This window comes from Bacillus sp. EB600 (assembly GCF_024494385.1).
Taxonomy (GTDB): domain Bacteria; phylum Bacillota; class Bacilli; order Bacillales; family Cytobacillaceae; genus JAEVLT01.
Genome location: NZ_JAEVLT010000031.1, coordinates 1 through 53,298, shown reverse-complemented (window position 1 = coordinate 53,298; position 53,298 = coordinate 1). Strand labels below are relative to the sequence as shown.

41 protein-coding genes and 3 pseudogenes are annotated in these 53,298 nt (G+C 34.6%); 17 read left to right on the top strand and 27 right to left on the bottom strand.

Features of this window, described 5'->3' with window-relative positions:
- Positions 1–377 precede the first annotated feature (377 nt).
- The 7 genes from JN080_RS22135 to glpX form a co-directional block, all read right to left on the bottom strand.
- On the bottom strand, positions 378–494 hold the full coding sequence (locus JN080_RS22135) for a GapA-binding peptide SR1P (protein WP_256238148.1): 117 nt from the start codon (positions 492–494) through the stop codon (positions 378–380).
- Positions 495–745: 251 nt separating this feature from the next.
- Positions 746–1,489, bottom strand: coding sequence for a Cof-type HAD-IIB family hydrolase (locus JN080_RS22130; protein ID WP_256238147.1), 744 nt, complete (start codon positions 1,487–1,489; stop codon positions 746–748).
- Positions 1,490–2,447: 958 nt separating this feature from the next.
- Positions 2,448–2,900 (bottom strand): ribose 5-phosphate isomerase B, encoded by a 453-nt coding sequence (rpiB, locus tag JN080_RS22125; protein ID WP_256238145.1) that lies wholly within the window; start codon positions 2,898–2,900, stop codon positions 2,448–2,450.
- A gap of 167 nt (positions 2,901–3,067) precedes the next feature.
- The gene (gene pfkA, locus JN080_RS22120) at positions 3,068–4,033 is read right to left on the bottom strand and encodes a 6-phosphofructokinase (RefSeq protein WP_256238143.1); all 966 of its coding nucleotides are present in this window, start codon (positions 4,031–4,033) and stop codon (positions 3,068–3,070) included.
- 459 nt (positions 4,034–4,492) lie between these two features.
- Positions 4,493–6,493, bottom strand: coding sequence for a transketolase (gene tkt / locus JN080_RS22115; RefSeq protein WP_256238142.1), 2,001 nt, complete (start codon positions 6,491–6,493; stop codon positions 4,493–4,495).
- Between the two features lie 31 nt (positions 6,494–6,524).
- The gene (gene fba / locus JN080_RS22110) at positions 6,525–7,418 is read right to left on the bottom strand and encodes a class II fructose-1,6-bisphosphate aldolase (protein ID WP_256238141.1); all 894 of its coding nucleotides are present in this window, start codon (positions 7,416–7,418) and stop codon (positions 6,525–6,527) included.
- Between the two features lie 98 nt (positions 7,419–7,516).
- Positions 7,517–8,503, bottom strand: a complete 987-nt coding sequence (gene glpX / locus JN080_RS22105; protein WP_256238140.1) for a class II fructose-bisphosphatase — start codon at positions 8,501–8,503, stop codon at positions 7,517–7,519.
- A 194-nt stretch (positions 8,504–8,697) separates the two neighbouring features.
- Between glpX and JN080_RS22100 the strand changes: the two are divergent.
- Both JN080_RS22100 and tnpB read left to right on the top strand, forming a co-directional pair.
- A pseudogene (locus JN080_RS22100) lies at positions 8,698–9,012 on the top strand (winged helix-turn-helix transcriptional regulator).
- Between the two features lie 294 nt (positions 9,013–9,306).
- Positions 9,307–10,457: pseudogene (tnpB, locus tag JN080_RS22095) on the top strand (IS200/IS605 family element RNA-guided endonuclease TnpB).
- 275 nt (positions 10,458–10,732) lie between these two features.
- On the opposite strand, the gene JN080_RS22090 reads toward tnpB, so the two are convergent.
- Both JN080_RS22090 and zwf read right to left on the bottom strand, forming a co-directional pair.
- The gene (locus tag JN080_RS22090) at positions 10,733–11,764 is read right to left on the bottom strand and encodes a glyceraldehyde-3-phosphate dehydrogenase (RefSeq protein WP_256238138.1); all 1,032 of its coding nucleotides are present in this window, start codon (positions 11,762–11,764) and stop codon (positions 10,733–10,735) included.
- 46 nt (positions 11,765–11,810) lie between these two features.
- Complete coding sequence (gene zwf, locus JN080_RS22085; protein WP_256238136.1) at positions 11,811–13,343, bottom strand: glucose-6-phosphate dehydrogenase; 1,533 nt, start codon at positions 13,341–13,343, stop codon at positions 11,811–11,813.
- Between the two features lie 198 nt (positions 13,344–13,541).
- On the opposite strand from zwf, the gene hxlR (JN080_RS22080) reads away from it, so the two are divergent.
- Both hxlR (JN080_RS22080) and hxlR (JN080_RS22075) read left to right on the top strand, forming a co-directional pair.
- On the top strand, positions 13,542–13,904 hold the full coding sequence (gene hxlR, locus JN080_RS22080) for a transcriptional activator HxlR (RefSeq protein ID WP_256238133.1): 363 nt from the start codon (positions 13,542–13,544) through the stop codon (positions 13,902–13,904).
- A gap of 155 nt (positions 13,905–14,059) precedes the next feature.
- Positions 14,060–14,422 carry a transcriptional activator HxlR gene (gene hxlR, locus JN080_RS22075; protein WP_256238135.1) on the top strand — a complete coding sequence of 121 codons (363 nt, stop codon included), beginning with the start codon at positions 14,060–14,062 and terminating at the stop codon, positions 14,420–14,422.
- Between the two features lie 682 nt (positions 14,423–15,104).
- Here hxlR (JN080_RS22075) and tpiA read toward each other — a convergent pair.
- Positions 15,105–15,863: a triose-phosphate isomerase gene (tpiA, locus tag JN080_RS22070; protein WP_256238134.1), complete on the bottom strand. Its 759-nt coding sequence runs from the start codon at positions 15,861–15,863 to the stop codon at positions 15,105–15,107.
- A 1,465-nt stretch (positions 15,864–17,328) separates the two neighbouring features.
- On the opposite strand from tpiA, the gene hxlR (JN080_RS22060) reads away from it, so the two are divergent.
- Together hxlR (JN080_RS22060) and pyk are read left to right on the top strand one after the other, a co-directional pair.
- Positions 17,329–17,691, top strand: coding sequence for a transcriptional activator HxlR (hxlR, locus tag JN080_RS22060; protein WP_256238133.1), 363 nt, complete (start codon positions 17,329–17,331; stop codon positions 17,689–17,691).
- Between the two features lie 2,011 nt (positions 17,692–19,702).
- Positions 19,703–21,466 carry a pyruvate kinase gene (gene pyk, locus JN080_RS22055; protein WP_256238132.1) on the top strand — a complete coding sequence of 588 codons (1,764 nt, stop codon included), beginning with the start codon at positions 19,703–19,705 and terminating at the stop codon, positions 21,464–21,466.
- A 124-nt stretch (positions 21,467–21,590) separates the two neighbouring features.
- Here pyk and JN080_RS22050 read toward each other — a convergent pair.
- The 15 genes and pseudogenes from JN080_RS22050 to tnpA all read right to left on the bottom strand — a co-directional run bounded on the left by JN080_RS22050 (position 21,591) and on the right by tnpA (position 35,218).
- A pseudogene (locus JN080_RS22050) lies at positions 21,591–23,036 on the bottom strand (RNA-guided endonuclease InsQ/TnpB family protein).
- Between the two features lie 796 nt (positions 23,037–23,832).
- The gene (locus tag JN080_RS22045) at positions 23,833–24,675 is read right to left on the bottom strand and encodes a conjugal transfer protein TrbL family protein (RefSeq protein WP_256238131.1); all 843 of its coding nucleotides are present in this window, start codon (positions 24,673–24,675) and stop codon (positions 23,833–23,835) included.
- 13 nt (positions 24,676–24,688) lie between these two features.
- Positions 24,689–25,180: a hypothetical protein gene (locus JN080_RS22040; RefSeq protein WP_256238130.1), complete on the bottom strand. Its 492-nt coding sequence runs from the start codon at positions 25,178–25,180 to the stop codon at positions 24,689–24,691.
- Positions 25,177–26,772 (bottom strand): VirD4-like conjugal transfer protein, CD1115 family, encoded by a 1,596-nt coding sequence (locus JN080_RS22035; protein ID WP_256238129.1) that lies wholly within the window; start codon positions 26,770–26,772, stop codon positions 25,177–25,179. Before JN080_RS22035 ends, JN080_RS22040 begins: the two co-directional genes overlap by 4 nt.
- Position 26,773: 1 nt before the next feature.
- Positions 26,774–27,208, bottom strand: a complete 435-nt coding sequence (locus JN080_RS22030; RefSeq protein ID WP_256238128.1) for a hypothetical protein — start codon at positions 27,206–27,208, stop codon at positions 26,774–26,776.
- A gap of 41 nt (positions 27,209–27,249) precedes the next feature.
- Positions 27,250–27,846 carry a hypothetical protein gene (locus tag JN080_RS22025; RefSeq protein ID WP_256238127.1) on the bottom strand — a complete coding sequence of 199 codons (597 nt, stop codon included), beginning with the start codon at positions 27,844–27,846 and terminating at the stop codon, positions 27,250–27,252.
- Positions 27,847–27,858: 12 nt separating this feature from the next.
- Positions 27,859–28,908: a bifunctional lytic transglycosylase/C40 family peptidase gene (locus JN080_RS22020; RefSeq protein ID WP_256238126.1), complete on the bottom strand. Its 1,050-nt coding sequence runs from the start codon at positions 28,906–28,908 to the stop codon at positions 27,859–27,861.
- Positions 28,909–28,914: 6 nt separating this feature from the next.
- Positions 28,915–30,258 carry a type VII secretion protein EssB/YukC gene (locus JN080_RS22015; protein WP_256238125.1) on the bottom strand — a complete coding sequence of 448 codons (1,344 nt, stop codon included), beginning with the start codon at positions 30,256–30,258 and terminating at the stop codon, positions 28,915–28,917.
- Between the two features lie 15 nt (positions 30,259–30,273).
- Positions 30,274–32,247, bottom strand: a complete 1,974-nt coding sequence (locus JN080_RS22010; RefSeq protein ID WP_256238124.1) for a VirB4 family type IV secretion system protein — start codon at positions 32,245–32,247, stop codon at positions 30,274–30,276.
- 23 nt (positions 32,248–32,270) lie between these two features.
- On the bottom strand, positions 32,271–32,924 hold the full coding sequence (gene trsD, locus JN080_RS22005; protein WP_256238123.1) for a TrsD/TraD family conjugative transfer protein: 654 nt from the start codon (positions 32,922–32,924) through the stop codon (positions 32,271–32,273).
- Positions 32,914–33,318 carry a hypothetical protein gene (locus JN080_RS22000; RefSeq protein ID WP_256238122.1) on the bottom strand — a complete coding sequence of 135 codons (405 nt, stop codon included), beginning with the start codon at positions 33,316–33,318 and terminating at the stop codon, positions 32,914–32,916. Before JN080_RS22000 ends, trsD begins: the two co-directional genes overlap by 11 nt.
- Before the next feature lie 15 nt (positions 33,319–33,333).
- The gene (locus JN080_RS21995) at positions 33,334–33,663 is read right to left on the bottom strand and encodes a CagC family type IV secretion system protein (protein ID WP_256238121.1); all 330 of its coding nucleotides are present in this window, start codon (positions 33,661–33,663) and stop codon (positions 33,334–33,336) included.
- 14 nt (positions 33,664–33,677) lie between these two features.
- The gene (locus tag JN080_RS21990) at positions 33,678–34,031 is read right to left on the bottom strand and encodes a hypothetical protein (RefSeq protein ID WP_256238120.1); all 354 of its coding nucleotides are present in this window, start codon (positions 34,029–34,031) and stop codon (positions 33,678–33,680) included.
- Positions 34,032–34,038: 7 nt separating this feature from the next.
- Positions 34,039–34,821: a hypothetical protein gene (locus JN080_RS21985; protein WP_256238119.1), complete on the bottom strand. Its 783-nt coding sequence runs from the start codon at positions 34,819–34,821 to the stop codon at positions 34,039–34,041.
- A gap of 16 nt (positions 34,822–34,837) precedes the next feature.
- On the bottom strand, positions 34,838–35,218 hold the full coding sequence (gene tnpA / locus JN080_RS21980) for an IS200/IS605 family transposase (protein WP_256238118.1): 381 nt from the start codon (positions 35,216–35,218) through the stop codon (positions 34,838–34,840).
- Positions 35,219–37,367: 2,149 nt separating this feature from the next.
- Here tnpA and JN080_RS21975 point away from each other — a divergent pair.
- From JN080_RS21975 to JN080_RS29705, 11 genes are all read left to right on the top strand, one after another.
- Positions 37,368–38,168 carry a ParA family protein gene (locus JN080_RS21975; protein ID WP_256238117.1) on the top strand — a complete coding sequence of 267 codons (801 nt, stop codon included), beginning with the start codon at positions 37,368–37,370 and terminating at the stop codon, positions 38,166–38,168.
- Positions 38,134–38,631 carry a ribbon-helix-helix domain-containing protein gene (locus JN080_RS21970; RefSeq protein WP_256238116.1) on the top strand — a complete coding sequence of 166 codons (498 nt, stop codon included), beginning with the start codon at positions 38,134–38,136 and terminating at the stop codon, positions 38,629–38,631. Before JN080_RS21975 ends, JN080_RS21970 begins: the two co-directional genes overlap by 35 nt.
- A 1,459-nt stretch (positions 38,632–40,090) precedes the next feature.
- Entirely contained in the window at positions 40,091–40,390 is a 300-nt protein-coding gene (locus JN080_RS21965) for a hypothetical protein (RefSeq protein WP_256238115.1), read from the top strand.
- Between the two features lie 1,767 nt (positions 40,391–42,157).
- Positions 42,158–42,487: a hypothetical protein gene (locus tag JN080_RS21960; protein ID WP_256238114.1), complete on the top strand. Its 330-nt coding sequence runs from the start codon at positions 42,158–42,160 to the stop codon at positions 42,485–42,487.
- Positions 42,488–42,820: 333 nt separating this feature from the next.
- Positions 42,821–42,973 carry a hypothetical protein gene (locus JN080_RS21955; protein WP_256238113.1) on the top strand — a complete coding sequence of 51 codons (153 nt, stop codon included), beginning with the start codon at positions 42,821–42,823 and terminating at the stop codon, positions 42,971–42,973.
- A gap of 624 nt (positions 42,974–43,597) precedes the next feature.
- A complete protein-coding gene (locus JN080_RS21950) occupies positions 43,598–44,428 on the top strand; it encodes a ParM/StbA family protein (RefSeq protein ID WP_256238112.1) in 831 nt (276 codons plus the stop codon).
- A complete protein-coding gene (locus tag JN080_RS21945; RefSeq protein ID WP_256238111.1) occupies positions 44,415–44,735 on the top strand; it encodes a hypothetical protein in 321 nt (106 codons plus the stop codon). The genes JN080_RS21950 and JN080_RS21945 overlap by 14 nt, the downstream gene beginning before the upstream one ends.
- Positions 44,736–45,171: 436 nt before the next feature.
- Positions 45,172–45,783 (top strand): helix-turn-helix domain-containing protein, encoded by a 612-nt coding sequence (locus JN080_RS29710; protein ID WP_256238110.1) that lies wholly within the window; start codon positions 45,172–45,174, stop codon positions 45,781–45,783.
- Positions 45,784–46,057: 274 nt separating this feature from the next.
- Entirely contained in the window at positions 46,058–46,618 is a 561-nt protein-coding gene (locus tag JN080_RS21935) for a hypothetical protein (protein ID WP_256238109.1), read from the top strand.
- Positions 46,555–47,682 (top strand): hypothetical protein, encoded by a 1,128-nt coding sequence (locus tag JN080_RS21930; RefSeq protein ID WP_256238108.1) that lies wholly within the window; start codon positions 46,555–46,557, stop codon positions 47,680–47,682. Before JN080_RS21935 ends, JN080_RS21930 begins: the two co-directional genes overlap by 64 nt.
- 10 nt (positions 47,683–47,692) lie before the next feature.
- Entirely contained in the window at positions 47,693–49,996 is a 2,304-nt protein-coding gene (locus JN080_RS29705) for an FtsK/SpoIIIE domain-containing protein (RefSeq protein ID WP_256238107.1), read from the top strand.
- 960 nt (positions 49,997–50,956) lie between these two features.
- On the opposite strand, the gene JN080_RS21920 is transcribed toward JN080_RS29705, so the two are convergent.
- Positions 50,957–52,612 carry a helix-turn-helix domain-containing protein gene (locus tag JN080_RS21920; RefSeq protein ID WP_256238106.1) on the bottom strand — a complete coding sequence of 552 codons (1,656 nt, stop codon included), beginning with the start codon at positions 52,610–52,612 and terminating at the stop codon, positions 50,957–50,959.
- Positions 52,606–53,097: a hypothetical protein gene (locus JN080_RS21915; protein WP_256238105.1), complete on the bottom strand. Its 492-nt coding sequence runs from the start codon at positions 53,095–53,097 to the stop codon at positions 52,606–52,608. Before JN080_RS21915 ends, JN080_RS21920 begins: the two co-directional genes overlap by 7 nt.
- Positions 53,098–53,298: the final 201 nt, after the last annotated feature.

The following is a 53,298-nucleotide window of genomic DNA, read 5'->3' as shown; positions in this document are numbered from 1 at the left end:
GTAAAAAAGGCGCTTTTCTTATTTCTTAACAAGATCATAAAAATCGGTGTACATTATGTTCAAAATGTACGCCTTTTTGGTGAAAATTCAACCTCTTTTACATATTAAATGGACCAAATTAATTATTTCCACTCATATCGGCGAGCTACGATGGCTGCGTTACCTGTATCAATAGCTTCTTTACAAAACTTGTATTTTTTTAAATTCTTTTGCATGATGGTTCGTTTCATGGTGTCAGCTCCTTTAGATAAGGTTATTATAAATCGTGTAAGTTCTTTTCTTCCTCCATAAATAAAAAGAGCCTAACCAGATAGGTAGACTCTATAATATATATTGTATAGATAAGGCAATCTTAAACTTATAATATTGTTCCACCTCTATTCTTCAGAGACATCTTCTAGACATTTCTCACATTGCGAATAAAGAACACTCACCTTTTCATCCTCGTAGCATTCAATTGTCTTATTGCAATTTTTACAAACGATTGTTACCATATATAAAACTCCTTTCTGATGACAATTTATTAGATTAACAACATGATAAGGCCTACTATTATTAATCTATAATAAAATAACAATTATTATATCGAACCTAATTTTGTCATGTTGCTAAAATTTAAAAACTCAGAAAATGAAAGATGAAAATTTATTTTCTAATTTCTTTCAGTTACCAACTATAGAAGCAGCCTGGGTAACATAACCATTAAAAACCTTTAAGAGTTTTATTCATAACAATCTTTTTCTTCTTAAAGGACCCATTCACGAATGGCTTTGGCCACCCCGTTATTCAGATTACTGCAGGTGACCCAGTCCGCTGTTTCCTTTACGATATCCTGAGCATTCCCCATGGCTACTCCCAGACCAGCCTCCCTAATCATCACAATATCATTCAAGCTGTCACCTACAGCCATAACATTCTCCATCTTCAAACCAAGTAACCCGCAAACTTTTTCAACGGCTTTTGCTTTGTTGATCCCAAGAGCGTTCGCTTCTATATTGGTTGGACTAGAATTACTGATTTCCAAGTTTCCGTTTTCCTTAAGCAGTGTAAGAATATGTGCACGTACATTATCGTCTTCTATGTCAAATCCGAACTTGATCCATTCATGCGAACTTATATCTTCAGGCATCTCCTTCTGCCAGACATAATTACTACTCGCTGCCCAAAATCTCATTTTATGCTTCTGGCTTAAACTATACATCCACTGTACGAGGTCTGATCCAAGAATAGTTCTCTCGACGAGTTCACCTTTATTGTCATATATTTCGCTACCATTGACAGTTATGAGATAGGATGATAGCTCTAATGATTTTGCAATTTCATGGCAGGTTGCAAAGGGCCGTCCAGTACTAACCAAAACTTTGACTCCTTTTTGTTCAACCTCCCTAATGGCGTACCGATTCTCTTCTGGCACCTTTCCTTTATCATTTAGTAAAGTACCATCCAAATCGAGGGCTATTAATTTTATCTCATTGCTTCTTTTTTTCATAGAATAGCCTACCCTTCAAGTTGTAAAGACTATAAATATACATAATTAATGGTGAAAGTGGTTTGGTTAATTAACAGAAAACAAAGGGTTCAACAAATCATACACAATTGACCTCAAAAACCCCATATTCCTTCGACAAATATCTTTATCTAATTAAAGGAGACGGAATAAAATCGTTCCTTTCTACTCTATTCCCAATTGTTTAAGGCTTTTTTTTAGCGGACTTGATTTATGTTCATAATCCCTCTCATTAAGGTTTGTTCTCCTATTACACTTAGTTGTTTATTAGAATATACCTTCGTAAGTCTACCCTAATTTTCTAACTAACCGCGATTGATATTGAACATTAATTTTTATTTCTTGGAATTCGCTTTTTCCACATATATAACAAATTGTCTCCTTAGTAAAAAAAGATCTGCAATGAATACAATATTTTTTCTCCATGGTAGTCATCCTCCTGTTCTAGTTTTAATTATTAAACAAAATGGAAAGCGCTTTCTAAATAAAGATTTGTTAATCACAAAGAAAAGTAAGTCTATCCTAATTTTCTATCTAACTGCGATTGATATTGAACATTAATTTTTATTTCTTGGAATTCGCTTTTTCCACATATATAACAAATTGTCTCCTTAGTAAAAAAAGATCTGCAATGAATACAATATTTTTTCTCCATGGTAGTCATTCTCCTGTTCTAGTTTTAATTATTAAGCAAAATAGAAAGCGCTTTCTAAATAAAGATTTGTTAATCACAAAGAAAAATAAGCAGTGGAACAACCAAAGCTTATATTCCTTAAAAAGCAAAGTTATGTCCTACATGTTAATGGAAGAACAGTGGGGAAAAAAAGAGACAAATAAATAAGAATTTGTCCAGACTGGATATATTTCATTTCCTGTACTATATATCTTGTTATTTTACGTGTGGTAGAACCCGTGCTTTTCTTCCTATCTTGTTCTTTCTCTACTCAAGAATTGCTTTAGTTTCATATGATGTGATTTTATTAACACGAATTTCATGCCTGGCGCCTTCGAAGGGAGTTGCTAACCATATTTCGGCAATACTACGAGCTAAACCTGGGCCGATTACACGTTCTCCCATGGCTAAAATATTAGAATCGTTATGCTCTCTCGTTGCCTTCGCACTGAACATATCATGGACAAGGGCACAACGAATCCCATGTACTTTGTTAGCTGCTATGCTCATTCCAATTCCTGTTCCACAAATGAGGATTCCACGGTCCACTTCGCCGTTTGCCACCTTTTTCGCTACTGGAATCGCATAATCTGGATAATCAACAGAGGTATCACATTCACACCCTAAATCAACATACTCAATATTCAATTCTTCCATTAAAGAGATTATTTCTTGACGAATATTAATCCCACCATGATCACTTGCAATTGCTACTTTCATATTTTATTTCCTCCCATCAACTTATACCTTTATAATTAATTTTCTTTATCCTCATAACATAGACGGCACATTCATGAAGACCAAGAAGAACATTTTATTACCTTGTACTATTTACTAGCTGGACAAATGGTACAAACATTTTTGTTCTCCTTATTTGGTGTACCTTTCTATATAGATAGACTTCTTGCTAAATCGTAGATAGAGAGATCAATTTTATGCTTATCTTTTGCTGCTTGATCAAAGGGTGTATGAATCAATTGACCATTTTTCAATCCCACCATCACACCTTTTTCCCCTTCCGTGAGTATATCTACTGCTTTGGCTCCCATTTGACTGCTCATCATCCGGTCATAAGCGCTAGGAGATCCTCCTCGTTGAATATGGCCAAGAATGGTTACTTTTGTATCAAATCCAGTTTTTTCTTGAATCTCTTTTCCCATTTGAATCCCTACGCCTACACCTACACCTTCGGCGACCACAATAATACTGTGCGTCTTTCCTCGTTGATATCCCTGCTTAATTCGGTCGATTACATCATCCGGATTGTAGTCGGCTTCCGGTATAATAATTGACTCTGCGCCACCGCACATTCCCGCCCATAAGGCAATATCTCCAGCACCGCGACCCATTACCTCAATGACGTAAGTGCGCTCATGAGAAAATGCCGTATCACGAATTTTATCAATTGCTTCTACAGCTGTATTCACAGCAGTATCAAATCCAATCGTATAATCAGTCCCTGCAATGTCATTGTCGATAGATCCTGGGATACCGACTGTTGGAAATCCTTGTTCGGTCAATTTTCTCGCACCTCTAAAAGAACCATCCCCTCCAATAACGATTAAACCATCAATACCCACTTTTTGTAGATTTAGAATTGCCTGTTGCTGTCCCCTAAGTGACTTAAATTCCTCACATCTTGAGGTTTTTAAGATCGTTCCCCCCCTGTGAATAATGTCCCCTACACTTCCTAAACTCATTGGAATAATTTCTCCCTCTATTAAGCCTTTGTAGCCATTTTCTACACCATAAACATCCAGGCCCTTATAGATTCCCCTTCGAACTACCGCTCGAATAGCTGTATTCATTCCTGGTGCATCACCGCCGCTAGTTAATACTGCAATTTTTTTCATTCTTATTTTCCTCCATATTATCACGTATTCAACGTACTAGTTGTTCATTAAAACGTATTTATCGTGCTACAAAAATTCCTAATATATTATGCATAAATACCTCTACAAACGGAACCAACTGAAGCAACCGTTAATATTATAAAAAATGCATCAAGGTTAATTGATTTAAAAAACAAAATCATTGATTCTAATTAATAGTTTCCAGATTCAAAGTTTTAATGAATGTAAGGATTTTATGTGATTCTTATGGTCAAAAAGGGCAGGATCACCATTAGGTGAGTCTGCCCATATCCAAAGTGTTCATCAAACAAATAAATTCCTACCCCTGAATGCTCGGATTTAAGTGAAATTGAGTTTATCTTTCTATTCAAAATCGATTGATATATTATTTTTTTATTCGTAATTTTCTTAATTTTAATAATATAGTAATCTTTTCTCCTGGAATAAGGGTACGAATCCTTAGAGAATCATTTTAAAATGAGAAATAACATTTTTTACTGTAAACCCATATTCTTCTACTACTTTATCTCCTGGTGCTGAGGCTCCAAATTGATCTATAGCAAGGACGTGACCATAATCACCAACATATTTATGCCAACCCATGGAAGACCCCATTTCAATAGCAAGTCGTGTTGGAACATTTTTAGGAAGTATGCTTTCTTTATATGCAATAGATTGTTTTTCAAACCGATCCCAGCTTGGCATGCTAATAACTGAAACATTAATGCCTTCAATTTCAAGGGCCTTTTGCACTTTAATAGCTAAGGTAACCTCAGAGCCGGATGCTAATAACAGACCATCAACGTTTTTTGCTTTCGAAATTACATATGCTCCTTTTTTAACACCCTCATAAGCGGTTTCAGGGTCAACAAATGTTGGTAAATCTTGACGCGTAAGGATGAGCGCTGTTGGTTCTTGTTTACTTTCTAATGCTAGCTTCCAAGCTGCCGCTGTTTCATTTGCATCTGCAGGGCGAATAGTAGAGAGACCGGGCATAGCACGTAAGGATGCCAATTGTTCAATTGGTTCATGTGTTGGTCCGTCCTCTCCTACCGCAATACTATCATGTGTAAATACATAGATTACAGGTAGTTTCATTAATGCAGAAAGACGAATAGCTGGACGTAAGTAGTCGGAGAAAACAAAGAATGTGGCCCCGAATACTTTTACTCCTCCGTGTAGTGCCATTCCATTTACGGCGGCCCCCATTGCAAATTCACGAACTCCAAACCATATGTTACGACCACTGTAGTCTACAGCACTAAAGTTCTCTTCACCTTTCAACAATGTTTTGTTGGAGGATGACAAATCGGCTGATCCACCAAATAATTGAGGAACGCTTCTTGCAAGAGCATTTAACACCTCACCGCTTGAAGATCGGGTTGCAAGCTTATCTTTACCTATTTTATATTGTGGAACATACGCATCCCAACCTTCAGGAAGTTGACCACTTATTGCATTTTTTAATTCCTTTGCAAGTTCTGGATAGGCTTCCTCGTATTTTGCATACAACTCATTCCAATCCTGTTCCTTAGTCCGAGATACTTCTTTTAGTTCCTCAAAATGCAATTTTACTTCTGCTGGTATATAAAAATCCTCTTCATACTCCCAGCCGTAATGTTTTTTCACAAGTTTTATTTCATCTTTTCCAAGTGGTGCACCGTGAGAGTCAGACTTGCCCCCTTTATTTGGTGAACCATAACCAATTATTGTTTTAACCTCTATTAATGTCGGCTGGTCGTCGTTATTCTTCGCCTCTGCTAAAGATTTAGCAATTGCATTGATATCATTGCCATCCCCCACACGAAGTACTTGCCAACCATACGCTTCAAATCGATCTTTAACACTCTCACTAAATGACATATGTAGATCGCCATCAAGGGAAATATCGTTTGAATCGTATAAAACAATTAAACGACCAAGTTTCAGGTGGCCCGCGAGTGAAGCTGCCTCGGCAGATACACCTTCCATTAAATCTCCATCGCCACATATGCTATAAGTGTAATGATCAATTACATTAAAACTATCCCTATTATACGTAGTGGCTAAGTGTCTTTCAGCCATAGCCATCCCAACTGCCATAGCAATACCTTGTCCTAACGGCCCTGTTGTAGCATCAACTCCAGGTGTATGACCGAATTCAGGGTGACCAGGTGTTTTACTACCCCATTGACGGAAGTTTTTTAAGTCTTCTAATGATAACTTATAACCAGTTAAGTGCAATAAGCTGTATAACAGCATAGATCCATGACCTGCAGATAACGTAAAACGGTCGCGGTTAAACCAATTAGGGTTGCTTGGATTATAATTCATAAATTTTGTCCAAAGTGTGTAAGCCATTGGTGCAGAACCCATTGGCATACCTGGATGACCTGATCCAACCTTTTCAATTGCATCTATTGATAGTGTTCTAATTGTATTAATGGATAGCTGATCCAAATTAACTTTTTGATCAATCATAATTATTCCCCTCCCTCTAACACATGACGTTTTAGTTTGTAGCTAAGAGCGACTTTTCCTGTTGGGCTCTACCAGAAGAACCAAACTCACGCATTTTACCTTTTACTGTATCTTTAATTGCCTCACGCGCAGGCCCGAGGAATTTACGTGGATCGTATTCATTTGGCTTAGCTTTTAATACTTCACGAACGGCTTTAGTAGAAGAAATCTGACTCTCTGTATTAACGTTAATTTTTGCCGATCCAAGAGAAATTGCTTTTTTAATGTCCTTTGTTGGAATACCTGTACCACCATGAAGTACAAGCGGAATACCCGTTAATTCCATTACTTCTTTCATCCGATCAAATCCAAGATTCGGTTCACCTTTATATGGACCGTGCACAGACCCTAATGCAGGTGCAAAGCAGTCTACTCCTGTTTCGCGAACCAATTGTTCACATTCAGAAGGTATCGCATACATAGCTTCAGCGTCGTCAACGTTTAGATCATCTTCCTGTCCACCGATACGACCAAGCTCAGCCTCTACTGATACACCAACAGAATGTGCTATTTCTACTACACGTTTTGTTATTTCAATATTTTTTTCTAGTGGATAATGAGATCCATCGATCATCACAGAAGTAAACCCAGCATGAATAGCTTGCACACACATCTCAAGGCTTGGACCATGATCAAGATGAATTGCAACAGGTACAGTCACTTTATATGCTTCCATTAATTCTTTAACCATTGAAACAGTCAGCTTAAATCCACCCATATAACGAGCGGCACCTTCTGATACCCCAAGAATAACAGGCGAATCCTCTTCTTGCGCAGCCTGCAAAATGGCCTGGGTAAACTCAAGATTATTGATGTTAAACTGTCCAACCGCATATTGATTATCTTTTGCATGAATTAACATTTCTTTCATTGAAACTAATGGCATATTCATTTCTCTCCTTTTTTCTTCCATTTAATGAATCTCTTTTTTACATTGAAACTTTTCAGCGAGCAATAGAATGCAATAAAATTCCACTGATCCATTTACTTAAATATTGAATGATATGCTTCAATAAATTGGAATCTTTCACTCATCCCTCTACCTGTAAAGAAAGAGTGCGTAAGCATTAAATTATTTCCTTTTTTTCTAACACCCTTCATCAGCATTCCATCAGTAATTCCTGTTGCTACAAAAAAGCAATCATCTGATTTTACAATTTCATCTAGTGTAAATACCTGTTCTGGATCTGTTAACCCCATCTTTATGCAGCGATCAAATTCCTCTTGATTTTGCGGGACTAGTTGCCCTTGAAAGTCGCCCCCCAAACACTTCAATGCTGTTGCAGCTATTACACCCTCTGGTGCACCACCAGTTCCTACTAATATATCAACTTCTAATTCATTAAGTGCTGTAGCTATCGCCCCAGTTACGTCACCATCAGAGAATAACTTAACCCTAGCCCCCACATCAAAAACCTGTTTAATCAAATGATCATGACGTGGTCTATCCTGAATCATCACTGTTAATTCTGATATGTCTTTTCCTAAAGCTTTAGCAACTGATTTCATATTATCTGTTAAGGAGGCCTGTATGTTAATGTGACCTTTTGCTTTTGGACCAACAGCCAGCTTTTTCATATACATATCTGGAGCATGCAGTAAACTTCCCCTGGAGGATACGGCAATAACAGTAATTGAATTTTCCTGTCCTTTCGACAAGAAAGTAGTTCCTTCAACAGGGTCGACTGCAATATCCACTTGAGGCCCTTTTCTTGTTCCTAGCTCTTCATCAATATAAAGCATGGGCGCTTCGTCCATTTCCCCTTCACCAATCACAATACGTCCACTCATATTAATGAGGTTCATTCGATCACGCATGGCTTCTGTTCCAGCCCCATCAGCATCGTTTTTATTACCTCTTCCAATCCAAGGATAAGAAGCAATAGCTGCTTGTTGTGCTACAGCGAGAAAATCCATAGCTAGTGATTGAACGTATACTTCACTAACAACATTACTATCCAATTTACCCATATCATCACCTCCTATTTTAATTTTCATTTATACAAGCAATAGTATCTTGTATAGTTGTTATCATCTCTACAGTTATAATTATAAATTGTGTAATACCAATATGTAAGTACGCACTTTAATATCATATAGTATCTAAAAATATACTAACAATTAAGATCTGGGGGATAAACGATGGTACATATTGATAAACGTTTATCTGTCAAAAGGGATTGATACTTTTTGTCATTGGTAACAAATGAAAAACGCAAATATTATGGTATCTAGGTAAAAAGAGAAACAAGCGATTTAATGAACTAAAGTCCCTCATGCCGAGTAAGGCCAAAAGTAGGCTTATTAATCAATTGCGAGAGCCCGAAGAAGACCTCATTGTCCATTGTGAAGTCTATCTTGCTCTTATAAGGTGGAATATTCATTAACCGTTAAATGTAGAAATGCATATTCTCGAATCTATGTATGATTGGGGGAAAAACCATATGATGATAAAAAATGAATACATCAAAGTAGACTGACTCCTTGCTCAAAAAAAGTAGGCCCAATATATGAGCTCATTTTAATTCTATAACACCCATATGTAATCTTTATCTAAAGGCTCCTGCATTGAGTTACTAATACGTATTTATCAACGGTACCAGTCAATAGATTTGATAGGCTAATTATTTTATGAAATGTGTCGGCTAACACCCGTGAATTGATTCATGTGGTACAGCAGATACAGTTTTAATTTTTGTCATCTTTTCCCTTAAAAAACATATGTTCGATGATATAATCATACTATAAACGGAACAAAAAGAAGGTGTCATGCCATGATTCAAAATAAAGGTTTTAAATTCCGCTTGTACCCGAACAAATTACAAACCACGTTTTTTAATAAAACCATTGTTGTGCCCGTTTCGTGTTTAACTTCATTGTAGAAAAACAGAAGGACAAAGAAGCTTATTGGTACATCGTTGAGGAAATGGTTCAAAATGGACAACTTCCTACAAACAACTGGAAAGGCGAATTCTTTCATAAAAACAAGTCCATTAAAGCCTTAGTGGAAATGAAAGAACACTATCCCTTTCTAAAAGAAGCGGATAGTATCGCCCTCCAAAAGTCCGTTGAAAACTTGAGCGACGCTTATTCCCGTTACTATGAAAAACAAAATGAAGCTCCACGATTCAAGTCAAAGAAAAACAAACTCCAATCCTACACCACAAAATACGTCAACAACAACATTGACATTAAAGACAACTACATCAAACTACCGAAGGAAGGATGGGTCAAGTTCTCCAAAAGCCGTGAAGTGGAAGGAAGAATCCTCTCTGTCACCATCATGCGCAACCCAAGTGGAAAATACTATATATCCATTTGTACGGAAGTAGATATTGAACCCCTTCCAAAGACGAATCAAAGTATAGGCATTGATATGGGCTTGAAATACTTTGCCGTTCTCTCGAACGGGGATGACCCGATAAGAAATTCAAAATGTTTCTATGCCTTAGAAGAAAAGTTGGCGAAAGCACAACGAATCCTATCAGGACGGACCATTGGTGGTTCCAATTGGAACAAGCAACGAATCAAAGTGGCACGGATTCATGAAAAGATTGCCAATGCCCGAAAAGACTACTTAGATAAAATCTCTACCAATTTGGTCAAAAGCCACGACTTTATTGCGATTGAAGATTTAAAAGTAGCCGATATGGTCAAAAATCACCACTTAGCCAAAGCCATTAGTGAAGTATCTTGGGCTGATTTCCGTAACATGTTGGAATATAAAGCCGAGTGGTACGGTAAAAAGGTTGTAGCCGTCAATCCGCAATACACATCGCAAACATGCAAAAAGTGTGGACATGTTGGTAAAGAAAATCGTAAAACCCAAGCAGACTTTGAATGTTTTGCTTGCGGACATAAGGACAATGCCGATAGAAACGCTTCTAAAAACATCTTGAAATTAGCGTTATCCCAAGTTGGTTAAAAAAATTAAAAATTAAACTTGCTTTCGCAGGAGACCTTTAAAGTCATTTGTACTGCTAACCACGGGAGCCGTGGAGATAGCCAAATGAATTAGGGTTCGCTAGGAATCTCGGTACTTTAGGCCGAGTTGTTCAAGTAATAGCCCTCTACGACTAAATCCACAAGCAAAATTAATAAATAAGAAGTATCTACAACATAACCTTTGGTTACTCTGTAATTACAAGTCAAGTCCTTGCTATCGCAAGGACTGACGATGAAATACATATTTCCTTTTAGTTACCCGACCTTAATTTGTGATATGATTCCCATTTCCTCAGCTACAAACCTAACAAGTTCAACTACTCTGTTTGAATATCCCCATTCATTGTCATACCATGCTAGGACCTTAACTTTTCTTTCTCCGATAACCATTGTAGATAATCCATCAATAATAGCTGAATGGGAATTTGAATTAAAATCAATTGAGACAAGCGGTTCAATTGTGTACTCCAATATCCCCTCTAAAGAGCCCATTGCAGCAAAACGAAAGGCATTATTGATATCTTCAACCGTTACATCTCTTTTCAGATCAACAACCAAATCCACTAGCGAAACATTAGGAGTGGGGACACGAAGGGCAATACCATGTATTTTGCCTTTTAATTTCGGCATTACTAACGAAAGCGATTTTGCAGCACCGGTGGTAGTTGGAATGATACTCTGGCCGCATGCACGGGCACGACGTAAATCTTTGTGTGGATTATCAAGATTTTTTTGGTCATTTGTATACGAATGAACTGTCGTCATTAAACCATTTTCAATACCAAACTGTTCATCTAATACCTTTACTACAGGTGCAAGGCAATTCGTGGTACATGAAGAATTAGAGATAATAAAATGCTTATCAATTTCTAAACTATGCTCGTTTACACCCATAACTAAGGTCACATCTTCATTTTTCCCAGGAGCTGTTAAAATCACTTTCTTTGAACCGGCTTCGAGGTGAAGAGCTGCTTTTTCCCTAGAATTAAACTTCCCAGTTGCTTCAACTACAATGTCTATATCAAGTTGTCCCCAGGGAAGATATTGAGGGTCCCTGCTGTTTAATAGTTGAATACGGTGTCCATTTACTATCAAAGCCTGGTCAGCAGGAATCACATCCCCCTCGAACTTACCGTGAATAGTATCATATTTTATAAGGTGAGCTAATGTTTCAGCAGGATAGCTGGCGTTGATTGCTACTACATCAAGAGTCTCATCCAAAATTGCCTTCCGGAAAACGAGTCTACCAATTCTCCCAAAGCCATTGATTGCTATTCTTGCCTTCATTCTCGATTCCTCCCAACTTAGTGTATTTTCTAACATTGTTATATACCTACCACCATTTGAATCCATCTTCTTGTAATAATTGATCAGATGCATCTGGGCCCATGGATCCTGAGCGATATAAATGCAGGGGAAGAATATTATGCTCGAATGCCTCTAAAATAGGTTGCGCCCATTTCCAGGATAATTCCACCTCTTTCCATTGCACAAAGAAAGTGGAATCGCCACGCAGTGCATCGGATAACAGGAGTTCATATGCTTCAGGTACATTTTTCTGGTTAGCTAAAAATTTCACTGTAATGGGCTCAATTTTTCCATTGTTTAATGGATTTTTACTATTAAATTGAATCGAAACACCTTCGTTGGGACCAATTTCTATAATTAGTAGATTAGGAGCTGTTTCTTCATTTTTTTCCCTATACAAATCTTTTATTGGATTTTTAAATTCAATCACAATCCTTGTTGACTTATCCCTCATTCTTTTTCCTGTTCGGATGTAGAAAGGAACTCCACTCCAAAATGAATCATCTATCCATAAACGAGCAGCAATAAATGTGTCATTCATTGAAGAAGCCTCAATTCCGGGTTCTTCCCTGTATGATGGAACTGGTTCACCGTTTATATTCCCCTGCTTGTATTGACCACGAACTACATTTTTAACAACTTCATCCTTCTGTAATGGCCTTAGAAATTCCATTACTTTTCTCTTCTCATATCGAATATCGTTTGCGCTTATTTGTGTTGGTTGATGCATAGCTGTCATCATGACTAGTTGTAGCATATGATTCTGAACCATATCACGAATTGCTCCTACTCGGTCATAATAACCGGCTCTTTCTTCCACACCAACAATTTCACTTGCTGTGATTTGTACATTGGATATATGTTTGTTGTTCCATAAAGCTTGTAACATTGGGTTTGCAAATTCTAAAGCCTCCAGATTTTGGACCATCGGTTTTCCTAGATAATGATCAATAAGATAAATTTCGTCTTCTTCAAAAGCTTTACTCAATTTTGCATTTAATTCTTGGGCCGACTTCAAATGATGTCCGAATGGTTTCTCAATTACAAGACGTTTCCATCCTCTAATCGACCCCAATCCACTTTCTTTAATGTTAGAAGCAATCACATCAAAAAACTCCGGTGCAACAGATAAATAAAAAAGGCGATTTTCAGGAATAATTAACTCTTCTTCACATTTCTGAATCATACCAAGTAACTGCTTATACCCATCATTATCCGTTACATCCAAAGGACTATATCGAAATGCACTTAAAAACTTTTTTATTTTGGAAGCGTCACCATTTTTAAACCGTCTTGAAAATGCTTGTAATGATTTTTCTACATGTGTTTGAAATATATCATCAGACCAATTCCTTCTACCTAAACCAATAATCGTAAATGAATTAGGCATTTTTTCATCCAAAAATAAATTAAACAAGGAAGGAAAGATCTTCCTTTTAGCCAAATCCCCAGTTGCTCCAAACAAAACAAAAGTCAACGAATCTAAATCCAATGGCTTTAAAACATTGACATCATTTTCGTCTAAATTAATATCCCGCGGAACGGTCACACCACCCATGCTTTCCCCTCCTGACTTTTATGTAAAACATTTTATTTACAAATTATTGTTTTCCGGCTAGACATTTCTTACGTTAGTTATGAAATTAGTATAATATTGATAAATTTAATTTGTAAGTACGCACTTTTTTGTTATATAGTATATAAAAGTACACCTCATTTCAGATTATTCAGACTAGTTTGTCAAGGAGGATACCAGATGGGACATTTGTGTGAGAAAACCTTTAATTGTGAGAAGGAATTAACACTATCTATTATTGGCGGTAAATGGAAGATGCTAATTATGTGGCATCTGGGGAAAGAGGGAACTAAGCGGTTTGGTGAATTAAAATCTATGATACCAGAAATTACGCATCGAATGCTCGTTAGCCAGTTACGTGAGCTTGAAGAAGACCTAATAGTTTACCGTGAAATTTATCCCGTCGTTCCTCCGAAAGTGGAATATTCACTGACTAAAAGAGGAGAAAGTCTTATGCCTATACTAGAATCTATGCATGAATGGGGAAAAGAATATATGGAAACAATCTTGAAAAACCAAATAGAGAAAACTATATCTCTTTAAGATACGAAAATGTAAGTGCTTTCATCTGTTTTTATGCATAAATGTGAACTGTCTTATTTGAAGAATATCAAGGAGGGTACACCATTTTTGGAAAATAGTGGGAAAATACACTTTAATTCAGATTATTTAGGTAAGTAAATTAAGGGGGAAACCAGATGGGACATTTATGTGAGAAGACCTTTAACTGTGAGAAGGAATTAACACTATCTATTATTGGCGGTAAATGGAAGATGCTAATTATGTGGCATCTGGGGAAAGAGGGAACTAAGCGGTTTGGTGAATTAAATTCTATGATACCAGAAATTACGCATCGAATGCTCGTTAGCCAGTTACGTGAGCTTGAAGAAGACCTAATAGTTTACCGTGAAATTTATCCCGTCGTTCCTCCGAAAGTGGAATATTCACTGACTAAAAGAGGAGAAAGTCTTATGCCTATACTAGAATCTATGCATGAATGGGGAAAAGAATATATGGAAACAATCTTGAAAAACCAAATAGAGAAAACTTTATCTCTTTAAGGACGTAAAATGTGAGTGTTCTCATCTGCATTTGCTCATATTTGTGAACTGTTTATATGAAGAATATCAAGTAGAATTCTTAGAGACTATCATAAATCTGCTAGCCAGTGATTCTATCATTGGCTAGCAGATTTGGAATTTGCTGATTTTCAGACCAGTGAAGGATATTCCCGTATATTACCAAGAGGGGTATATACTCGTACGAGAAGCTCAAAACGTTCCGCCATTCTTTTGAAAGAAAGATGGGAAAATATATCATATAATTAAAAAGTGTAACGAACGTTTCATATTAATGTGTTCAAAGACTCAACCCGGAGTTTGGCGAAGAGTGTCAGTTCATAATCAGGTGGTGACAAGGCAATTTTTTACTACACAAAAAATAGAGGCAAGAAGCAACACTCGGTTCCTGCTTCTTTTAAAATGATATTCGCTTTTGCTTCTATATGTCCAAAGTACATATTTCTTATTTCCAAAGATGCAAGTTTTGATTTTCCTATTCATGAAATCGTCTTTATAATATGTCTTTATGACCTTCAGTTAACTCCGAATGAACATAAATCATATCAGCACCTGCTTTTAGCAATTGATAGCTTGTGATCTTTATCAATTAAATGCAAAAGCAAATGATCCTTATTAGATAAAATGGAAAATATGAAACTCTTGTTGTTATTCGTCGAATTATCTAACTGACCGCTGCCTCCAATAGTTGAACAAAGTTTTTCGGATTTAGACTTGCTCCGCCTACAAGAGCGCCATCAATATCAGATTCAGCCATAAATTCCGCCACATTTTCAGGTTTTACACTTCCGCCATACTGAATACGAATAGAATCAGCTGCATTTTCAGAGAATTGTGAAACAACGACTGAACGAATATGGGCACAGACTTCATTTGCATCTTTTGTAGTGGATGACTTTCCGGTTCCGATGGCCCAAATTGGTTCATAGGCAATAACTGTTTGTTTCACTTGTTCTTCAGAAAGTCCATTTAGGGCTTGCTTAATTTGATTGCCAACAATATTGTATGTCTGTCCACATTCACGCTGCTCTAATGTTTCACCACAACATATGATCGGAATTAAATTGTACTCAAAAGCTGCATGGACTTTTTTATTAATACTTTCGTCTGTTTCGGAAAACATTTGACGACGCTCCGAATGACCAAGAATAACATATGAAACACCAATTTCCTCCAACGCAAAAGGGCTAATTTCACCTGTAAATGCTCCGTTTTTTTCATAATGCATGTTTTGGGCACCTATTTTTATATTGGTCCCACTTGACACTCTTACTAATTGGTCAAGATACAAAGATGGAGAACAAATGACAGCATCTATTTTTTCATCAGCTGGCACCCTATTTGATATCTCTAATAAAAAGTTTATAGACTCCTGAAGGGTTTTATTCATTTTCCAGTTTCCTGCAATAATAGATTTTCTCAATATAGTTCCCACCTTATCATTGTTTTTATATCATTAGCAACAATAGTTCCACTCTATAAAAATGTTCTTAAACTGTTAATTTACCTATCTTCACCAGCGTTTCATTAATTAAATCTAATGATTCAAAATGCCGATAACCTTCAAAAGTCATATCTTCCCTTCCTGCAACAAAAAATCCTTTACAATGGAAGTACAGCTGGTTCCTGTCCAAATCCAATAGTAGAGGATAACCGATATGGACATGAACACACTAATTTCATCATTTGATAAATGCGTATTTCAATATTAAGTTGAAGAACTAAAACAATTAGTGACATACTACTGGATGAAGATTCCCAAAAAAGCACATGGATTTGAATCCATTAGTGTCTTAACAAATATCGCGAAAGAACAATGAAATCAACTCAGCAATTCTTTCTAATCTGTTTTTGGTCCTTGACTGTAAAACTAAGGATTTCATTACAAGAATGGAAAGAATATGCCTTTGAAATCATTGATTCAAGTACACTTCCACTAAATGTAACGAAATAAAATGAGCAAAATCCGGAAAAACACAATCTGAGGTAAAACCACACTTACGAGTTGTTTTCATGGTGTTTATCCCGAAAAGGCAGTGATAACAAACGCAAAAGAACATGCTAGAAATCAACTTAAAGTCCTTGTGGATGATCAAGAGGCATGTATGTGTTTGACCGTGAATATGTTGACTATGGACGTTTAGGATCGACTGACAGACGATAAATAATTCTTTTTTTTACTAGACTAAAGAGAAACGTATTCAATAGAGAAGTAGAATCCTATTCACTTCCTGAAAATTATCCAGTCATATCTATTAAAATGGTTTACATAGTTACAACACAAAATCGAACTAAAAAATGGCTTTCTTCTTCTTGAAGTGATTGATTCTAAAGGGAAGAACCTTCAGTTAATCACAAACCGATTTGTTTTGAGTGACGAAGAAATCGGTAAAATTTATCGGTCAAGTTGAAGCATTGAACTATTTTTTAAATGGCTAAAACAGCATGTAGAAATCAAACATTTTTATGGTGAGCAAAACAACGATTCAAAATCAAATATACTTAACACTCATTTCCTTTGTTTGAATGTCCTTTTTCAGCTAGAGACGAAAAGCAAGAAATCTTTACTTCGTATCGTTCGCTAGCTAAAGGAAGCCGTATGGAAGCCTGCATACTTTTGTTACGAAGGTTAGAAGAAAAGCCTAGCTCGTAAAACTAACTTATTTTCGTTGATAAGCCATATCTCCTTTATTTAGAGTTTTGATCCTTTGGAACAAAATGATGAAAATTAGATAACTGAATTTTTTGACTTTGTTTACGGGATGCTAATGGTAATTAGTATAATATTGATAAATTTAATTTGTAAGTACGCACTTTTTTGTTATATAGTATATAAAAGTACACTTTATTTCAGATTATTCAGACTAGTTCGTCAAGGAGGATACCAGATGGGACATTTATGTGAGAAAACCTTTAACTGTGAGAAGGAATTAACACTATCTATTATTGGCGGTAAATGGAAGATGCTAATTATGTGGCATCTAGGGAAAGAGGGAACTAAGCGGTTTGGTGAATTAAAATCTATGATACCAGAAATTACGCATCGAATGCTCGTTAGTCAATTACGTGAGCTTGAAGAAGACCTAATAGTTTACCGTGAAATTTATCCCGTCGTTCCACCGAAAGTGGAATATTCACTGACTAAAAGAGGAGAAAGTCTTATGCCTATACTAGAATCTATGCATGAATGGGGAAAAGAATATATGGAAACAATCTTGAAAAACCAAATAGAGAAAACTATATCTCTTTAAGGACGTAAAATGTGCGTGTTCTCATCTGCATTTGCTCATATTTGTGAACTGTTTATGAAGAATATCAAGTAGAATTCTTAGAGACTATCATAAATCTGCTAGCCAGTGGTTCTATCAATTGGCTAGCAGATTTTCCTATTCCTGAAATCTTCAGTAAAAGACTCTTGCTTAATGTAGATATTTGCCCCTGTTACCTCAGCGTTCGTCCTATACATGCTTTTCCAAAACTCCTTTCGACAGAGATTTCATTTTCCTTATTCCATTAATTTACTTTACAAGCTTTTAGCCATCTTGATTCAATAAGATTAATTATGATATGTATTTCATAATCGTTATAACAGTTATAATTAAGGTGGAACACATAGAGAGAAAAGATACGTAGATCAGCAACCGCTTCGGTATCACATTACCTCCTAAATTATTAAAATAAGTAGCCATTCGCACTGATTCATTCTATGTCACCAATAATTTTACTTCTCCATGTAGTTGGTCATATACACAAAATTGGCAATCTACTATTTTTCCAGGAATAAATATGGACATACCAATTTTCCCCTCATTCATGTTGTACTATATAAGATAGACTTCTAGCTAAATGATTGATGGACAAATCCATCATATGCTTCTCTCCCCGATTTGTTTTTTTCTTTATAGTGAATTATCTGGTATTGGTATTTTGTAAAAACAGAATATTTTATGGAACGGTTTTTGAGGTCGAGTATGTTTTTTGATTTTTTTGAAAAAACTAATTTTTTTTGATAGATGGTTTCAAATAAGCAGGAAGTAAGATATAGTAATGCTAGAATTTATTTTTCTATGTTTCATAGGGATGCCCTAAGTAAAAAAAGCCATCTTTATTGTATATGAATTTTTTTATGGAATTAATTAAGACTTGCTGAATGAAACATAATACAAAGTCTTTTCGTTCTGTTAATCTCTAATTAGAACTTTTCATAAAAAAATTGATCAACTTATAGAGTGACTAAGTCAATAGGAATATTTCCCTTTTTCCAAGCTTCATAACCTTGGCAAGGAGCAATGTATTTTCCAAATATTTGTCTTTATCTTTATCTTGTAGACTTTTTGGCACAGGTAGTTTTTTGATAACGGACAGGGATTGCAACCTTTTGGTCTTACTTGGTATTTTCCATCGTAACTTTCAAATCGATAAGAGTGCTCTCTCACGCATGTCGAGGATAAGTGTTCATCCAAACCAATCATTTCTCCTTCGTTGCACTTATTATAGACAATAATCCCATGAACTTTCATGCTCAATAACTGTTGATAGATCTGCACAAAATCATTCAAGGCACCCATAAGACCATATTGAATGTTCAGTAAGATAGCCTTTCCTGAATCCCTTTGAAGAGAGGAATAGCGGCTTTTCCATCATTCATACTAGACTAGTAGCGGGTATATAGGTTTAAGGCAATTAATCTTCTATCTTTTTTTCATAGATAAACTTTTGACTTTTCCGTTCCTGTACTTCAAGTTGAAAGGCTTCTTGTTCAGTCTTTGGTTTAGGTCCACGCTTTTTTAGTTCGCACTAAGGCTTTTTATCTTGGGGATGGAACGATCTCGGGACTCAAATGAGCCGAATCAATGGCCACAGCTTTATCCAAACAAATCCTTTTTGAATGGCTAAAAGGTGTGAAGATTTTGAATCAATTCAAGGGCATTTGATCCACTTAATTTAGACATAAGACGAGAAAAAGATACTTCTGACGGAATTTGATAAGAAAAGGAATATCCACAACACAAACGAAACATAATGTCCTGTTTCAAGCGTTTAATATGGTCCTTAGTCGCCGGTATTATCTCGAGAATACGATCGACCCGTGCATAAGTCATTGCTAGATAATTAAGTGCTTTAGGAATTGATAATAACAAGCTCTTTGATTACAGCTTTACTGATGCCCTAGAACGAAAACATTCATTTGGCTTTGATCTTTGTAACCTTGCTAAGAAATTATCCATTTAAGAATTTAAATGCCTAAAGGAGGAAATGTAGATGTTACGTAAGACAAAAATCGTTTGTACAATTGGACCAGCAAGTGAAAGCGTTGAAAAGTTAACACAATTAATTAATTCAGGAATGAATGTGGCCCGATTGAATTTTTCACATGGTGATTTTCAAGATCATGGACAAAGGATAATAAATATTCGAGAGGCAGCAAAATTGACTGGTAAAACCGTAGCCATCTTGCTTGATACAAAAGGACCAGAAATTCGTACCCATAATATGCAAGGTGGTACACTTGAGCTAAACGCTGGAGAAAATGTGATTGTTTCAATGACAGAAGTAGAAGGCACCGTTGAAAAGTTCTCTATTACATATCCTGGATTAATTGATGATGTTCATAGTGGATCAAAAATTCTATTGGATGATGGTTTAATTGGTCTGGAAGTAACAAATATTGATAAAGCTGCAGGCGAAATTCATACAAAAATATTAAATAGTGGTACATTAAAAAATAAAAAAGGTGTGAATGTACCAGGTGTTTCTGTCAATTTACCTGGTATAACAGAAAAGGATACGAAAGATATTATTTTTGGAATTGAGCAGGGTATCGATTTTATTTCTGCTTCATTCGTCCGTCATGCGAAAGATGTATTGGAAATCCGTCAATTGTTAGAAGAAAATAATGCAGCGGGAATACATATTATTCCAAAAATTGAAAATCAGGAAGGTGTTGACAATATTGAGGCAATCCTTGAAGTCTCAGACGGTCTAATGGTTGCCCGTGGAGACCTAGGGGTAGAGATCCCAGCAGAAGAAGTACCACTTGTCCAAAAAATGCTTATTAAGAAATGTAATGCTCTAGGTAAACCGGTTATTACTGCAACGCAAATGCTTGATTCCATGCAACGTAATCCAAGACCAACACGTGCCGAAGCAAGTGATGTGGCAAATGCTATTTTTGATGGCACCGATGCCATTATGCTTTCTGGTGAAACAGCCGCTGGTTTATACCCAGTCGAAGCAGTACAAACTATGCATAATATTGCTTCAAGAGCAGAACAAGCATTAGATCATAAAGAAATTCTGTCAAGCCGCAGCAAAGACACAGGTCATAACATTACCGATGCAATTGGTCAGTCGGTGGCACATACAGCTATAAATCTTGAAGTGAATGCTATTATCGCACCAACGGAAAGTGGCCATACGGCTCAGATGATTTCGAAGTACCGTCCAAAGGCACCAATTGTTGCAGTGACCGGTAATGCTTCTGTATCACGACGCTTATCTCTTGTATGGGGGGTTTACCCAAAACTTGGTTTAGAGGTAACTTCAACCGATGAAATTCTTGATATTGCCATTCAAGAAAGTTTAAATAGTGGCATTGTAAAGCATGGTGATTTAGTTGTGATTACTGCTGGTGTACCTGTTGGCGAAGCTGGTACAACTAATTTAATGAAAATACATGTAGTTGGAGATATCATTGCAAAAGCACAGGGAATTGGAAAAAAATCCGCTTTTGGAAAAGTGGTGCTTGCTAACAATGCACAGGAAGCACTTGACAAAGTAAAACCGGGTTCCATTTTAATCACAACCGGTTCTGATCGTGATATGTTTCCTGCTATTGAAAAATGCAGTGCATTAATCACCCAAGAAGGCGGGTTAACTAGCCCCTTAGCTATAGTGGGTTTAAACTTAGGAATCCCGGTAATCGTTGGAGTTGAAAATGCGCTGAAGCTTTTTAAAGAAGGTCAAGAAGTTACAGTTGATGCAACTAGAGGTGTCATTTATAACGGATACGCCAGTATTTTATAAGAAAAGAAGGGAATTTCCACTTCTTTTTCTTAAATATATTATAGAATGGTCCGGTCTTATAGATAATAAGCGGTAATTATTCTTCAACACAGGATGAGCCTCCCATCACTAAAGTAACGGGTTTCTAATGTATCTGTATCATCCACTTGATGCTTAACATTAGTGGGCACGCCACAATGCCCTCTATTCCTTTTGCAAATGCATCAGGAACTACTTTTCGAATGATATTTCATGCACCGTTTACGTCGGCATGAAGTATCTTTTTTTCTTTTGTTCGATATTGACCCCTTGTGATTTTTTTTCCACTAAAAATTGTTTCGTTCTTTTCACCCTTTTTGTAAATTGGGATCGTATCCATGTCAACTAAACTCGCTTGGGAAGTATAACTTTCTTCTTGCTCAATTACTTCAATTCCTAACCTTCCGGCCTGTATGTAATCATTTTGATTAATAGAGAATAGGGGAGAAATTTGAAATTTTGTTTGTCGCTTTTCCTCATTTCAACATTGTCTTTCCATCCTTTATTTATCCCGATGATTATTTTGCCTACCTTTCGTTCTACAGCTGTTTTCACAATAAGATGACTTGTTTTGTGGAAGTAGTCTTTCACTTTAGCAAAGCGAGTTTGGTCTAAACGGTTCAGGCTTTTGCTTTTATGCAAACCCTCTTTAGGATCTTTTTCGTGTCTTAGAGCACTTATTAAAAATGCTCTTTGCTTATTGTAATATTGATTTATACTTTTGATTACTTTGCCCTTAATAATAACAGGTCGAAGACCTGTATTATCTGCAATGGTTGCAAGACAATCACGTAAATCAATACCCATTATGTACTCTTTACTCAATTCCATTGATTTCTGAATTGGTTCAACTTTCATAACTAATTCAACTGTGTATTCATTGTATGATGGGATAATACGAACTTGCTGCAAATTCCCTTTTGCACTCAACTCACCTATATTTAGTTGTTCTTTGGTTAAAGGAAACTTCAAATATTTATCATTTTTGAGGACGCATACTTGATTTGAGAAAGTACATTCTTTTCGCCCGCCTTAGGGGCATACTTTGGCAACTTAGGCCTTCCTGTATACTTTTGAGTGTTCACTTTACAGTCTAGACTATTAAAAAAGGACTTCCAATTTTGAAAGACGACTTTCATAACCTGTTGGTTTACTTGACCTGGTAGGGCGATATAATCTACCTGTTTGCTTACTTTAAAAAGTGCATCTAAAAAACCATATCCGATGAATTTTTTCTTCTTCGGTGGTTTTTCAAACAAAACAGCTTCTTTTACTTCTTTTCGTTCATCATTAGGTTTTTTTAGTTCCTTTTGCTTTCTTTTTTCCACATATTCTACCCTTTACTTGACTCAATTCAGGCAAATGAAAATCGATCAATTCTAAAATTTCTTTCTGAAGTTCATGCCTTTTTTCATTGTTATCGGCAGTAAAAATCTGTCGGATATAGAAGTTTATTATATTGAACAAATTTTTACCATTAAAACACATTTCATCACAATATTTATAGAATCCGATGTCCTTTTTTGATTCGAATTTGGTAAGTACTGTACACTTTTCCACCTCCTTCAACTTCAATATATACCTTTTGGAGAGAGGACGCGTCCACTAAAAATGAGAACAAACATTCGAAATTCATCCCACGATTGAAAAATCACGGGTGTTCTTTCGAATTTCATAAAAAACATACACCATATAGAAATCACAGGGTGGATTCTGATTGTATACCTTCCAACTGTCGATAGGGACGCTTCACAACAAAACATTTCCTATCCACCACATTAATACAAAACTAACTAGGATCGTTAAATTTATACTGTCTCGACAAATTTTTCATCATAAATAAAACTTATCAAGATTGTATACTTAAACATATCTCCAAACAGTAAAATAAAGAATAAAATAATTCCGACCGCTACATTTGAAATCTTTAAAAATAAGTCTTCTATAGCATTGGTATAGTCATAACTTCTAAACGGTTACACGGTATTACCATAGCATAACAAAGGAGGCAATGGAGTCACCTCTGCAACTTGTGTTTTCCAATTAAGATATATTTTTTGTTCAAAAATTCTAAAGAAAAGGCTGATCCAAAAGGAAACATTTTATATCCCTTAGAATCAGCCGATATGTGTTATTTAACTCCAATTTTCAAAGAAAGTATACTCGATTGCTGATTTTACAGCAATATCTTTATCTTCTTGAAGAGTGGCATGATAATATACATGATGATATGGTCAACGATATTATACGTAATATATAAGACATAATATACTATGTAATATATGTTGACATATATTTTAAAATGATTATTCTTGCAAAACAAAGGCGACCTTAATGTCGCCTTTGTTTTATCTTTTTACTAAATATCTTCTTGCAGCAAGCTTTGTAGCTCCACCCATTGCCCCCATCATTCCTCTTCCAGAACCTGATGAATACCACATGTTTCGAAGTACCGATGGACTTTTAATAAGGAGAATACAGCACCCCATGAGCAAAAGAAAATTAAGAAATGTAATATTTTCATTGATTAAAATACTAAGAGCAATCACAAATAGAAATACTTTTGCAAGGATGGTAACGATTTGGCTAAGTAATTCACGCCACCATACTCCTAAGTATTCATTGTCATCCGCTATAACCGATACGCAGGCCAAAGGACTTAATAAATATAAGAACATGACATCGGCATGAAATATGGCAACTGAGAATAAGAATGCAATAAATGCTACTGCAAAAACAGCTAATAAGATAAGGAGTGCCGCACCTTGGAAATGAAGAGCCGCAAAGTTACTAGGGACAAACATCTCTTCAATTTTTGCTTCGCTAACTTTACTTCCCTCTCCAATCATCCAGTTTCCCATATTATAAGCGACTTGTTCTAACAAGATCTTCTGAATAAAAGGCATCGCTGGTATCAGTAAGGCACTTTTTAACGTATTCACTATAACAGGACCATATGAAATGGCATCCCCAGCAGCGTTTTTTGACATGACCTCGATAATTTTATATAAAACGATCGTTACCGCAATAGTTGAGGTTAAGGCTAGCAAGAAATTATTGACTGCTGTAAAGAACTGAATTTCAGGATTTTGTTTTAATAACAAATCATTACACATGAGTAGAGACCATTCAATAAAATCCTGCAACATCCCTTGGATGGCCTCAACAATCTTTTCTTTAAAATTAAACAAGTTTACTCACCTCTTATTTAGGGTCTTCAACTTTTACAATTTTCCATGTATTGTCTTGCTTTTCCAAAGTAATCAATTTATGATCAATTCCACTACGTTCAATATCAAAAGTAAACGTCTTATCCGATTCATTAACAGACACATTTTTATCTTTAGTATCTCGAGAAAAAAGTAAATTTGATTTTGTTCCGCCATTAGATAAATCTTCAGCTTTGTTAGTAGTTAAAAGGTAAAGTAACCTTCTTTGCCCTTCTCCGTTCAAATCATTAGAAATTGCCTTTGTATTCTTTTTTCTTAACTTCTCCCATACTATTTGATTTGCCTCATCACGAGTTTTTCCCTCACCTAACTTTTCTTCATCTTTGAATGAAGTTAAAACACCGTTTATTACTTTAGTGGCCTTTTCCTGTTCAACCTTTGGATCAAATTGATTACCACTTCCATTACAAGCCGCTAGAAATGTACTTAACATTAATACGAATACATACAAAATTTTCGTTTTCATCTTAAAGAGCTCCCTTCTTTTGATGGATTGGCATTAGGGGAGGAATTCATTTGAGAAAAAAAACTCATCGCGAGTTCTTCTTGGCTTTCAGCTTCTTTCTCAGCTTTTTTTACCTGTTTTTCATGTAATTCAACTTCAGCTTTTTGTAATGCTACTTTATAATCAATCGATTGAATGTAATTATCGTGTTCATCTTTTATCTCTTCAAACCAGTCTAACACTTCTTGTGAAGAGCTATTTTGGTAGTCTAATTGGCTAACATAAAATGAGTTTGTAACATTTGGAAAAAGGAGATATTGATACGCTTTTTTTGCCTTTATTGGGTGTTTTCCTGTGATGATGATAACGCAATCGTCCTTATGCATGGTTAAAATCTCGTCTTCATTCATTAGATTACGTGCTGCATAGGAATAACTTGATGAAGAAGAAGTGCTTGACGAGTGTCCTTTTGATTCTGAGGAAGAACCCGTTTCGAATTTTGCAGTTGTTTTCCCCATTAATTGCGAAAAGTATTTTGCGGTTGTTTCATTTACATTTCCTAGGCAAATTTTCGTTCCACAGTTACCTAAAATGGATTCTGCTTGTTCCCGGCCGTACTTTTCTTGTAATTGAGTGATATTTTGGACGATCGTTAGAACCCCGATTCCATACCCACGGCAGGTTGCTAAGAACTTTTCATAGTCTGGGAACTTCCCTAAGTTCGGGAATTCATCTAATATAAAAACCACCGGTTGTGGTAGCTTTGCCCTGTTTTGAGCACCGACTTTATACAACTCCTGAAACATTTGATTAAAAAACAAATTAATCAGGCCTTCCCATGTTGAATCCATGACTGGAATAATGACATATAAAGCGATTTTTCTCTTTCCTACATCCCCTAAAAAGAAATCTGAAAAGCTCGTAAATCTTGAAACAGAGCTGGAAGTAAAATCTCCAATTGTTGTCAGCAAAGAAATAATAATGTTTGCGCGAGTCTTTTCTTGAGATTTTTTAAATCCTAAATCATAAGCTCTTCTTGCGGGATGTGATTTTTCAAGTCTTAAAAACTGTTCATCTAGCTCACTTGCTCCATCTTTGCTTTCTTCTGGATCAAATTCTTGTAAGAAGTCTAATACACCGGTCATGTTTCGTTGATCTGGTGGCAACTCATGAACTGCATATAAAATTAGCGCTTTTAACAAACTAAATTGCGCATTGTACCAAAAATCTTTTCGTTTCGGATCATTTTTAGAAGCAACAATGGCATTCGCAACTGTTGAAGCCTGGATTTCCTCTCGAACATAATCAAAAGGATTATAGCGATCTGAGTACTCCATTTCTGAAAAATTCACCACATGGACTTCATAGCCTTGCCTGCGTTTGACTTCTGAAGTCATTTCATAGACCTCCCCCTTGGGATCCGTTATCACCAATGAACATACCTTTTCGTGTAATACATTGGTTACGACATACCCCTGTGTTTTGGAGGAACCAGGACCACCGACTACGAAATGGTTTCGGTTTGGAAGGTTTGAATCCGTTGGCTGTATGATAACGGATTTATTCAAAATACCTGATATGATCCCGTTACTATTCATATAATCAACAGCCATATCATTGCTCCCCTTTCGAATCTAACATACTAGCTTCAAGATCTTTCAAAAGCTGATTAACTGGTACTCCAACTGTCTCACCCTGTTTAAATATTTCATTCTTGTAAGCAAATCTGCTCGAACCATGAACACCATATTTGTCTGCTAACTGATATTTGCCTTTGGCACCATTCATAAAAAAAGTAACATAGAAGGATACTAGGACCACTGCCCCATTACCTAAAAAGAAAAGGGGATTTTTGTCTTCAATCATAAGAATAGCTTTTTCAATCGGATGTAGTAGGTTTTCAATTAAGAATTCCATATAAGGAGCACTAGATATATTTGCCTTGTGTGCTGCAATAAACGGAAGAATTCCGGCTACATTTATTACAATTAATTCAAGAAGGACCATTAAAAAGAACGTTAACAATAGACGTATTCCAACCGTTTTCATTGGTTTCCCTCCTTTTTAATTACCAACAAATCACTACTTATTTAGTTCTCTTCAAAGGGTTCGAAGGCTCCCATTAACTCCAATTTATCAACTACCCATTTATCTCCATTTTGAACAAGTGTTACCTCATACATTTGATTTTTTCTTGGGAATTGGCTTCCTCCTACTGAGTATTGTGTTTCCATCTTTACAAGGGCTTTTGCTTGGTCTTTTTCAATGGCGCTTAAATAAACATTTAACGTTTTTACTTCATTGTTGAATTCAATTTGTGTACTACCCGTTTCTCCTGATGCCTTTAGTTTTGAAATAACAGACTCTGCTAGTTTGTTATGGACTTGGTCAAAACGTGCAGCATAATTTTGGTTGTTATAATTAAATAATTCTCTAAAAGTTTCATCTATAAAACTTTTAACCTGTTCACTATGTTCGATTTCATAATAGGCTTCATTCTGTTGAAAGGTATGTAGCGCTTTTTCCTTTTTATGCGATTCACTTTTTAATTGAACCATTTGCTTCTTGGTTTCTTTGTTTTTTTCCTCTGCATTGGTAACCATTGTTCTCTGACCAACGTACATCAAACCCAAGATCAAATTTGCTAGTATCGATATTCCCAAAAAAGTAGCCAGTATTTTATTCAAGATGTTTCCCTCCTAATGTGCCACCCGACCAAAACCAGCCAAATGTGATTTCCAGTAAGGAGAATTGATGTCATGAATTCCTATGCCAGAACCATTTGAATCAAACATTTTTCCATTTCCCATGTAAATGCCTACGTGTGTGATGTATTGGTTTGTCTCATAGGTTCCAGTATAAAAGACAACATCACCTGGCCTAGCTTCTGCTGATGGGATTTTAGAAGAAGCATCATATTGTTGTTGAGCCGTGCGTGGCAACTTTATGCCAGCCTTCGTAAACGTCCATTGCGTAAAACCTGAACAATCAAATCCTGTTGTAGGGCTAGCACCTCCCCACATATAGGGCCAGCCTACGTATTTTTGTGCTTCTTGTATAATCGCATTAAATGGCTGTTCCCCTAATGGGGACACATTCCCACCATCTACCGAAATCGGCATGAGATTTTTCATGATTTTTTGTACATACATATAGTCACCATAACAGTAGGGAGCTCTCCAGTCCGAACAACTTGACCCTTGTTTGGCTGCTTGGTTTAAAGAAAATTGTTGAGCTAATTCAACGGAATGTTTTCCACCATTTGAAGCAATAAAATTTATGTAACCTGAACCGAAATTGTAAGATTGAACGATCGTCGCAAAATCTACACCTGCTTTTTGCCCATGTTCTAGCACTGATTTGAAATGTTGAACACCTAAATTGACGGAAATCACGGGATCTTGAATCGAGTTGGGTGGCAGCCCGGCAGATTCAGAGCTTTGCATAATATCCAACGTTTGAGAATTCCCTACTTCTTGATACATAAGAGCAAGTAGGAAATCCGTGTATTCTGGAATTCCATACTTTATTGTATATTCACTTACTAACCCCCTCCACTGCGTAATATTTGTTGGAACATTCGCAACGCCAAAAGGGGAATCAATGTTTCCGATAGGCTGTTGCTGAGAGGTATTCACTCCAATCAACAAACCTACCATTAAAATTAATGCAAAAACGATTCCTATTGTTATTTCTCTCCAGTTTCGAACAACAAAAACGGTTCCTTTAACAGCGGCGGTTGCTGCCACTTATTTTCACCCCATTCCTTTATTGATTTTCTCTATCTTGGCTTTTACGTTTTCAAGTTCCTTGTTTTTGGGATCCAACTCTTTTTGTTTTTCTTCTGGTGCTACATTAACATTATCGTTAATTTCTTTTATTTGTTGCTTCAATGTAGCTACTTGTTGTTCCAATTCTATTTTTCTTATCATGGATTCTAAATCTTTACTTTTCAGTCTATCGTTTAAGCTTTTAGCATCCCCAAGATCACCATGTTCAGCAAAGGTTTTCCCTATTCGAAGTTGTTGGTCTTGATCTTTTACAAATGCTTGCATGGATAACAAAGAACTGTAATCATAAGTGATTATTTTCTTTTCAATCTTTAGATAATCACTTTCAGCTTCCAACCCTAATATTTCATCCTTCTTATTCGCTTTATAAAGGGCTCCTACAATAGGTTTTATTAAAGCTTTATCGGTATCAATCGCATTTTGGTACTCGCCTTTTTCAAAGTACACATTCGCCAGCTCTTTTTTACTACCGCCATTTTTTTTCAAAAACGAAATTGCTTCATCGTATTTTTCTTCACTTAATAATTTATACAAATTTGTTTCTTGTTGAGCTTTTTGAAGTTCCATCGCATAGACCGTTTGAACTTTATTTACAGCTGATTGTTGGAGGAAGAGGGCTAAACCAAAAGCGGCACAACAAACCCCAATCGATAAATAGGCCAATATCCTTTTTTGCTTCTTCACTTTTTGCTGTTCCGTTTCCAAACCAAGGAAATGTTGTGTTTCCTCCATCTGTAATCTCTGAGAAACCAATTCCTTCAACTCCACCACGGACTTAGCATTCTCAATTCGAAAAAGGAATTCATCTTTTTCCTTTTTCAAGAGATTATCTTTTTCTCGTTTATATTTTTCATAGGAGAAACGTGAAAACATAGAGATCATTAAAATTTTGTATTGTTCTAGTTTCAGATGTTCATCATAGGGCAACCATTGATTGCTTCTGTATAGAAACTTTAGTGTTTTCATATCTTTGAAGAAAATGTTTCTAGGGTGAATCAATACTTTCTCTTTTACCGTATTTAAAGGGTCCATCTCCAACAACTCATTTATTAATGCGAGACGTAAAACACTTGAATATTCTTTTGCTATAATAAGTGGTTGGTAATCTTCCTCCATTACATAATCCAGAATAAATCGATCGTTTTCTTTTTTTATACCATTTAAGGGAAAGAAATAAGGGGATTCTTCCAAAAGATCTGCTAAATCTTCCGGGCGCTCAGCCAACACTTTGTTTTCAGGTATTTCGAAATGATAGTACTTATCCTGGCGAATTATCAACGTTCCGTGTTCGAATAATTGGATTTTCACTCTTAGACCCCTCCTTTACAAAACGAAATTTCGAACTTCTTCTTTTTCAATCGGAGTCATTTCAATCCTAGCCTCATAGTCCGGGATTTCGTTAGGATCCAACCCGTACTTTTCAAAATACCGCTTTTTATTCCAAATACGAAGCTCTTCTTGTGTTAACTCAACCTTAATAAAAGCACGTTGTGATCCATATGTAATTAACGCTTCTCCTTGCCGTTTTGCCCGTAATAGGGAAATCTCTTCATCAGAAAAGGAAAGATTTATCTTTTTTACTACATCATCCACACCTTTATTATCTAGACCAAAAAATACCTTTGTGTGGCTGTTTTCAATCATCGCTGCCCCTAGATTATCAACCGTATCAAGAACATCTATGATTTGTTGTGTTCCTGCAATTGCTCCAGCATTGTATTTTCGAAACCGCTTGTAAGCTTGATAGAAAAACCTCATAGAATCAGGGTTTTTTGATAAGAAATGAAATTCATCAATAAATAGATAAATTAACTCATCTTTTTCTTTTGTTATTTCGTCCCAGAGAAAGCCGAAAATGTTAAAATAACAAGCAGCCTGCACATCCACTTCATTTTGAAGAGATTTTAAATTAAAGGAGAATAACGAGTTATTGATATTCACGTTCGTATGGCCGTTAAATAGTGAGTTTGAGCCATGAACATAACTCTCTAATATGAAATAAAAGTCTTGGATTTTTTCATACCGTTCGATATCCTTTTGCTTTAGGTCCTCTAAGTCATGATAAAAGTCTTCAAGAATAGGATAGTCAGTCGATTTGAGACTTTTAAAATCACTCCCTTCATTGATTGAAAAGCGATTATAAAGATTTGTTAAGGTCTTGTCTAAAATACTGCTTTCTACCTGTGTTAAATCGGCTTTTAAAACTTTGAAAAACGCCTTAAGGCGTTGAACCTTCTGTTTCACAAGATCTCTAATGAACTCTGCTTCATTATTAAAATCTTCTGTGTCTGTAATTTCTGTTGAAAATATTTCCAAAGGGTTAATTTTTGTTGCACTATTACTGCTGAGGTGGACCACTTCTCCACCGAGAATTTTCACGATATGGGAATACTCATTTTCCGGATCGATAATATACACTTTAATTCCCATTGCGAAGCAGCGAAGGATTTTCTGAACCATAAAGGTCGATTTACCAACACCGGAAGTTCCGATTACGACCATGTTTTGGTTTAAGGTACGCTGTGTATCTAAATAATCAATTGCTACTAATGAATTGGTTGTCTTGTTAATCCCTTCCACCTGAGACATTGGGGATAAATAACATATTTCTGAGTCATCAAAAGGGAAGAAGGAAGAGGCGGTTTCACTGTTGCACATCTGATATGTATAATCCTTTAATTGATTATCCCCTAAAGGTAAAGCCGACCAGAAAGCCATGGGAGTAGCATAATGAGGATTTAAAGCTTTCATCCTTAATTTTGTAAGAATCCTCTGGACGTTATCTTCTAAGGCCTTTAGATCTTCTAAGGATGTAGCCTGAATGAAAATGTATGTGTAAAGATACATAAAGTTTGAACGGTTTGTTAAAACCTGATTAAGTTGGTATCTAGCACTATCCAGTTCTGATCGTAACCTGATACGCGTAGCTGGATCTCTTGTTTTTAATAGTTCAGCATCCTTATTTTTAATAGAATCATTGTAATAATGAATCATCCCCTCAGAGTTAGCAGGCTCTAGATATTGGACAAAAGATATGTTCCCCTTCAAGCGTTTCAAGTCAGATAGCCAGTTCCCTTTCTGCTCTTTGGGATAAGAAACAACTGCTAACACTTTAATAAAGTTCCCACCACTTTCTATGAAACTCTTATTTTCCTTCCAAACAAAAGGATAGATTGAATTAAGCTCTTCGGTCTCTAAAACCCCCTGTAAGAAGTCTTGATGGCTTTGTTCTACCTTTTCTGCTGGTTTTTTTTCACGTTTTCTTGATGGAAAAAGTGTTGCTAAAGAAAAGGGCATGAGCTTTTCTCCTTTCCAAGTGGTTAACAGTATAGTTTCGACATATCAAAGTCAAAGTACCGGTAAAGCAGAGTTAAAATATCTTTCTCGGATAATTTTATAATGGCTAGATCATACGTCTCAAAAGTGGATCGTAAAGAGTTTGATATTTCTTCCACCTTTTTTGATAAAATACTCTCCGCCCGTTCTAAATCCTGAAATGTACGTTTATACATTTTTTCCCGAATAACAATAAAATGTTGTTTTGTAGACATTTCATCTTTAAGCCGGATACTCTGGAAATGATCGATATACGAAGCAATTAATTTTCTTTTGTATTCATTTCCGGTATTCTTATTTTCTAGTTCATGAAGATATCGTTTTTTCCATCCTAAATTGTAAGATCGTAAATCTACGGGTACAGTCATTGAGATGACTTGTAATTGATCGTGGACTTGGCTCATTAAAAAGGAGCCATAATCTTCAAATAATCGATTTTGTTCATACTCAGCAAATAAATCCATATTGATGCCACTCACTTGAAGAATGGAAGTTAAATATCCATTTTTCAAAAGGATATAATCCTTATAAATGCCTTCAATCACGCTTAGATCCTGAATCGTTCTTTGCCCTTTTTTTGCAAGGGTCGCTATTTCATAGTCAAACACAGTTCGATCCATTTTCTTTTTATTGTTCATCACGGAAATCATCCCTTTTATTCGGTTTTATAAAGAACAACTTCTGCCTACTGTTGTACTGAAAAATTAGTTTTAAATAGTTGCTATAGGTTATATTCGGACGAGATGTAACTGGACGTAAGACAGCAAAAGTAAAAGAGCCTAACATTAACATTGCGACAAAGAACATTTTAATCATCATAAACCCTAGCGAATAGGGTGGAATAAGAAGGATAACTGCTGCAATGATAACAGCTGGTAAAATATATTTAAAAAAGTTTCCTATCGATAAACCTTTTACAATGTGATAAGATCGATCGACATTATCAGGGAAAACAAACGTTTTCCCCTTCCGACTATCTTCTTGTCCTAGTAATTCTTTTAGAACCTCTTTCACTTCTTCTTTTGTTGTCATACAAATCCCCTCTAATTAAGCGAATAACGTATATACCCAAGGAACAATCCATACCAGTGCTGCAGCTAGACCGACTCCTGCAAGGACCATACCCACCCCTCGAAACATTTCATTTTTTGTATGCGGATCGTCTACTCCAGGTAGTTTTTTAATGATGATCCAAACGCCTACACAAATACCCACTATCACCACAATCCCGGTTAAAAATGCTTGAATTTGTTTTAGCCCTTCCTTCACCTTTGCCTCAATATCACCCGCGGCAAAAGCTTGCTCCGGGATAGCATATAGACATAACGTGATGGCTGTAACCAAAAGTATTGGCGGTAACTTTCTGAGTGTTCGCACTCTGTCTTCCTCCTTTAGTCTTTCTCACTAAGTTCCATGAATTCAATGCTTGGTTCTGCTCCTATATCCTTGTTTCTTTCTTTCTGTTGCTCTACCTGAATATACGTATTCAACCTTACTAATTGATCTTTGGCTTCCTCTTCAGAAAAATAAGTTGATAGTTTCTTTGCCATACCATTCCCATTTAACTTCGCAATGTACGAACCCTCTTCGTTTGAAATTACCTCAAAATCATATTGTCGTGTTTGAAGCTCTTTATTTATCTCTATACCATTATAGGAAAGAAAACCTTCCCCAATAGAACGACTATCCATGACGAGTTCATCAAACACCGCTGTCATTCTTGGATTTCCCTTTATTCTTTCCATCCATTTTTCAGCAAGATCGGGTAACCTGATATCTCTTTCTGTTCCATTCTAATGACATCCTAACCCCTTGTTCATCTTTATAAATACTATTTATCGTAACTGTTTTTCCCATAAGGTTAAAAGGAATATGATACTCCTCTAACGATCTATGTATGGCTTGTTCTCTACATTTCGGATCATTCTTTAGTTCGTTCTTTACAACAAATGATCGAGCTTGTTCAATATTTTCATAGCATGTTAGTGGTTTAAAAGATTTGAATAAATTTAATCGAAATTCCTTATTATCTTTTAAGGAGTATACCTTCCCATCTTTTGAAGGAAAGAACGTATACCCTCGGAATTTTTCAAATCTAGATGTTCCGAACGTGTTCAAAAGTACTTCCTCTTTAGAATGAAAAACTTGAGTCACTTTGTGAGCTTCTTTGGGCTCTTGTTTATACACACCATAAAATTGACCATTAGAATGTAAAACCTTGAAAGAACTTTTATCTTTATCAACTGGGAAACTTTCTACAGGGTTTCCGTTTACAAATAGATCAGGTTGATGTTGTTTTATTAATGAATAATATAATTCGTACTCTGCCTCTTCGTTCGATAAAGATGGATGATCAGCATGCAAATTTTTCATATCTCTGCTAATGAATTTACTCGCATCTTTTTCCCTTTGTTTCTTAGTCTGTTCAACCCTTTGCAAAAAATAATCGGCGATAGTAAGTATAGAGTCATTTACGGATCGTTCGATAGAATCATTTCTCACAGGATAGCCCCCTTTCTGTAACACCAAAATCAACTGAACTCCCCAAAAGTTATTCCTTATCATCCTTTATTAAGTTATCTAATTGCTGATCATCAGTTGAGATATAATACTTTTGGTCCCATAAACTACCGCCGTTTTTTAATTTGGTTTTGGGAAACTTCTTATATAAAAACCTTGCTGATCCACCTTTAAGAGCTTTTATCATATTGGGTATGTAATGGGTCGTTCTGCAATTGATTACTAATTTAACGCTGCGTTCCTGGATCTCCATTTCAACTATTTTAAATTCATGGCGAGTCGACACATTATTAAAATAGGTTTTAATAAAGTTTATTTCTTCACTTTTAAGGTAAATGTTTCCATTTGTAAAAAATATTATATGATATTGTAAGAAACTTACGTGATATTTGTTTGAATGAATCCCATTCATATTGATTTTTTCCTCTCAACTCCCTTTTATGATATTTCTATATATCCGAATATTCGTTCTATTCTAACTTACCAAAAATATACTTTTTTGGGTATATTCAGATAGTACCAATTAAAAATGAACCTTTAGCATTGAATATGGTAAAAAAGTCCAATTGATGAATTTAGACTTTAGAATAGGTTGGAAAATTCTTTTGAAAATCTATTTATTTAGAACCGTTAAAATTGTTGCCCAAAGAAAAAACTCTAACCATGATTCGGTTAGAGTTTTTCTTTATATCTCCCCTTCTTAACTATGATTCAAGATCATATTCTTAAAGAGGAAAAAGCTCGATAATTATTTATTTGTTAACCAAAATATCAGTGTCTATTTTTATTAAGTTCTAAGTTCATTTAAAATGAACAAATAACTTAACTGTTTATATATTTAAATATATTATTGAAATATATGTTGATGTTAATTACAAATATACAATAATATATATGTTGAAATATGTTTTACTATTATTATCAAGTATTTTTTACTTCTAATAAATCAACTTATGTTTACTTTATTTAGCCACTACCTTTGGTACTTTTATTTCTTTAATAACTTATGAAACATGAATATCAACTTCATATATCACAATGTTTTATAAATATATTTTAAAAGTGAAATTCATTTATTGATATTAACAATATTAATATATAGATTAACATATATATCAACATCAATTTAGATATATGTTGTTATTATTAACTTGAACATACTTGTTAACAATTTTTTATTTTATATTTACTTCTCATAAGAAGAAATAAAACATATAAACTAATTATAATATTAAAATATATGCTGATATATTTAATACAAATAAAATCATCTATATTTTTATAGTATAATGCGATATATATGTTAACATATGTTTTAAAATTAATATCGAAATATCTATTGTAGATATACAGTACCAATCTTTACGCATCAGACAAGGTTATCTATCTCTTAATAGAAACGATGTTATAATCAACAAAAAGAACGGTAATTTCATTTAATAAAATATACAATGAAATATATATTGTCATATATTCTAATAACGATATAAAATCCATCTATTTCTATATACAATACATTTTTCGGTACTTTTTTTACTTAAAACTATAAGTAGCATCAAAATTCATATTTGTAATTTAATAGAAAAATGTTGTGTAAAAAATCTGATATATTATATAATAACATAATATATAACATATACGTTAACATATATAATGTTATTATCAAACGTACTTATCTTTAATATGAGGCACTATCATTTTAATTAAAATAAAGATAATAGTTATCTCTTAATATAATAGAATCATAGATCATTAATCTATTCATGGTGAAAATATGTGAATTAGACAATAAAGCCCCAAAATTTTTAAATATTAAAACATATACATCATTATATGTTTTAACATATGTTTGAAAAATAAAGATAATTTATATATTTAAAATCATTTGGAAAGGTATAATTTAACATCTAAAGTCTTCGGTTTTTTATCATTGTGTAAGATCATCTTTTAGCATTTCAAATTTAAAATTTTTTTGCTAATTTGAATATTAAAATAGATATTAAAACAAAATTATTGTTACTTTTAACATATACAACGAAATATATGTTAATGTATAGCTATGAAGTATAATATATGTATTTGACATTATCTTTTCGTCATTTTTATTTCCTTTGTTTACTGGTTTCCAGATATCCGAAACAACAAATGTTTAAACAAATGTTAAATATCTATTAAGTATCATTGTTTAAATCATCAATAAAGTTAAAAATGAGTTATATTTTGTAACGTATGATAACATATATATTACCATACGTTACTATCTCTTATAAGTTGAGCTTTTTTAATCCAGATTACTGGCATTCTATTTATTGAAGTGATTTTTCTAAAAAGGGATTTATCCTTTAAGCTTGGTTTTTTTTGAATAATTGAAAAAGATCAAATTTTTAAAGAATAGATAATTTAATATATATATTGACATATGTTTTAAAACTATTATCAAATTATGTAATAACATAAAGTATAATGTTGTAAATAGCATCTATGTCTATTAATACATTAATGCTAAAATAGTTATAAAGATTTTATCTATATCTAACTACATATTGATAGAGGTGAAAGTGTTGACAGCAAAAATAATTACGTTTGGTATAAGTAAAGGCGGATGCTCCAAGTCTACTAGCAGCGGCATCACTTCTTTTCTATTAAGTAATGATGAAAAGGTTTTGGCCATTGATATGGACGGGCAAGGGAATTTAACTAGTTTCTTAACCGGTGAATATGACATATGCAATGTGTTTGAGGAAAAGACTATTCTAGAGGCCATTTTAGAAGGTGATGCAAGGTCATATATCATCAAAATCAAAGAAAACCTCGACTTAATTCCCTCAAATGATTTCCTTGCTACTTTACCTAGAAAAATGTTTGAAAAAGGGCTTAAATTAGATGCTTTGCAGAAAGCTCTAGAACCAGTAATGGAAGATTATGATTGGATTGTCATTGATACACCGCCGGCACTATCCGAACAAACGGTTATGCCCCTAAGTACACATTCAGATGCTGGAAGTTTTGCTGTTGTGATGTTTGACGGTTCTATGTTTGCGTATTATGCCATCCCTAAGTTTTTGGAGATTATAGAAGGGGCCAAAGAGCGTTATAATCCATCGTTAAAAACGGCTGGAATCCTATTTTCTTTAATTGATGCAAGAGCCAAAGAAAACGAAGTAATGTTAGAAGCCGTAGATGAGGATTATCCCAACTTAAAATTCAATACGATCATAAAAAGAAAAGCCTCTACCAGACGTCTAGCGATCGAAGGTTTTGAAGGAAATTCTGAATTAAAAAACGCCTTAGAATATTACATTCCCTTTGTAAAGGAGTTGAAAGAACGTGTCAACCAAAAACAGCCTCAAAGATCGAATTAAAAAGCCTAATGCTACCCAAGCATTCTTTAATTCATATGATACAAATAATGAAGACACTGACAACTTAGATAATAATGAAGATGATAATATTGTTGTTGATGAAAACAAAACAAATGATAACATTATTAATAAAGATGATGTTATCAATAAAGAAAATGTTAATAATAAAGATATTGCAGTAAATAAGAATAATGATAAAACATATGTCATTAATGACAACGATAACATCAATATTGTTGTTGATAATGATGAAGATGATGATTATCTCCGAGAATTAGCCACAGGAAAGAAACCTATAAAAAAGAAAAACAAGAAGGTCTTTACCTCATTTTATATGGATCCAGACTTGGCTATGGAAGTAGACAAAATTGCTGCAAGAGGTGAAAAAGGGGATAAATCCAAATTGATTAACAAAGGAATAAGAAGGTTGTTAGAAGAATACGGTGTTATTGAAAAAAAATAAAATTGTTTTTTAAAATTACCAAAGCCGGGTTTTTGAATTTCGAGTTCTCTTCATGAAAAGTTTTCACTAAAATAACGATTAAAAACGCTGGCCTATTCGTATAAATGAATAGGTCTTTTTTTTACAGCTGGTGAACTTCTTGTAGCTCCTGGAATGGTGATTGCTTCTTCTTGTTGTTGATAATAATTGATGAAATCAATGAAGACAAAAGCCATAAATAACAGTAAAGAAGAAGCTAAAAATATATTTGAAAATAGATATCGATGACACTATGCAAGAATCTGAAAGATCCTAGTAGCAAAATTTTTTCATTTTTTCTTTATCTTTATTAATTCTTCCTCGGTTTTTTGTAATGCTGATAGTGTGCATAACAATAAAGATGCTACATTGAAATCATAAAGTTGCTATTAATTTCTTTACTATGAAAGAAATAGAAAAACAAGCTAAAATAATATTGAAAGAGGTATTATTGGAAGCGTTAAATAACATATTGGTTGATAAAGAAGAGGATATTATCAATAAGGTTTTAGATAAAATTAACCAACAATAAAATATGAATTGAATTCGATAAATATTTTGAAGATATTTTGAGGAAGAAGTCATCTTCAACTAATGGAGTGCCTTAATCCAAACATTTCCAAATTAATAATTTTTCTAAGGGGCCTTTTATAGAACTAATTACAGGTAAGGTAATTATTATATCTTTTTTTTTTGAATCATCAGGGCTCTATTTTTGCAAAAAAAGGGGGGGACCAGGGAGAAAGTCCACAACAAATAAGACAAGTTATCATATATTGAATTAATTCATTAATAATAAAGGAATTTCAATTGTAAGGACCCAAATTATAATAAAAATATTGGAATAAGTTAACAAGTTCAAATAAATTTAGTTTAAAACGGTTTAATTTTTGGGAGCCTTTTGAGGCCTTTTTATTTTGTATAAAATAGGGGAAATTGATTGGAAACAAATGAAATTTTACCGGGGGATGTTTTTATTTTATTTTATCTAATGTAACCTACCTATTGAAAAGGCAATAGAGGGGTAACACACTGTCCTTCTCACTGCACTATTTTCATCGACAACCAATCAGTTGCAATGCGCAATAGTTGAGAACAACTGAAACTTCTCCACTATCTGATTACCTTGCTGAGAAGGATATAAGGCTTGAAGTATGGCGAGATGAAACTTTAACAGATAATGAGAGAAAGATAATAATAGATTACGTTACCAACCATTTTGGCATTCAACGATTACTTAGTAATCCTCGTTAAATTAGCAAGATTCGATATCTAGATATTCTAATTAATAGCTTTTATAAGGGAAAGCGAAGAATCTGTTTATCTTTTGTAAATGATTTTAGCAAGTCAGTCGGTAGAAATTAGGCAAAAGTAACTTATACCCCGGCTCCTGTTGAAGTATTAAAAGGCAATAAACTTACTTGGAAAGGGGCACTAATAAATGGGAGATGAATACACAGAAGAAGAAAGAGAACGTATGGCAAAACTGGAAATCAGATTAGAGAATATTGAATTAGTAGTAACAAGGATGGATTTAAAAATGGATGCATGGCAAGCCAATTTTGTTTCAAAAGAATTGTTGGAAGAAAAGTTGAAGTTACAAAATAAAGAAATTGAAAGATTGCAGAACGAGTTAGAACGATTGGATAATGAAAAAAAATCATATAAATCGTCGTTACCTTTATGGGCTGCAGCATTCATCGCAGCCATTTCTTTAATTGTTTCGTTATGGCGCATGTGAAATTAGGGGGAGATGGTTTGGATAAAGTCGTTAAAGAACATTTACAGAATGGGAACATTTCCACGTTCATAATAAGCGGACAATTTCTAACTTTAGTTCTCCCCATCTATAAAGCTCATAACCAAGGGAAAAAAGTAAAAGTAACCATAAGCTGTTTCATTAAAAAGCAATAGTTGACGGTTGATTAGGGAGTAATCAATTCATTGAGCAATAATAATTCATTTTAGAATTAAAGTGCTTCCCTCGGTTATAACAGTGATCAAAAATAATTCATACTAGAGGAATTAAGGAATAATTTTAAACAAAGAAATGACTTATCTTATCAAGTAAAAGAGGGAGGATAAACCCATTAGGTTATGGATTAATGATGGGGGAACAACAACATTAAATTAAACATTAATAACACTAATGACATATATGTTATCAATAATAATAAATATAAAAACGTTGATATCATTACTAATAAAAATGATTTATACATTTGGATAATATCTTCGGTAGAAAAGAAGAAATGACTTTTTTATGAAGAATTTGAAAAATCTTTTTTTATAGATTTTTATCTTAAGACCTGCTTATTCTGTAAAGGACTTCTTCAAGAGAACTATTTTCGTCCTATCTTACTTATTTGTTTAACCAATTGAAGAATTGCAAAACGCAGCTGGAAGATAAATGATACATCACATTAAAAAGTAAAATAATCGGGAATTTTTATTATTTAGCTATAAATCAGGGAAAATAACTAGAAGAGATTAAAAGGGTTTTTTTATAAAGCATTATGTCTTGGTTATATTTATTTTTTCTACTTTGTCGTTGTATCCATCTCAAACAAATACAATTGCAATGCCATACAGTTTAACATCGGAGGAAATTGAGATCATCCAAGCCTTAAAAATGCCAAGGGTGGGGCATTATTCTGTAAAGTACAATTAAGCCCAGCGAGTGAATTGTTCAAAAACCCAGCCGTTCCACCGACGTTGAAGCTACTAATTAAAATACAGGCAAAACCACGAAGCTTTTGCTTTGTCGTGTATAGCGTGGCCTCCATCACAGTTGCTGGCTATCAAGTGACCTCCAAATAAGTGAAAGGGTAAAGATAGCAACCCCAACTATTTTAATGAAAAGGTTTGATTTTTAGATCAATCCAAAAACATAATGAAAAGTAAAATTAAAGCATCTTGCACAACCGTATTTGTTTACTAAACCCTAAACTAGGTCGAGAAAAAAGTCCAAACCAAGTAGACGATAAAAATCTTGCTAACCAATGAAAGATAGAAAACTTCAATGAATGAAGTTTATAATAACAGAATACAATATAAATCGATATTAATAACAGCATTAACATATATGTCATAAATAACAACAATAGTAAATATAAAATTATTAACTTTGTTATCAATAAAAACAATGAATACCTTTTAATATAAGCTTCGGATAAGAAAGCAAATGGCTGATTAGAAAGAAAATTAAAGAATGTATAATAGAAAATCCTTATCTTTCGTCTTTCTCCTTATAATAAGGGCTGCATTAATTGTCTCTTTTAAACGTATACAAAGTGTAACATTTTTTCTTTAGATGGTTCCTTATCTTCTTTTATTTTAGCAAGTTAAGAATCCATTAGACATTGCCACTTATCAGTGCTCAACTACTTCAATATCTCATTCAAAAAAAATAATTTCAAAAAAAGAAGTACCAGAAAGTCTCCATAATAAAATACGACAAACCCCATCGGATAAATGCCACAATATCAAATTACCTGTAACATCCATCATGCAGATAAAGCTACGTACATACTGTAAGCAAATAAAGAGATTTTATCAAAATCAAGATGGACAGGCCCTTAGTCAAACCGCTTTTAATACTGCCCTTATACGATTCGGATTCCATCGTATTGAGATAGTAAACTGGGATCTTGAATATGAAGACACCAAAATCTATATGCATACCATGCTAAAAGAAAACCATTACCAAACGATTGGTGGTCCGTATGGGCTGGTTATTCAAAGGCAGATGTCAGAACGCAAGGTTGTTTTCTTTATTATGGAAAGCGTCTTGAATTGGATTGAAAAGGGTGGTTCACTTGAAGAAATATTACAGTAGATTGAATCTCCTTCAAAAAAATTACAAGGGCTCTCATCTCGAAAAGAGTTCCTTGAGTATATTTTTGGCAACCGAAAGTACTTAACCATTGTCACCGGGTACTATGATTATATAAGAGGCGAAGTGTTTATGGGTTCTTGGTAGCAGGAAAAGAGCGATATTTAGAAGAAAAGAAAGTAGAAAAACGAGTTATGAAAGCATTGACAGATCACTTATTCACATTTTGAATCCATTGAAGAGGAAAGCATCGGGAAAGAAGCAGAAAAAGGAAAGAAAGCCCACATCACGAACAAATGAAGGAATCTGAAATACTAAGGGGAGAGATCTTCTTACATGACTGTAACAATTGAGGATTTGTTGACGATCCTTTACATAGACTACATCAACCAGATAAAAGACCAAGGAAATTCAGTTATAGTTCAGAAAACATTCCTTTTTCCTGAAATCGGCCCTATTGAAAAGAAATCAGGTGGGAAACCCTTATAAGAGATACTTACTTTATGGAACAATACTTAAACAATGTAATATAAATTTTTACTTTTAATACGATAATTCGAATCTTAAAAAGATAACAGAAATGAATATAGGACGTCATGCTAGCCAGCCCCAAAAAATGTCTATATTTATCGCAAAAAATATATTCTTAAAAAAGATGAACCAAATTACGCATAATATAACAAATTTGTATGAATTGCAAAATGACAGGACTCCTTTTTAAAAGGACTGTATAATGAACCATAACTCTAATTATGCAAGATCACCCCTAAATCCCTTCATCTATTCCATCATTTAGAAATGCCTTCCTCTCAGTTATAAGACATAGAACTTTACATAGTGCATCTTGACTGTATTTCCTTATAAGTTTAATAGGTTCTAAAGTATTTCTTTTGCTTTTAAAATTTTATGACCATGCTCTTCACCCATAATAAATGTTCTTTGATGAATTACAAATTTAAACTTTGAAACTTCTTTAAAAGGGATAAATGTAGTTGAAACCACTTTGAAACCTATTTGAAAAGTATCAACTTTTATTAAAAAGTTTCAAATTTGTTTCATATTCTCCAAAATTTCAAATAGGTTAGTAACATCCCAAAGTAAAGGAGTGTTTATATGACGGAGAAAGCAGGGGTTTTCGCTTGTGATAATGGAGGCTATAGTACATGTGTTGTCACTGCTAAGTGTTTTAATCAATTTCCTAGTGTGAAAGGGGAGTTTAGGGAGAGAGCTCTCGTGAATCCACAAGGAAGTCATGACTACATTGTGGAATTTAAAGCAAAGAAATATATGGCAGGGACATTAGCTCAAACAGAATCCAGGTTTCCAATGCAAATGCATACTCGTTCAAAGCAGCATCTTTTTTATGACTTGTCCATTATGATAGCTATACATCAATTTGGCTATGATAAAAATTATCTTATCACTAGTGTACCCATATCTATGCATCAAGAAGAGGAAAAAGAGGGGATTCGAAAACGATTAGTTGGGGAGTGGTCATTAGTCATCAATGGGATTGAGAGGAAATTTACGATCGAAGATGTAAAAGTTGCTCCGGAAACCGTTAGTGCCTTTTGGATAAATGAACCAGAAGGAAAGACTAGGTTTTTAGACATTGGCTCACGTACAGTTGGCTATGGAACAACAATTAAAGAAGGAAGCATGATGAAATATATCGATTCCGAAAGCGGAACTTTTATGGGGAAAGGATTGGAGGCGACGGAAACAACAAACTTTGAAGAATTTGCAGATTATTTAGCTGGTAAATTATTGGCTTTATGGGATGACAAGGATCAAGTGTATCTTTTAGGTGGAGGGGCTAAAAATATGACAATCGTAAATCAATTTAAAAAGTATTTCAAGAATGCAGAAGTGATGAAAAATCCGCAAATTTCCAATGCAAAAGGAATGTATATATTAGGGAGAAATGTCTATGGCCGGTCGTAAGATAGATGAATCAAACGTCGATGAATTTCTAGAGGAACTAAAGAAGCGGACAAGTGGAAAATATATTAACCAAGGTGTAGCTTTTAATAAAAATTGTAAAAGACAAATGACTTTACTTAGAGGAGCTTTATTAGATTCAAGTTCTTTCAGTGGATTAATCAAAGAAATGCTAGCGGTTCGATATAGTGATGATTCTAAAAAAGAAAAAGCAGCTGATGCCTTTGATCCACCAGAAACCTCTAACTCAGTTTTTTCAGAACCAATAAAAGAAAATATACGGGAAAATAGTTATAGCGGGTGGGTATAATTTCTTTTTACCCTCTCGCTTGTTACCCTCTATTTTCTTTCATTTTATCTCAAAATGTATTATTTTTAACATCAAATTGAAGATATTCAAATGAGGATAATAAGAAAAACGAACAATACATATAATAAAAGCGACACTAAAAGTGCCGCCATCATTTAATAATTTTTTGTTCATACATGATTTTTAAAACATATTTTAACTTTTCTCTTGATAGTCCAGTTAGGTGTATTTTGTCATCTGGCAAGGATTCTAAATTCAACTCCCATTCAGGTTTTGTATGAGAAAACCAAGTACCTATTTGCATATTTGATTATGAACGCTTCCCTGTATCTCCAACTGATTTGGTTGCATCGTTTCTTTCGTCTCTTGTCATCGTTAGCACCTCACTGAATTACTTTGTTAATCATATCTTGTCCCTTAAAAGGAGGCTCTATACGTGAATGTAGATAATAAACACAATAATTTCTCAGATAAGCAAAAAATCGTTTATTTGAGTTCTGGAAATAGAGAATCACTTGAATCACAGGATGAAAGCGAAGGATATTCCTATATTTCCGTTCGTTTTAAAAAAGAAAACTTTGAAAAATTACTATCATACACAAACTACGCAAATGTTGAAGCAAAGATAAGGAAAATTGATGTTGAATATACTCCTGAGGATTTTATTAAGGGAGCAACGATGTATTTTATAAATGCCATGTTAGATGACATTGAACCGAACAATCCAGAGATAATAAAAAAGCTTTATGAGACGCTTCCTGAATTTGTACCTATTCTAATTGAAGCCACAAAACAATTGGAGGATAGTCCCAAACAAGACATAGAGCAGCTTATTAAATGCGATGGTGCAATAAAAAATAACATCAAACAATTGATGAAGGATCGTAAAATGACTCAAAAGGAATTATCAGAGTTGACAGGAATTGATAAAAGCAACTTATCTATCTACATGAACAACAAATCACAACCATCCATTGAATTTTTCCTTAGAATATGGCATGCCCTAGAATATCCTCCTCTTACTGAATTGTTATATAAAGAGAAATGATCTTGATGCTTTAGCATCTCTTTTTTTCCTTCAGGTTAGTAATTTTTAACTTTTCTTGAAAAAAATTAAAAAAAAGTTATAATCCATGCACCAACTGCAATAGTTTATACCATAACGCAAAAGGAGTGGTTTTTGATGATAGGGGGAATAGGCTTTATTATTATCACCGTGGGGAAGATAGGGCTAGCAATCGGAACCGCAATAGGGTTCTCTGCATGTATGAAATGGTATCACAAGAACGAAGGAACTTCTAAGAAGAGGGAGAGTGGTAAACGTGTCTATCAAAGTACGGATATCAGGGAGAGACTCAACCACATCCCAAAATAACCATGTGGAGTTTTATGTTCATTCTACAAGTGTTAAAGAAAAAGTAACTTTTTTTCTACAAAACAAAGAGAAAGAGGTGATAAATCTTCCGAAAACCAAGCAAGAAAAGTTAAAAAAGACACTATTCACAGCCTATCAGACCTGTTTATCCCTGATACTGTTTGTAAAACCAGCTGCCGCAACAACGCACACGTTAGACACGAAGCTAATTCCAACAGATCTTCTCGATACCATCCTACAATTAGAAATTCTAGCAGTCGTCCTCGGAGTAGCATTAGCGAACCTTACGTTCGTAGGAGCAGGAATTTACCGGATCCTTCGGAAAGAGAAGATATCAAGGGAATGGTCAGTAGACATTATAAAAGGGTTGGTCCAAATCCTCATCGCACCCGTATTCATTACAACTATTATATACATCATCAGTCTGTTATTCGGAAACTCAGAATGGTTTATCAATCCATTAGAAATTTACTCAAATCAAAGAAATCCTTTCCCTTCGCCGCAGTAACGACTTCCCTATTGTTTTTAAATATAGGTACAGCTAAAGCAACAGCTTTACAGGATCATTATCAAACCGTGTCTAATAATAATAGTTCCATTTTTTCATTTAGCCATTTGGGATTTTTGGATAACACTAAAAGTATCTATTTGCAAACACAAGAATTTTATAATCAGATTCATGCTGTGAATTATTGGTTTACAGAATTACCGGTCCATATTGCCCAGTGGAGTGTAAATTTATTAACCTGGATTTATGAATTAATATCAGCCTTGATTCTACAAACTCCCTTATGGTTATTTAAAAATACTTGGTTTATCGATACATCTTTGGTTTTTTCCTCCATTTCAATAGGAGTTATAATCATTCTAACCAGTTTTGAAAGCATCAAACAAATTCTAAAAAGAAAGCATAGTGATTTTGCGAAAATCCTAAAGAGATTACCCTTTGCGATTATTGGGGCTGGGGCTGCACCTTATTTATTCCAGAAAACTTATGAATTATTAAATCTATTTTCGCAATCGATTACGAAAATAGGAGCCTCTGAAATCCGGTCAGAAGATTTTATGACAGCTTCTAAACTATCTGGCATAGACACAGCTGCTTTAATTGGCTTTGACATTATCCTTATATTGATTTTGATTCCACTTATTTTACACACTGGGAGAAGGTGGTTTGATTTAATTACATTAGGTGTCATGACTCCTTTAGCTTTAACATGTTGGATTTTTGATGATTACCGTTATTTGTTCAATATGTGGTGGTCAAACATTAAACATCTCTCATTGGTTCAACTCGTTTATGCTAGCTTCATTTGCGTTATGGGAATTTTTATATTTGGTACCCGGAACGTAATAGAAGGAAATGGATTTTACATGAAGTTATTAGTGGTGATAGGCGGATTATGGAGAATGGCAAATCCTCCAGGTTTTGTCGTCAGAAATGGGGATTCAGGCAAAGATGTCACCCATATTTACAGAGACCTCAAACACATTTTTACGAAAAAAACGTTACTTCCGGTTCAAAATGGGAAAGGGTTTTTAAAAAAACTAAAAACCAAACCACCTAAATGATAAAAAGGGAGTGAATAAGATTAGCTTATTGTTTCATTCGAAAACCGTTCCAACTCATGTCTTTATCCAAATAGATGAATTCGATATTTATGAATTGTATGGTAGAATTCAAAATTCAAAAATGGAAGGAGCGATATATGGCTTAGAAAAACGTATTACGAAATCATCTATTCAGAATCTTGCCTTTGTTCCACCTTCTACAATTGATTCCAATGGAAATTTCCCGATAACGACAAAAATCTCTATTGATGATAAATCACATGTGTATTCTTTAATTCTTGAAAAAAATCCCTTGTTTCCGCTGAATTTTTCGCCCTATTCACACCTTTTTAGTAAAATAAATTCACTTACATCCATTATAGAAGAGGATCAATATATTCTTTTTCAGTTAATATTTATTCCTATTAGAGAAAAAATGCAAGAGGATCTTATCTCTCAATATACGGATTATTTAAATGGCATTGATAATCCAATTCCAAACCCATTTTTACGGACCTTCCAAAAAAAGATGATTTTTTTTTTAGATAAAATAATTGCTCATGATTTAGAACGTGAACCAGTGGAAGACATTGAAAGGAAAATTATCGATGACTTTTTTCAATTTGCCTTTAGGATAGTTATTAATGGAGAACGAAACCTTACGATTATTAAAGAAAAAATCAAGGAATGCCTTGTCCCACATTCATATTTGAATTCATTTAGGTTAATTGAATTAGATGGACAAAAATTGTTCCCCTTCATTCAAAATAGGGAATTTAGTCACCGTTCAAAAAGTCAAATCTTATCGAAAGCAGAGCTGTTTTCTTTATTCTCAACAAATAATAGAAACAAAATACCAGAAGAAGTAAGGGAAGATATAACAGAGCATGATTCGGAAAATCAGTACAAAAGGGGATTAATTAATTTATTACCTGAAGGGGAATCTCAAAAGACAGTTTCACAAGAACAGCAATACGTGCAAATCTTTGGAAATACACTTAGAAACCTACATCTACTTGGGATAGATGAATACCTAAAAATAAAATCATTTGAAGAGGGAGCTACCCTTAGAAAAATAACTATTTCCTTGCCATCAGGCATTAAGCTTTCGGAAATGAAAAGCAACTTAGAGAACATTCAAGCTCAAACCGGTATTGACCATATTGAAATCAGCAAAGGGGCTACACCTGGAACCGTATCATTTATGTTTCCTAAAGAACAAAGAAGTATTGTGTATCTGAAGAATTTATTAAAAAATAAAGAATTTAATACGTTTATAAAAAAGTCCATTCTTCCATTTTCAATTGGCACAGATGAAATTGGAGCCCCTATTTATATAGACCTTGCTAAAGTTTATCATTTGCTCATAGCAGGCTCTACAGGTAGCGGTAAAAGTGTTTTCCTAGTCCAATTACTATTAACATTGATATTAATGAAGAATCCCTCGGAATTACAACTTTACTTGATCGATCCTAAAAGAGTGGAATTGAAGAAATTCAAGGAATTTCCTCATGTAAAAGAGTTGGTTTATGAACCAGATGAAGCACTTACGATATTAAATTCTTTAGTCTTAGAAATGGAAAGAAGATATGAACTATTAGATGATCATGATGTCGATGAATTAAGTGAATACAACAAAAAAAGCACTAAAGAAGAATTGCCTTACCTAATATGCGTTATTGATGAATTTGCTGATTTGATCATGATGAATGAAGAGGTTAAACATTCCATTGTTCGATTAGGACAAAAGGCAAGAGCTTGCGGGATACATTTAATTTGTGCTACCCAACGTCCTGAAGCAAAAATCGTTGATGGGCTGATTAAAGCAAATTTACCAACTAAGATTTCCTTTAGATGCTCTTCTATAAATGACTATAAAACAGTATTCGGTACCTCCCAGCCCTACCATCTATTAGGTAATGGTGATGGCAGTATTAAACTAGAAGGAGCTTCAAAGGAATTCATTCGGTTTCAAGGACCAGTCATACACGAAGATAAGTCGATTACACAGAACTGTTTAAAAAAAATAGCAAAAATGATTGAGGATGACGGCATTCAAGGAATTCGATTACTAAACAACATTGAATCCTCTGAAAAGGAAGTGGAACCACTAAATAAATTAAAAACAATCATTGCCAAGACGGGAGAAACAAGAATCAGCCAGTTACAAAAAGAAATAAAAATGAGGATTAATACAGTCCAAGATTTGATGGCTGTTCTAGTAGAAGAAGGATGGCTTATGAAACACAAGGCGAAATCAAAAGGATACGAACTTATTGCCTCTGAGGAAGAGTTGGAGATATGGAGAAGGGTAGAAGAGGAAAAGGATAAATGACAAACTTTTAAAATTTTAAATCAGATGAGAATGCAAATATCGCCGGTAACCTTCCAAAATAACTGCAATACTGATAAGGAAAAGGGGGCAAATCACAAAAAGGATTATGCCCCTAATAAGTTTTCTTAATAACAAGACTACTTTTTTAACATCATAATAATTTCAACTGTGATAGCAGCCACAGTCTATTTTAGTACGAAATGCTCCAAAAAGGGGGGGAATGCTAAATTATCTCTAGCATTCAAATGTATTTAAATTAAAACATTTAACTTTCGACGATAATTTAAGGCTGATCTTTATAATTGAAGAATACAATGAAAAAAAGAAGTCCGCTCCTTATTTCTACTTAAAATAATGCAGGAGTACATCTCCCAATATTAACTACTATCTAAAGAAAACAATAAACCGATTGCGGATTATCTTATATACAATAAAATATATAATATATCGGTGTTAATAATAACAATAAAATATATGTTAATAACAACATTAATAAAGATAAAATCATTAAAATTGCTTTTTGCATCTTTCTTCATTCTTTTTACAATGTTCCCCTTATAAAAACTAAATGAAAAAAATGGAGCCATTTCCAAAGAAAGACGAATCCGCTTTTACATCTTCACTAGGCTTGACTATTGCAGCTGCACTTTTTTTGCTCCATGCAAGGGGAAATGTTTCTCCATGGATTAAAGATGGAACAATAAAAGAAGGGTTAATGCTTAAATATAAGTCAAATTACTGAGTGTTGATGTTTAATATAATATATGTCAATGATAATAATAACAAAAAAATATATGTTAATAATGACAATAATGATAAAGATAAAATCAATAATATTCCATTGTACATTGTTCTTCATTATTTTTAGTTAAAAGGAAGGTATTTGTTAGGAATACTATCCCATCAATAAAAATATTAAGCACTTTCTTCCATATAAAAAAAGCCTCGAATTTACGAAGCTTATTTTGTGTTTAACCAATACTTCATTTTTACAATGTTCTCCTTATATGGACGTTTAATGAGGTTCCTTTCATATCTGGATAAGGTGCTATGGGAAATACCCATTTCCTTAGCTGCCTGTAAAATACTTATTCCCCGAGCAGTTCTTTCCTTGTTGATGGTTTCAGGAGTAACCGGCTTTTCTCCAACTATCTCTATGGTTGCGGCAGTCTCATTTTGACTCATCCCCTTTAACATGGAAGAAAAATTCACTGTTTCATAATCATTGTCCTCAATCAACAATAAGTCTTTATCATCCCCGATTCCCGTGATTTCAATGGGAGGTATGATTTGGATGCGAGCCTTCAACCAGGTGTTTACAAACCAATTTCGCTCCTGCTCAATCTGTTGCTCAATGTCTTGTTCCTTATAGTTCCATCCTTTAATGATTCCGTCTTGCTGCAAGGTATCTAGTATTTCTTCAAATTGTTCCTTGATCCTTGAACCGTATCGTGGATTGACCTCCAAATCCATGACATTTAACAGCCCTTTATCTCCACCGATATGATAGGCCCTTAGATAGTCTGCACTCTTTTGACGAATTCTCCACTGCCAGGATAAATACCGAGATAACCGTTTATGATACTTTTGTTTCGTCGGATGGTATTCAAGTGTCTTTAATGCCAACATTCCACTACTTTTTTGGGAACCGAACAAGAAGTTGGCAAGCAGTTCCCCAGGACGGATGCTGCATTCGTAAATGCCAATCGGATCGTCTCCACGATAGGCGACGGTTACGCTATCCACCAAAAACAAAGGATTGAATTGGACTTGCCCGATTTCCTCAAAATTGCCTTGGTCCTCGTTGATGAACCTCAAATTTTCTCGTTCTATCCTAATCCATATCGTTGTAAGAGCAGCTAGCCTCTTCATAATATCATCACGTTCTTTTTTGCGATAAGAGGTTTGATAGCCGTCTGGATCTTGTTTTCTACCTTGCAAATGTCTAAGATTTAAAGCATCATCGGTGTGGAAATGAATCATTTGGTCTTTATGGGTGGCCTGCTGCATCCAGAGAATTGAAACGATATCGAAAATGTCTGCTGTTAAGTCATCCATCGAAGTGATGGCTTGAGAGGTAAGATTTTTCCATTGTTCGATCGCAGCATTGGATTTCACTTTTAGGTAGGCACTCTCTGATCTCACCTGGGCAGTCGCTTCTAACGCCTTTTCAGCTATCCTTGCAGTAGGAATCTCTGTAGCGATGTCAAATTCATTTTTACTAATGGTCTCCCTTAATTTATGAAATAATAAAGCCGTACCGGAATCCGCAAAGTTCTGGTTCAATAAGGAGTTTATAACTTGCCTATTGTTAGATTTTAGGGAATAGGAGGCATTCTCTTCCCCAACTATCCGTATGTATGGAAGAACAAAATTTCTAATTTCCTCTTTATAATCATGGGCCCAGTTTTCCATACTCTCAAAAGGCAATTGATGATCTTTTACTAAACGATCCATGATTACAATAAATGCCTTTAAGGATTGGCAAGGCTGGTAATCTCCTTGACTTACCATAAGATGACAGATGTCGTCGTTCCACTCAAGAAAGAGTTGAGGATGATCTGGAAAAATCTTTTTCGTAACATTCAAAAATTTATTTTCTAAGGTCTTTAACATGATTCTTCATCCCTCCCTTTCTTTGTTGGTTCCATGTTTTTAAATGAGTATTGTTGGATGTAATTATAGAAAGTATCCGTTTCTAAAATACCCAATTCATTCAGCAAGCTGATGGATTCAAAAGAAAGGAACTGAATTATTGGACTTTTTTCCAGGATTGTATTTTTAAGCTGTTCAATGTCCTCTTCTAGATAAACAATATAATTTCCGTTAGATTCCTTAATTTCTTCAGGTGAATAGCTGGTTTCTTTGATAGGATGTTGATGTCTACATTCATATACTATTTCACCCTCGATATAATAAGTCGTTACACTGGACTCTTTAGCAGCCTTATAAAATTCAATCTGTTTGCGAAACCATATGGGACCGCTTGATAAGCTAACCACTGGTTTAGGCAGCACACCACGCAGATGATAGGTAGAGACCTTTCTACGATCCCACCCAAGGATTTCAGAAGCCTCTTTCACACCCACTAAAAAATCCATAATTATTCCCCTTTTATAAACAGTATAAGGTTATTATGGGTGGGAATTGTTGCATTTGTCAACAACTATTGGATTTTATCAGTAAAATGGCCTAAACCCTTGTTATTTCTTCCCGTTATATGTGGATTTTGAAAGTGCAACTCTTACTTGCTCTGACGTTTGCTCTCACAATGTGCACATTGCATTTGTTAACCATGTCTG

Coding starts and splice junctions, on each gene's coding strand:
- pyk (WP_256238132.1), top strand. CDS start 19,703: ATGTTACGTAAGACAAAAATCGTTTGTACAATTGGACCAGCAAGTGAA.
- hxlR (WP_256238133.1), top strand. CDS start 13,542: ATGGGACATTTGTGTGAGAAAACCTTTAATTGTGAGAAGGAATTAACA.
- tnpA (WP_256238118.1), bottom strand. CDS start 35,218: ATGAATGGGATTCATTCAAACAAATATCACGTAAGTTTCTTACAATAT.
- JN080_RS22090 (WP_256238138.1), bottom strand. CDS start 11,764: ATGAAGGCAAGAATAGCAATCAATGGCTTTGGGAGAATTGGTAGACTC.
- JN080_RS21990 (WP_256238120.1), bottom strand. CDS start 34,031: ATGGAAAGAATAAAGGGAAATCCAAGAATGACAGCGGTGTTTGATGAA.
- JN080_RS21960 (WP_256238114.1), top strand. CDS start 42,158: ATGCAGATAAAGCTACGTACATACTGTAAGCAAATAAAGAGATTTTAT.
- JN080_RS21965 (WP_256238115.1), top strand. CDS start 40,091: ATGGGAGATGAATACACAGAAGAAGAAAGAGAACGTATGGCAAAACTG.
- JN080_RS22000 (WP_256238122.1), bottom strand. CDS start 33,318: ATGACAACAAAAGAAGAAGTGAAAGAGGTTCTAAAAGAATTACTAGGA.
- pfkA (WP_256238143.1), bottom strand. CDS start 4,033: ATGAAAAAAATTGCAGTATTAACTAGCGGCGGTGATGCACCAGGAATG.
- JN080_RS22130 (WP_256238147.1), bottom strand. CDS start 1,489: ATGAAAAAAAGAAGCAATGAGATAAAATTAATAGCCCTCGATTTGGAT.
- zwf (WP_256238136.1), bottom strand. CDS start 13,343: ATGGGTGGTGTGACCGTTCCGCGGGATATTAATTTAGACGAAAATGAT.
- JN080_RS21915 (WP_256238105.1), bottom strand. CDS start 53,097: ATGGATTTTTTAGTGGGTGTGAAAGAGGCTTCTGAAATCCTTGGGTGG.
- JN080_RS22010 (WP_256238124.1), bottom strand. CDS start 32,247: ATGCCCTTTTCTTTAGCAACACTTTTTCCATCAAGAAAACGTGAAAAA.
- JN080_RS21945 (WP_256238111.1), top strand. CDS start 44,415: ATGGCCGGTCGTAAGATAGATGAATCAAACGTCGATGAATTTCTAGAG.
- JN080_RS22035 (WP_256238129.1), bottom strand. CDS start 26,772: ATGGCTGTTGATTATATGAATAGTAACGGGATCATATCAGGTATTTTG.
- JN080_RS21930 (WP_256238108.1), top strand. CDS start 46,555: ATGGTTTATCAATCCATTAGAAATTTACTCAAATCAAAGAAATCCTTT.
- JN080_RS22135 (WP_256238148.1), bottom strand. CDS start 494: ATGGTAACAATCGTTTGTAAAAATTGCAATAAGACAATTGAATGCTAC.
- rpiB (WP_256238145.1), bottom strand. CDS start 2,900: ATGAAAGTAGCAATTGCAAGTGATCATGGTGGGATTAATATTCGTCAA.
- fba (WP_256238141.1), bottom strand. CDS start 7,418: ATGCCATTAGTTTCAATGAAAGAAATGTTAATTCATGCAAAAGATAAT.
- tkt (WP_256238142.1), bottom strand. CDS start 6,493: ATGATTGATCAAAAAGTTAATTTGGATCAGCTATCCATTAATACAATT.
- trsD (WP_256238123.1), bottom strand. CDS start 32,924: ATGAACAATAAAAAGAAAATGGATCGAACTGTGTTTGACTATGAAATA.
- hxlR (WP_256238133.1), top strand. CDS start 17,329: ATGGGACATTTATGTGAGAAAACCTTTAACTGTGAGAAGGAATTAACA.
- JN080_RS21920 (WP_256238106.1), bottom strand. CDS start 52,612: ATGTTAAAGACCTTAGAAAATAAATTTTTGAATGTTACGAAAAAGATT.
- glpX (WP_256238140.1), bottom strand. CDS start 8,503: ATGGGTAAATTGGATAGTAATGTTGTTAGTGAAGTATACGTTCAATCA.
- hxlR (WP_256238135.1), top strand. CDS start 14,060: ATGGGACATTTATGTGAGAAGACCTTTAACTGTGAGAAGGAATTAACA.
- JN080_RS22030 (WP_256238128.1), bottom strand. CDS start 27,208: ATGAAAACGGTTGGAATACGTCTATTGTTAACGTTCTTTTTAATGGTC.
- JN080_RS22040 (WP_256238130.1), bottom strand. CDS start 25,180: ATGAAAACGAAAATTTTGTATGTATTCGTATTAATGTTAAGTACATTT.
- JN080_RS21955 (WP_256238113.1), top strand. CDS start 42,821: ATGACTGTAACAATTGAGGATTTGTTGACGATCCTTTACATAGACTAC.
- JN080_RS21950 (WP_256238112.1), top strand. CDS start 43,598: ATGACGGAGAAAGCAGGGGTTTTCGCTTGTGATAATGGAGGCTATAGT.